We start from the raw sequence: 56,381 nt of genomic DNA, 5'->3' as shown, positions 1-56,381 counted from the left end.
ATCGAGTACGACTACTTCGACCCGCGCGACCTCAAGTACAGCCTTGAAACCAAAGTCATCGGCGGGCTGTTCTTCGCCGGCCAGATCAACGGCACTACCGGTTACGAAGAAGCCGGCGCCCAAGGCCTGCTGGCCGGGACCAACGCCGCACTGCGGGCACAGGGCCGTGACAGCTGGTGCCCGCGCCGCGATGAGGCATACATCGGCGTGCTGGTCGACGACCTGATCACCCTGGGTACCCAGGAGCCGTACCGCATGTTCACCTCACGTGCCGAGTACCGCCTGATACTGCGTGAAGACAACGCCGACCTGCGCCTGACCGAGAAGGGCCGCGAACTTGGCCTGATCGACGACGCGCGCTGGGCTGCCTTCTGCACTAAGCGCGAAGGCATCGAGCGTGAAGAGCAGCGCCTGAAATCGACCTGGGTGCGCCCGAACACCGAGCAAGGCCAGGCGGTTGTGGATAAGTTCGGTACCCCGCTAAGCCACGAGTACAGCCTGCTTAACCTGCTGGCGCGGCCAGAAATCGACTATGCCGGGCTGATCGAAGCGACCGGCGGCGGCGCGATTGATCCACAGGTCGCCGAGCAAGTTGAGATTCGGACCAAATACGCCGGTTACATCGACCGCCAGCAGGACGAGATCGCTCGCTTGCGCGCCAGCGAGGACACCCGCCTACCTGTGGATATCGACTACACGACCATTTCCGGGCTGTCCAAGGAAATTCAGGGCAAACTGGGCCAGACCCGCCCGGAAACCCTGGGCCAGGCTTCGCGTATCCCAGGTGTTACCCCGGCGGCGATTTCCCTGTTGCTGATTCACTTGAAAAAACGCGGCGCTGGCCGCGAATTGGAGCAAAGCGCTTGAGTGCCCTGGTCACCCCGCAACACGCTGAAGAGTTGTCCACAGGTGCGCGCCAGCTTGGTGTCGAGCTGAGCGCCGAGCATCACGAAAAGCTGCTCGGCTACCTCGCCCTGTTGATCAAATGGAACAAAGCCTACAACCTCACTGCCGTGCGCGACCCCGACGAGATGGTGTCGCGCCATCTGCTCGACAGCCTCAGCATCATGTCGTTTATCCACAGCGAGCGTGATAATTGGCTGGATGTCGGCAGCGGTGGTGGGATGCCCGGTATCCCGTTGGCGATCCTGCATCCGCACAAGCGCGTGACGGTGCTGGACGCCAACGGCAAGAAGACCCGCTTCCTGACCCAGGTGAAAATGGAGCTCAAGCTGGACAACCTTACGGTTATCCACAGCCGGGTCGAGGCCTTCCTGCCAGCACAACCGTTCAACGGAATCATCTCCCGCGCTTTCAGCAGCATGGAGAATTTCACCAACTGGACCCGCCACTTGGGCGACACCGGGACGCAATGGCTTGCAATGAAGGGGCTGCATCCTGCCGATGAACTGGTAGCATTGCCCGCAGACTTCACAGTGGAAAGCGAGCAGGCCCTGACCGTTCCGGGTTGCCAGGGCCAGCGCCATCTGCTGATACTGCGCCGCAAGGCATGACTGGGAACACGCGCATCAATGGCTAAGGTATTCGCAATCGCGAACCAGAAAGGTGGTGTGGGCAAGACCACCACCTGTATCAATCTCGCCGCCTCGCTGGCCGCGACCAAGCGTCGTGTGCTGCTGATCGACCTCGATCCGCAAGGCAACGCCACCATGGGCAGCGGTGTGGACAAACACGAGCTCGAGCATTCGGTCTACGACCTGCTGATCGGGGAATGCGACCTGGCCCAGGCCATGCATTACTCCGAACACGGTGGTTTCCAGTTGCTGCCGGCCAACCGTGACCTGACCGCCGCCGAAGTGGTGCTGCTGGAAATGCAGGTCAAGGAGAGCCGTCTGCGCAACGCCCTGGCGCCGATCCGCGAGAACTACGACTTCATCCTCATCGACTGCCCACCGTCGCTGTCGATGCTGACGCTCAACGCCCTGGTTGCCTCCGATGGCGTGATCATCCCGATGCAGTGCGAGTACTACGCACTGGAAGGTCTCAGCGACCTTGTGGATAACATCAAGCGCATCGCCGCCCGGTTGAACCCGGAGCTGAAAATCGAGGGCTTGCTGCGGACCATGTACGACCCGCGCCTGAGCTTGAACAACGATGTCTCGGCGCAGCTGAAGGAACACTTCGGCCCGCAGTTGTACGACACCGTCATTCCGCGCAACATTCGCCTGGCCGAGGCCCCCAGTTTCGGTATGCCGGCCCTGGCCTACGACAAGCAATCGCGCGGCGCGCTGGCTTATCTGGCCCTGGCTGGGGAACTGGTACGCCGTCAACGCCGTCAATCACGCACTGCACAAACAACTTAAGGAATCCGTATGGCCGTCAAGAAACGGGGTCTCGGACGTGGGTTGGATGCACTGCTCAGTGGTCCTTCCGTCAGCGCGCTCGAAGAGCAGGCCGTGAAGATCGACCAGAAAGAACTGCAACACCTGCCGGTCGAGCTGATCCAGCGTGGCAAGTACCAGCCGCGCCGGGACATGGACCCCGAGGCGTTGGAAGAACTCGCGCACTCGATTCGCACCCATGGCGTGATGCAGCCGATTGTGGTGCGCCCGATCGGCGACAACCGCTACGAGATCATCGCGGGTGAGCGCCGTTGGCGTGCCACCCAGCAGGCCGGCCTGGACACGGTCCCGGCGATGGTCCGCGAAGTGCCCGACGAAGCTGCCATTGCCATGGCGCTGATCGAAAACATTCAGCGCGAAGACCTCAACCCGCTGGAAGAGGCCCTGGCGCTGCAGCGCTTGCAGCAGGAGTTCGAGCTTACCCAGCAACAGGTGGCCGATGCCGTGGGCAAGTCGCGGGTAACCGTGGCCAACCTGCTGCGCCTGATCACCCTGCCCGAAGCGATCAAGACCATGCTCGCCCATGGCGATCTGGAGATGGGCCATGCCCGCGCATTGCTCGGTTTGGAAGAGAACCGTCAGGAGGAGGGGGCGCGTCATGTTGTCGCACGTGGCCTCACCGTGCGCCAGACTGAGGCACTGGTCCGTCAGTGGCTCAGCGACAAGCCTGATCCGGTCGAACCGAGCAAACCTGATCCGGATATCGCACGCCTTGAACAGCGGCTCGCAGAGCGCCTGGGCTCGGCTGTACAGATCCGTCATGGCAACAAGGGCAAAGGCCAATTGGTTATTCGCTACAACTCGCTTGACGAGTTGCAGGGCGTGCTTGCTCACATCCGCTGAAACAATTCCTGTTGTAGCGAGCAGTCGGAAATCACTACCGAAGAGTTGAATAGGGGTTAATCCACCCCTATACTCTGCGCGCATTTTGTCGGCACAAATTATGCCAAGTCATTGCTGACTTGTTGGTCGACTTCCGAGGAGCAGTTGTGATGGAAATACGCACGCCAAACCGCCTGCCTTTCCATCGCTGGGCGGTTTTTCCGGTACTGCTGACTCAATTTGTTGTAGTGCTGTTGGCAACGTTGGTGTTGTGGCAGTGGAAAGGGGCGGTCAGTGGATATTCAGGTCTCTGCGGAGGTTTGATTGCCTGGCTACCCAATGTGTACTTCGCCTGGAAGGCATTTCGCTTTAGCGGGGCCCGGGCAGCGCAAGCCATCGTCAAGTCGTTCTACGCTGGCGAGGCAGGCAAAATGATTTTGACGGCAGTGTTGTTTGCACTGACCTTCGCAGGAGTGAAGCCATTGGCGCCGTTAGCAGTATTCGGCGTCTTCCTGCTGACCCTCATGGTCAGCTGGTTCGCGCCACTGCTAATGAATAAAAGACTTTCGAGACCTTAGGGCGTTTGAGGCAACCATGGCAGCAGAAACCGCTTCGGGCTATATCCAGCACCACTTGCAGAACCTGACCTACGGTCAACTACCAGACGGCAGCTGGGGCTTTGCCCATTCGGCTGCAGAAGCCAAAGCAATGGGCTTCTGGGCGTTCCACCTGGACACCCTGGGCTGGTCCGTTGCGCTGGGTCTGATCTTCCTGTTCATCTTCCGCATGGCGGCGAAGAAGGCGACCTCCGGCCAACCTGGCGGTCTGCAGAACTTTGTCGAAGTGATGGTCGATTTCGTCAACGGCAGCGTGAAGGACTCCTTCCACGGCCGTAGCCCGGTCATTGCACCGCTGGCGCTGACCATTTTCGTCTGGGTATTCCTGATGAACGCCGTCGACTTGGTACCAGTCGACTGGATTCCTCAGCTGGCCATCCTGATTTCCGGTGATCCGCACATTCCGTTCCGCGCCGTGTCGACCACCGACCCGAACGCGACCCTGGCCATGGCCTTCTGCGTGTTCGCCCTGATCATCTTCTACAGCATCAAGGTCAAGGGCCTGGGTGGCTTCCTCGGTGAGCTGACCCTGCACCCGTTCGGCAGCAAGAACATCTTCGTGCAGATCCTGCTGATCCCGGTGAACTTCCTGTTGGAATTCGTCACCCTGATCGCCAAGCCGATCTCGCTGGCACTGCGTCTTTTCGGCAACATGTACGCCGGCGAGCTGGTGTTCATCCTGATCGCCGTAATGTTCGGCTCCGGCCTGCTCTGGCTGAGCGGCCTGGGTGTGGTGCTGCAATGGGCGTGGGCTGTGTTCCACATCCTGATCATCACTCTGCAAGCTTTCATCTTCATGATGCTGACCATCGTCTACCTGTCGATGGCCCACGAAGATAACCATTAAGACCGCCTGGCGTGTCTGATAGCCTTCCTCGCCTGTTCGGGGGGAGGGCTTAAAAAGTCCGCAAGGGCATGCTGTACAAAACGATTTGTTTTACCGCTTCAACTTAAAAACCTAACCAATACGACGTAAAAGTCGGGAGGAAAGATGGAAACTGTAGTTGGTCTGACCGCTATCGCTGTTGCTCTGCTGATCGGCCTGGGTGCTCTGGGTACCGCCATTGGTTTCGGCCTGCTGGGCGGCAAATTCCTGGAAGGCGCTGCTCGTCAACCAGAAATGGTTCCGATGCTGCAGGTTAAAATGTTCATCGTTGCCGGTCTGCTCGACGCCGTAACCATGATCGGTGTTGGTATCGCTCTGTTCTTCACCTTCGCGAATCCGTTCGTTGGTCAAATCGCCGGCTAATCACTCGTTAACCACGAGTCGATAGCTGTGATGAACCAAAGACCGAGCGAGGTGTTGGCGTGAATATTAATGCAACCCTGATTGGCCAATCCGTTGCCTTCCTGATTTTTGTACTCTTCTGCATGAAGTACGTATGGCCTCCGGTCATCACTGCTCTGCAAGAGCGCCAAAAGAAGATTGCCGACGGCTTGGACGCTGCCAACCGCGCAGCTCGCGACCTGGAGCTGGCCCAAGAGAAAGTGGGTCAGCAACTGCGTGAAGCTAAAGCACAGGCAGCCGAAATCATTGAGCAAAGCAAGAAACGCGCTGCTCAGCTTGTCGAGGAAGCCCGTGACCAGGCCCGCGTCGAAGCTGACCGTGTGAAGGCTCAGGCTCTGGCCGAGATCGAACAGGAACTGAACAGCGCTAAAGACGCCCTGCGTGCCCAAGTGGGTGCCCTGGCTGTTGGCGGTGCTGAAAAGATCCTTGGCGCCACAATCGATCAAAACGCGCATGCGGAGCTGGTTAACAAACTGGCCGCTGAAATTTAAGCGAGGGCGATCATGGCAGAACTGACCACGTTGGCCCGACCTTACGCTAAGGCTGCCTTTGAGCATGCCCAGGCCCATCAGCAACTGGCCAATTGGTCAGCCATGCTCGGCCTGGCTGCTGCGGTGTCGCAAGACGACACCATGCAGCGCCTGCTCAAGGCCCCGCGACTGACGAGCGCAGAAAAGGCCGCCACGTTCATTGACGTGTGCGGTGACAAGTTCAATGCACAGGCACAGAATTTCATTCATGTTGCCGCGGAAAACGACCGTCTCCTGCTTCTGCCGGAGATTGCCGCGCTGTTCGACCTGTACAAGGCCGAGCAAGAAAAATCCGTGGACGTGGAAGTCACCAGTGCCTTCGCGTTGAACCAAGAACAGCAAGACAAACTCGCCAAGGTTCTCAGTGCACGGTTAGGCCAGGAAGTGCGCCTGCACGCGTCGGAGGATGCCAGCCTGATTGGCGGCGTCGTCATCCGCGCTGGTGACCTGGTAATCGATGGCTCTGTTCGCGGCAAAATCGCGAAACTGGCCGAAGCATTGAAATCTTGAGTTTGAAGGGGCAGCAGAGCAATGCAGCAACTCAATCCTTCCGAAATTAGTGAAATCATCAAGGGCCGCATCGATAATCTCGATGTGAGCTCCCAAGCCCGTAACGAAGGTACCGTTGTTTCGGTATCCGACGGTATCGTGCGGATCCACGGTCTGGCCGACGTCATGTACGGCGAAATGATCGAGTTCCCTGGCGGCGTCTACGGCATGGCCCTGAACCTGGAGCAAGACTCCGTAGGTGCAGTGATCCTGGGTGCCTATGACACCCTCGCCGAAGGCATGAGCGCCAAGTGCACCGGCCGCATCCTGGAAGTTCCGGTTGGTAAGGAACTGCTGGGCCGCGTCGTTGACGCACTGGGCAACCCGATCGACGGTAAAGGTCCTCTGGGCAACACCGAGACCGACGCGGTCGAAAAAGTTGCACCAGGCGTGATCTGGCGTAAGTCTGTAGACCAGCCTGTACAGACTGGCTACAAGTCCGTCGACGCCATGATCCCTGTCGGCCGTGGTCAGCGTGAGCTGATCATCGGTGACCGTCAGATCGGCAAGACCGCCATGGCCATCGACGCCATCATCAACCAGAAAGACTCCGGTATTTTCTGTGTTTATGTTGCTGTCGGCCAGAAGCGTTCCACCGTTGCCAACATCGTTCGCAAGCTGGAAGAAAACGGCGCCCTGGCCAACACCATCGTGGTCGTTGCCAGTGCTTCGGAATCCGCCGCGCTGCAGTTCCTGGCTCCCTACGCCGGCTGCACCATGGGTGAGTTCTTCCGTGACCGCGGTGAAGACGCCCTGATCGTTTACGATGACCTGTCCAAGCAGGCCGTTGCCTACCGTCAGATCTCCCTGCTGCTGCGCCGTCCACCAGGACGCGAAGCTTACCCAGGTGACGTGTTCTATCTCCACTCCCGTCTGCTGGAGCGTGCATCGCGCGTTTCGGAAGAGTACGTCGAGAAGTTCACCAACGGCGCAGTCACTGGCAAGACCGGTTCCCTGACCGCCCTGCCGATCATCGAAACCCAGGCTGGCGACGTTTCCGCGTTCGTTCCGACCAACGTGATTTCCATCACCGACGGTCAGATCTTCCTGGAATCGGCCATGTTCAACTCGGGCATCCGCCCTGCAGTGAACGCCGGTGTTTCGGTATCCCGCGTAGGTGGTGCCGCTCAGACCAAGATCATCAAGAAACTGTCCGGTGGTATCCGTACCGCTCTGGCTCAGTACCGTGAACTGGCTGCATTCGCCCAGTTCGCTTCCGATCTGGACGAAGCGACCCGCAAGCAGCTGGAGCATGGTCAGCGCGTAACCGAGCTGATGAAGCAGAAGCAGTACGCGCCAATGTCCATCGCGGACATGGCCCTGTCGCTGTACGCCGCTGAGCGTGGTTTCCTGACTGACGTGGAAGTCTCCAAGGTCGGTAGCTTCGAGCAAGCGCTGATCGCCTACTTCAACCGTGATCACGCCCAATTGCTGGCGAAGATCAACGTGAAGGGTGACTTCAACGACGAAATCGACGCTGGCCTGAAAGCCGGTATCGAGAAGTTCAAGGCCACCCAGACCTGGTAAGCCGCAGCGGGGGCCCCTGGCCCCCGCTTGCTAACCTGATAGGTGATACATGGCAGGCGCAAAAGAGATTCGCAGTAAGATTGCGAGCATCAAAAGCACGCAAAAAATTACCAGCGCCATGGAGAAAGTGGCGGTCAGCAAGATGCGCAGGGCACAAATGCGCATGGCTGCTAGCCGTCCTTACGCGGAGCGTATCCGCCAGGTGATCGGTCATCTGGCCAACGCCAACCCGGAATACCGCCACCCGTTTATGATCGAGCGCCCTGTAAAGCGCGCCGGTTATATCGTGGTAAGCAGTGACCGTGGTCTGTGCGGTGGCTTGAACACCAACCTGTTCAAGGCCCTGGTCAAGGACATGAACGCAAACCGCGAACAGGGCGTGGAAATCGACCTGTGCGTGATCGGTACAAAAGGTGCGACTTTCTTCCGCATCTTCGGCGGCAACGTCGTAGCCGCGATCAGCCACTTGGGCGAAGAGCCGTCGATCAATGACTTGATCGGCTCCGTCAAAGTGATGCTGGACGCCTACCTGGACGGCCGTATCGATCGCCTTTCGGTGGTTTCGAACAAGTTCATCAACACCATGACCCAACAACCGACGGTCGAGCAATTGGTACCGTTGGTGGCAACCCCGGATCAGGAACTCAAGCACCACTGGGACTACCTGTACGAACCCGACGCAAAAGAGCTGCTGGACGGCTTGATGGTGCGTTACGTGGAGTCGCAGGTGTACCAGGCGGTGGTCGAGAACAACGCTGCTGAACAAGCGGCCCGGATGATCGCCATGAAGAACGCCACAGACAACGCCGGTGATTTGATCAAAGAGCTGCAGTTGATCTACAACAAGGCGCGTCAGGCTGCGATCACCCAGGAGATCTCGGAAATCGTCGGCGGCGCTGCCGCGGTTTAACGGTTCAAAAATTCAGAGGATCCAGCTATGAGTAGCGGACGTATCGTTCAAATCATCGGCGCCGTCATCGACGTGGAATTCCCACGTGACGTCGTGCCGAGTGTTTACAACGCGCTGAAAGTACAAGGCGCGGAAACCACCCTGGAAGTTCAGCAGCAGCTGGGCGACGGCGTGGTTCGTACCATTGCGATGGGCTCGACCGAAGGCCTGAAGCGCGGTCTGGATGTCGTCGACACCGGCGCTGCCATTTCCGTTCCTGTTGGTAAGGCCACTCTCGGCCGTATCATGGACGTACTGGGCAACCCAATCGACGAAGCCGGCCCGATCGGCGAAGAAGAGCGTCGCGGTATCCACCAGCCAGCGCCTTCGTTCGCTGACCAGGCAGGCGGCAACGAGCTGCTGGAAACCGGCATCAAGGTTATCGACCTGGTTTGCCCGTTCGCCAAGGGTGGTAAAGTTGGTCTGTTCGGTGGTGCCGGTGTAGGCAAGACCGTTAACATGATGGAACTGATCCGTAACATCGCCATGGAACACAGCGGTTACTCCGTGTTCGCTGGTGTGGGTGAGCGTACTCGTGAGGGTAACGACTTCTACCACGAGATGAAGGACTCCAACGTTCTCGACAAAGTAGCGCTGGTCTACGGTCAGATGAACGAGCCACCAGGAAACCGTCTGCGCGTAGCGCTGACCGGCCTGACCATGGCTGAGAAGTTCCGTGACGAAGGTAACGACGTTCTGCTGTTCGTCGACAACATCTATCGTTACACCCTGGCCGGTACCGAAGTATCCGCACTGCTGGGCCGTATGCCTTCGGCAGTAGGTTACCAGCCGACCCTGGCTGAAGAGATGGGCGTTCTGCAAGAGCGCATCACCTCCACCAAGGAAGGTTCGATCACTTCCGTCCAGGCCGTATACGTACCTGCGGACGACTTGACCGACCCATCGCCGGCGACCACCTTCGCCCACTTGGACGCCACCGTCGTTCTGTCCCGTGACATCGCCTCCCTGGGTATCTACCCGGCGGTTGACCCACTGGACTCGACTTCGCGCCAGCTGGACCCGAACGTGATTGGCACCGAGCACTACGAGACTGCTCGTGGCGTTCAGTATGTTCTGCAGCGCTACAAAGAGCTGAAGGACATCATCGCGATCCTGGGTATGGACGAACTGTCTGAAAGCGACAAGCAACTGGTAGCCCGTGCTCGTAAGATCCAGCGCTTCCTGTCGCAGCCGTTCTTCGTGGCCGAAGTCTTCACCGGTTCGCCAGGCAAGTACGTTTCCCTGAAAGACACCATCGCTGGCTTCAGCGGCATCCTCAAAGGTGACTACGACCACCTGCCAGAACAAGCGTTCTACATGGTCGGCAGCATCGACGAAGCGATCGAGAAAGCCAAGAAACTGTAATCCCGGCGCCCCGCAAGGGGCGCTAATCAGGTTGAGGCAAGCAGATGGCTATGACAGTCCATTGCGATATCGTCAGCGCGGAAGGGGAAATCTTCTCCGGCCTGGTCGAGATGGTAGTAGCGCACGGCAACTTGGGCGATCTGGGTATCGCTCCAGGCCACGCGCCGCTGATCACCAATCTCAAGCCAGGTCCGATCACGCTGACCAAGCAGGGCGGCGAACGCGAGGTGTTCTACATCTCCGGTGGCTTCCTGGAAGTGCAGCCGAACATGGTCAAGGTCCTCGCCGACACCGTGCAGCGTGCAGCCGACCTGGACGAAGCCTCCGCTCAGGATGCCGTCAAGGCAGCTGAGAAGGCCCTGCATGAGAAAGGCGCGGATTTCGACTACAGTGCCGCATCCGCACGTCTGGCCGAGGCCGCAGCCCAGCTGCGTACCGTCCAGCAGATCCGCAAGAAGTTCGGCGGTTAACCCCGCAGGCATCATGCAGATTGAGAAGAAGGGTAGCCATCGGCTACCCTTTTTCTTTTTGTAACCCACAAAACCGGTCATTCCACTGACCGCCCAGGATTGGTAGCCAGTAATGTCACTCGATATCGTTATTCTCGCCGCTGGCCAAGGTACCCGCATGCGCTCGGCGCTGCCCAAGGTGCTGCACCCGGTAGCCGGCAACTCCATGCTCGGCCATGTTATCCACAGCGCGCGCCAGCTGCAGCCACAAGGTATTCACGTGGTCATCGGCCATGGTGCTGAGCTGGTACGCGAGCGCCTGGCCGCTGACGACCTGAACTTCGTCATGCAGGACAAGCAACTGGGTACCGGCCATGCGGTTGCCCAGGCACTGCCTGCCTTGACCGCCGAAACTGTGCTGGTGCTATACGGCGATGTGCCGTTGATCGAAGTCGAAACCCTGCAGCGCCTGCTGGCTAAAGCCAACGACCAGCAGCTGGGCCTGCTGACGGTTACCCTCGACGACCCGACTGGCTACGGCCGCATCGTGCGGGACGAGCAGGGCAAGGTGACTGCCATTGTTGAGCACAAGGACGCCAACGACACGCAGAAAGCGATCAAGGAAGGCAACACTGGCATTTTGGCCCTACCTGCTGCGCGCCTGGCTGACTGGATGGGCCGCCTGTCGAACAACAACGCCCAGGGCGAGTATTACCTGACCGACGTCATCGCCATGGCGGTGGCTGATGGCCTGGTTGTAGCCACCGAGCAGCCTCACGACCCAATGGAAGTACAAGGCGCCAACGACCGTCGCCAATTATCCGAGTTGGAGCGCCACTACCAGCTGCGTGAAGGCCGCCGCCTGATGGCCCAAGGCGTCACCCTGCGTGACCCTGCGCGCTTCGATGTACGCGGTGAAGTGACCGTTGGTCGTGACGTGCTGATCGATATCAACGTGATTCTCGAAGGCAAGGTGGTCATCGAGGACGATGTGCAGATCGGCCCTAACTGTGTGATCAAGAACACCACCCTGCGCAAAGGTGCGGTGGTCAAGGCCAACAGCCACCTCGAAGGTGCGGTGATGGGTGAGGGCAGCGATGCCGGCCCGTTCGCGCGCTTGCGCCCGGGCAGCGTACTGGACGCCAAGGCCCATGTAGGTAACTTCGTCGAACTGAAAAACACCCACCTGGGTGAAGGCGCCAAGGCTGGTCACCTGGCCTATCTGGGCGATGCCGAAATTGGTGCGCGCACCAACATTGGCGCAGGCACCATCACCTGCAACTATGATGGCGCCAACAAGTTCAAGACCGTAATGGGCGAGGACGTGTTCATCGGTTCGAACAACTCGCTGGTGGCGCCAGTGGAAATCAAGTCGGGTGCGACCACCGCTGCGGGCTCGACCATTACCCAAACCGTTGAGGTTGGCGAACTGGCAGTGGCCCGTGCGCGACAGCGCAACATTTCTGGCTGGAAGCGACCGGAGAAGATCAAGAAGAGCTGAGTTATACACAGCTGTTTCGATCGAAAGCCGACTTATGTGAGTAAGTCGGCTTTTTTTGTGAGGACAGATGCTCGTTTGCAACCACACTCCATTGCAATTAGTAAGGGCTGACGCAGTCCGGTGGGGTGGGATTACAGGGAAGAGGAGTCGCGAAGTTTTATCCACAGCTTGACGAATGCTTCATCTTAGGTTTTGATTGCAATCAATATCTTTCGAATCGAAACTTAAGCGCTCATGTCGAAACGAAACACCCCGCAGCGGCGACACAATATTCTGGCTTTGCTCAGCGAGCAGGGCGAGGTGAGTGTGGACGCTTTGGCAAAGCGTTTCGCAACGTCGGAAGTCACCATCCGCAAGGACCTCGCCGCCCTGGAAACCAATGGCCTGCTGCTGCGCCGTTACGGTGGCGCAGTGCCGGTCCCGCAAGAGCTGCTCGGTGAACCCGCCCAGCCGGTGTCTTCCTACAAGAAGGCCATCGCCCGCGCTGCCGTGGAACGTATTCGCGAACATGCGCGCATCATCATCGACAGCGGCAGCACCACCGCAGCCATGATCCCCGAACTGGGGCGCCAGCCGGGCCTGGTGGTGATGACCAATTCGCTGAATGTGGCGCGTGCCATCTGCGACCTCGAACACGAGCCGGTGCTGTTGATGACCGGCGGCACTTGGGACCCGCACTCGGAATCGTTCCAGGGCCAGGTCGCTGAGCAGGTACTGCGCTCTTACGATTTCGACCAGCTGTTCATCGGTGCCGACGGCATCGACCTCGGCCGCGGTACTACCACGTTCAACGAGTTGCTCGGGTTGAGCCGGGTCATGGCTGAAGTCGCTCGTGAAGTGATCGTGATGGTCGAATCGGACAAGGTAGGGCGCAAGATCCCGAATCTCGAGCTGCCTTGGGGCAACGTTCATACCCTTATTACAGATGAACGCCTGCCCGCAGCGGCACGCGAACAAATTCAAGCCCGCGGCATCAACCTGATCTGCGCCGCGATCAGCCAGGAGCAATAAACCATGTGTGGAATCGTAGGTGCCGTCGCCGAGCGCAATATCACAGCCATCTTGATTGAAGGGCTAAAGCGCCTTGAGTACCGCGGGTACGACAGCGCCGGCCTGGCTGTCCTCACCCAGAACGGTGAGCTGCAGCGCCGGCGCCGTATCGGTAAGGTCAGTGAGCTGGAAGCTGCTGTTGCCGCCGAGCCACTGGCTGGCCAGCTGGGCATCGCCCACACCCGTTGGGCTACCCACGGCGCGCCGACCGAAGGCAACGCCCACCCGCACTTCTCGAGCCATGAACTGGCTGTGGTGCATAACGGCATCATCGAGAACCACGAAGAGCTGCGTGAAGAGCTGAAGAGCCTTGGCTACGTCTTCACTTCGCAAACCGATACCGAAGTTATCGTCCACCTGATCCACCACACCCTGAAGACCATTCCAGACCTGGCCGATGCCCTGAAGGCCGCCGTGAAGCGCCTGCACGGTGCCTACGGCCTGGCGCTGGTCAGCGCCAAACAGCCTGACCGCCTGGTGGCGGCACGCAGCGGTAGCCCGCTGGTCATCGGTTTGGGCCTGGGCGAGAATTTCCTGGCGTCCGACCAGTTGGCCTTGCGCCAAGTCACCGACCGCTTCATGTACTTGGAAGAAGGTGACATTGCCGAAATCTGCCGTGACCAGGTCGCCATCTGGGACCAGGACGGTCACAAGGTCCAGCGCGAAACCGTGCAGTATCACGAAGGCGCCGAAGCCGCAGACAAAGGTACTTATCGCCACTTCATGCTCAAGGAAATCCATGAGCAGCCAACCGTTGTACAACGCACCCTGGAAGGCCGCCTGGGCAAGGACAATGTGTTGGTCCAAGCGTTTGGCCCGCAGGCTGCCGAGCTGTTCGGCAAGGTGCGCAATGTGCAGATCGTTGCCTGCGGCACCAGCTACCACGCCGGTATGGTTGCCCGTTACTGGCTGGAAAGCCTGGCTGGCATCCCGTGCCAAGTGGAGGTGGCCAGTGAGTTCCGTTACCGCAAAGTGGTGGTGCAGCCAGACACGCTGTTCGTTTCCATCTCGCAGTCCGGCGAAACCGCCGACACCCTGGCTGCGCTGCGCAACGCTAAGGAGCTGGGCTTCCTCGGCAGCCTGGCGATCTGCAACGTGGGCATTAGCTCGCTGGTGCGTGAATCGGACCTCACCCTGCTGACCCTGGCCGGCCCAGAAATCGGCGTGGCTTCGACCAAAGCCTTCACCACCCAATTGGTTTCGCTGATGCTGCTGACTCTGGCCCTGGGCCAGGTGCGCGGTACTCTGGAAGCTGGTGTTGAAGCCGAGCTGGTTGAAGAGCTGCGCCGCCTGCCGGCCCGCCTGGGCGAAGCCCTGGCCATGGACGCTACTGTCGAGAAAATCGCCGAGCTGTTCGCCGACAAGCACCACACCCTGTTCCTGGGCCGCGGTGCACAGTACCCAGTCGCGATGGAGGGTGCGCTCAAGCTTAAGGAAATCTCTTACATCCACGCTGAAGCTTACCCAGCCGGCGAACTGAAGCATGGCCCGCTGGCGCTGGTGGACAACGACATGCCAGTGGTGACCGTTGCGCCTAACAACGAACTGCTGGAGAAGCTGAAGTCCAACCTGCAGGAAGTGCGTGCCCGTGGGGGTGAACTGGTAGTGTTCGCTGATGAGCAGGCCGGCATGACCAATGGCGAAGGTACTCACGTGATCAATGTGCCGCACATTGCCGACGCCTTGGCGCCGATCCTGTACACCATCCCGCTGCAGTTGCTGTCGTACTACGTGGCTGTGCTCAAGGGCACCGACGTGGACCAGCCGCGTAACCTGGCGAAGTCGGTTACGGTCGAGTAGGGCAGAAGCCTGGGGATGCTTTGCACCCCGTCACGATACAAGGCCGCTGCTACAGGGATGTTCCTGTAGCAGCGGCCTTTTCGCGTTAGTGCTGCATCGCTCCGCTCGCTCTTGCGAATCAGATTTGCATCGCCATCCCGTCCACATTCAACGCTGCCTGGCGCAAGGCCTCGGAGCGCGTCGGGTGGGGGTGGCAGGTGAGGGCGATATCTTCCGCCGAGGCCGAGAATTCCATGGCCACGCAGAACTCACCAATCATCTCGCTGACACTTGGGCCCACCAGGTGCACACCCAACACCTCATCGGTTTCGGCATCGGCGAGGACCTTGGCGAAGCCTTCGGTCTCGTGGTTGATCTTGGCGCGGCTGTTGGCGGTGAAGGGGAACTTACCCACTTTATAGGCACGCCCTTCGGCTTTGAGTTGCTCTTCGGTCTTGCCCACGGTAGCCAGCTCGGGGCGCGTATAGATCACACCTGGGATGAGGTTGTAGTTGACCTCGTGGGGCTTGCCGGCGATGCGTTCGATGCAGGCCACCGCTTCGTCTTCGGCTTTGTGCGCCAGCATGGGGCCGGAAGTGACATCGCCAATTACCCAGATGCCCGGTACTGAAGTGCGGTGATGGTTGTTGCCAAGCATGCCGCGCTTGTCGGTTTCCAGGCCCACGCTTTCCAGGTTGAGGCCCTGGGTATAGGGGCGTCGGCCGATTGCAACCAGTACATAGTCGGCCTGCAACGTTTCTGCGGTACCGCCTGCGGCCGGTTCCACGGTCAGGCTCACGCCATCGGCACTGGCGGTGGCCTGGGTGACCTTGCTGCCCAGCTTGAACACCATGCCTTGCTTGGCCAATGCTTTTTGCAGGGTCTTGGCGGTTTCGATGTCAGTGCCTGGGCAGATGCGGTCAAGGTATTCGATGATCGTGACCTGGCTACCCAGACGACGCCATACCGAGCCCAGCTCTAGCCCAATCACACCGGCACCGATCACTACCAGGTGCTTGGGCACCTGTGGCAGGGACAACGCACCGGTCGAGTCGATGATGCGCTGGTTGTCGATGGTCACGCCTGGCAGTGGCGTGGGCTCCGAGCCGGTTGCAATGACGATGTCCTTGGCCTGCAATACGGTTTCGCCGCCGTCCTCAGCCTTGACCACAACCTTACCCACGCCGTCCAAGCGGCCCCAGCCCTTAATCCAGTCGACCTTGTTCTTGCGGAACAGGTACTCGATGCCCTTGGTAAGGCCAGTCACACTCTCGTCTTTCTGTTTCATCATCTGGGCGAGGTTGAGGGTAGGTTTTACCTCGATACCGAGGTGGGCGAACTCGTCACCACTGGCGGCTTCGTACAGCTCAGAGGCATGCAGCAGTGCTTTGGAAGGCATGCAGCCTACGTTCAAGCAGGTGCCGCCCAGGGTCGAGCGGCCTTCCACGCAGGCTACGCTCAGGCCCAGCTGGCCCGCTCGAATGGCTGCGTTGTAGCCGCCAGGACCACCGCCAATGATCACCACGTCATAGGATTTCATGGGTTCAACTCCAGGATGAGGAAGCGCGAGAGGGGCATAAGGTTAAGCTCAGACGCTAGAATTGTATACAATCTACTGCATAGATAAGATCAGTTGGTTCTAGACCATGGTCGCGTTTAGAGGAAACCTCTCTCGAATGAACTACTCTGATCCGGCAACGCTCGAAATATCAGGCGTTGTGGCCAAATATGGATAGGAGGGTCGTTCATGCTTGCGCAACTTCCACCGGCACTGCAGAGCCTGCATCTCCCACTTCGGCTGAAACTGTGGGATGGCAACCAGTTCGATCTGGGGCCTTCCCCGCAAGTGACTATCCTGGTCAAGGAGCCCCAGCTGATCAGCCAGCTGACCCACCCCAGCCTGGAACAGCTGGGCACTGCATTTGTGGAAGGCAAGCTGGAGCTGGAAGGGGATATGGGTGAAGCCATCCGCGTCTGCGACGAACTCAGCGAAGCGCTTGTGACCGCCGAGGACGACACTCCGCCGCAACGGCATGCCCATGACAAAAGCACCGATGCCGAAGCCATTTCCTACCACTATGACGTTTCCAACGCGTTCTACCAGCTATGGCTGGATCAGGACATGGCCTATTCGTGTGCCTATTTCCGCGAAGCGGATAACACGCTAGATCAGGCCCAGCAGGATAAATTCGATCACCTCTGCCGCAAGCTACGCCTGGACAACGGTGACTACTTGCTCGACGTCGGTTGTGGCTGGGGCGGGTTGGCACGTTTCGCCGCTCGCGAATATGGCGCCAAGGTGTTCGGCATTACCTTGAGTAAGGAGCAACTCAAACTTGGCCGCCAGCGTGTCAAGGCGGAGGGCTTGGCCGCCAAGGTTGACCTGCAGATTCTCGACTACCGTGACCTGCCTCAGGATGGCCGTTTCGACAAGGTTGTGAGCGTTGGCATGTTCGAACATGTCGGGCATGCCAACCTGGCGCTGTATTGCCAGAAGCTGTTCGGCGCCGTGAGGGAAGGGGGCCTGGTGATGAACCACGGTATCACTGCCAAGCATGTCGATGGGCGACCGGTGGGGCGGGGTGCCGGCGAGTTCATCGACCGCTACGTGTTCCCGCACGGTGAGCTGCCGCACTTGTCGATGATCAGTGCCAGCATCTGTGAAGCGGGACTGGAGGTGGTGGACGTGGAAAGCCTGCGCCTGCACTACGCCAAAACCCTGCACCACTGGAGCGAGAACCTGGAGAACCAGTTGCACAAGGCGGCTACGCTGGTGCCCGAAAAAACCCTGCGCATTTGGCGCCTTTACCTGGCCGGGTGTGCCTATGCCTTCCAAAAGGGCTGGATCAACCTGCATCAGATACTGGCAGTGAAGCCCTATGCCGATGGGCACCATAACCTGCCCTGGACACGCGAAGACCTGTACCGCTGAAGAGGCAAACCCTGTGGGCGCGGGTGAACCCGCTCCCGCAGGGGGGCCTCCTTAAGCTGTACGCGGTGCCTTCAGAGAATCGGCGAAATCAGCCGCGCAATCCGCATCCCCAACTGCTGCAGCCGATGAGTATCGCGGCTGTCTTCCGCAGTGATTTCCCGCGCCTGTTCAAAGTCATGCAGCAGCATGCTCTCAACCTGGTCGGCGAAGCCGCGGTCGACCGTTAGTAAGGTAATTTCGAAGTTCAGACGGAACGAGCGGTTGTCCAGGTTGGCACTGCCGATCGCGCTGACATCGTTATCTACCAGCACCACCTTCTGATGCAGAAAGCCTGGCTGGTAGCGGAACATGCGCACACCCGCACGTACCGCTTCGAAGGCAAACAGGCTGGAAGCAGCATAAACGATGCGATGGTCAGGGCGTGACGGGATCAGTACCCGCACATCCACCCCGCGCAATACTGCCAGGCGCAACGCGGCAAATACCGCTTCATCGGGGATAAAGTACGGGCTGGTGATCCACACCCGGCGGGTAGCCGAATGGATTGCCTCAAGGAAGAACAGCGAGCAGGTTTCCTGCGGGTCGGCCGGGCCGCTGGCCAGGGCTTGGCACAGCACGCCGTTATCTGGGTAGGTGTCCGGCAAAATAAGCGGCGGGAGTTGGCGCGCGGCCCAGTACCAATCCTCGGCAAATGACTCCTGCAGGCAGGCCAGTACCGGCCCGCTGATCTGCACATGGGTGTCGCGCCACGGTGATAGCTGCGGATGCGCACCGAGGTACTCATCGCCCACGTTGTGCCCGCCGATAAAACCGAGCAGGCCATCCACCACCACAATCTTGCGGTGGTTACGGAAGTTCACCTGGAAGCGGTTGAACCAGCCACGCCGCGTGGCGAAGGCATGGATCTGCACACCACCGTCGCGCAGCACCTGGCTGTAGCTTGCCGGTAAGGCATGGCTGCCGACGCGGTCGTACAGCACGAAAACCTGCACCCCTTCGGCGGCTTTGCGTAAAAGCAACTGCTGCAACGCTTTGCCCAGGCCGTCGTCATGGATGATGAAAAACTGCACCAGCACCACGTCGTGGGCGTTTTCGATAGCGGTGAAGATTGCGTCGAATGTTGCCTTGCCATCGATCAGCAGCTTCACTTGGTTGTTTGCCAGGCATGGCATGCGCCCGAGCTTGGGCATGGCGCGCAAGGCCGCGTAGCTTTCCGACTCGCGGGCGGTGAGTGCTTCTTCTACCCAAGGACGCCAGTTTAGGTTGGCCATGGCCACGTGCATTTCCTGATTGGCCTGGCGCCGGGCCTTGATGTAGGCATAGAACGAGCGGGCACCGAAGACAAGGTAAGGGATCAACGTGAGGTAGGGAATGAAGAATAGCGGCATGGCCCAAGCGATTGCGCCTTGGGCAGTGCGCACGGTGAACAGTGCATGCAGAGCGGCGACGATACCCAACAGGTGAACCAGGCCGAGTAGGTAACCGAAGAAGTAGGGGCTGTGGTAATCCATATGCATCCTGCTTGGCGAGTACACTGAAGTAACAGAACACGTTCTCGGTCTGCCTTGCAACCCGCAGGTGGATTTGGCGTCTAAGGCTCAGCCCGGCCTGGTTGGCCGGTTTTTCCAGGAGCGTTTGTCCATGAAGATTCGTCTGCCACTGTTGGCGTTGGCCCTAGGTGTGAGCAGCCCACTGGTGCAAGCTCAGATGCTGCAGCCAGGCTTGTGGGAGCTGACCACCAGCAATATGCAGGTCGATGGCAAGCCGTTACCCGACATGGAATTCATGCTCGGCCAGTTGAAGAACCTGCCGCCGGAGCAACGCGCAATGATGGAAGGAGTGCTGGCCAAACAGGGGGTGACTGTGGGCGGCAAGGGCGTACGGTCGTGCCTGACGCCAGAGCAAGTGGCTACCAACGACATTCCGCTGCAGGACCCTAAGTCAGGTTGCACGCAAAAAATCACCGACCGCACCGGCAATGTGTGGAAGTTCCAGTTCAGTTGCCCAAAGGCACAGGGCAGCGGCCAGGCGACTTTCCTGAGTGATCGGGAGTTTACCACTCAGGTCAACGGCACCTTCAACGCTTCGGGTGTGCAACAGCAAGGCAGCATGAACACGCGTGCCGTGTGGTTGGGCAATGACTGCGGCTCGGTCAAACCGCGCAGCTGACATCCCATCGCCACTGGCTGGTCGCCACTGCGTCGTGGGCATGCAGGCTTTCTGCATGTTCCACGCGCAGCTTAAAAGCCGTACTCCATTCTATTTGCCGTAGCGATTGATGCAGGCGTCGCGCGGCGTCTTCGCAGAACATCAGGTTTTGCCCGTTGGCCAAGGCGAACGCTTGTTCGTCTGCACGTTTCACGGCGGTCTGTACCGCTGTGCCCAAGCTTGCTTCTACGCAGTCGATCAGCTCGGTTATGGGTAGCGTCTGCTGATTGCTGTTTAGCCTTACCTGAATTTGCGCATTGCTACGTTGGCTGTGAGGCGTCGCCACGATGCCTTGGGTGGTGCCTAACCATTGCAACATTGCAGACTTGTCGACCTGCTCAGTGCTGAAGTGTGCTTGGAACTGCTGCTGAATCAGCTGTCGAGCAAGTGCAGCCGAGCACGGGCAGGTCGAGGAGTAAGGGACGGAAACCGATAGTTCCACGTGGAACATTCCATTTTCCAGCCTTGCATCGACAGTTACGGCATAGCTTTTCCAACCGTCCAACTGGCTGACCAGTGCGGGTCTTTTCAGTAGATGGGCGAAGCGCAGGCGTAGATACGCTGCGCAAGAAAGGCCTGCATGGCTGCTGAGAAAGTTAGCCAGTAGCTGACGGATTGCGAGCGGCGTCAGCGGTTGGTGCGCCAAGGACTCCAAGGCAAGGTAAAGCCGCGACATATGGATGCCCCGTGCGCTACCGTCTACCAGGCTAACGCCGGCATCAACGCTGGCAGTTGCCGTACGCCCTTCGGCCTGCACAGGTAAGGCAATTCCGCACATACCCACCCAGTTTAACGGCAAGGCGAATTCCTGGGCTTGGGCGGCAATGTCGGGGAGCAGTAGCTGGGTCATCTGATATTCCAAACAGAAAGTGGATCAGCGGCAACCACCGATCAAGCTGACTCATCGCTGATGAGCACGCATCCGTCGAGAACCGCTTGGCGAAATTGTATTGTTACTTTATAACATTGTGCAATGCATCCTTTCGAATGCGCCCGCCCGAAGAGGTTTCGCCATGTTCAATCGTCTACCTGTCACCGTACTTTCCGGCTTCCTTGGCGCCGGCAAGAGCACCTTGCTCAACCATGTGCTGCGGAACCGCGACAACTTACGGGTCGCAGTCATCGTCAACGACATGAGCGAAATCAACATCGACGCCAGTGAGGTGCAGCGCAACGTCAGCCTGAACCGTGCAGAAGAAAAACTGGTGGAGATGAGCAATGGCTGCATCTGCTGCACGCTGCGTGAAGACCTGCTTGAGGAAGTGGCACGGCTGGCCGAAGAAGGCCGCTTCGATTACCTGCTCATCGAGTCCACGGGTATTTCGGAGCCACTGCCGGTGGCCGAGACCTTCACCTTCCGCAACGAGCAGGGCCGCAGCCTGTCCGACATGGCGCGCCTGGACACCATGGTTACTGTGGTCGATGGCCTCAACTTCTTGCGTGATTATCAGGCAGCAGACAGCCTGGCTAGCCGCGGCGAAACCCTAGGTGAAGACGACGAGCGCTCGATCAGTGACTTGTTGATCGAACAGGTGGAGTTTGCCGATGTGCTATTGCTCAGCAAGATCGACCTGATCAGCCAGCACGAGCGTGAAGAGCTCACGGCCATCTTGCGCAGCCTCAATGCCCGGGCGCAGATCGTGCCCATGGTTATGGGCGAGGTGCCTCTGGCGCGTATCCTCGACACCGGGCTGTTCGACTTCGACCAGGCTGCACAGGCCCCGGGGTGGCTGCAGGAACTACGCGGCGAGCATGTGCCGGAGACCGAAGAGTACGGCATTGCGGCCACCACCTGGCAGGCCCGGCGCCCGCTTCATCCACAACGCTTTTTCGACTTTATCCACACGCCCTGGAGCAACGGCCGGCTGCTGCGTTCTAAAGGTTTTTTCTGGCTGGCCAGCAAATACCAGGAGGCCGGCAGCTGGTCGCAGGCGGGTGGAATGATGCGCTATGGCTTGGCGGGCCGTTGGTGGCGCTTCGTGCCGCGTGAGGAGTGGCCGCAGGATGTGGATAACACGGCTTCGATCCTGAAAAACTGGACTGCAGAAAGCGGTGACTGCCGGCAGGAGCTGGTGTTCATCGGGCAGAATATTAACTTCGAAAAATTATCCACAGCCCTCGATGCTTGCCTGTTAACAGATGAGGAGATGAACTGGGGCTACATGGGATGGTTGCGTCTGCCCGATCCATTTGGCCCTTGGCACCAAGAGTCGACAGCGTGAGCGCCTGCGTAGTTAGTTATGCACAGGTCAGCTCTTTGTGGATAACATCTGGCGCTCTATTGCCTGACCTTGACTGGTTAGCCTGAGGGCGCATAGTGAGGCATCACCACCGCTCGAAGCCATTCCATGCTGCAGAACATTCCCACTCACGTGATTGCTGGCCCGCTGGGGGCCGGCAAAACCACCCTGATTCGTCATCTGCTAACCCAGCGGCCGGCGAACGAACGCTGGGCGATACTGATCAACGAGTTTGGCCTGGTCGGTCTGGATGCGGCGTTGCTCAGCCGTGACGAAGACGGTATCGCCATCGGCGAAGTGGCAGGGGGCTGCCTGTGCTGCGTCAATGGCATGCCGTTTCAGGTGGGCTTGGGCCGGCTGCTGCGCCAATCCCGGCCAGACCGGTTGTTTATCGAACCCTCCGGGCTGGGTCATCCGTTGCAGTTGTTGGCCCAGTTGCAGCAAGCTCCCTGGGCGGGAGTGCTGACAATTCAGCCGTTACTGATGGTTCTAGACGCACCATTCATGGCCCAAAATGCGCAGCTCTCCGAGGCTCAACAACAGGCTTTAGACGCCTGTCAGAACGTCGTTTTCAACAAGTCAGAGACTGTGGATGAATATTCCAAGTTGTTGATAACTAATAAATTTCCTCAAAAGAATATTACTTGGGCGGTGCAGGGTCGTTTGCCTTTTGCAGACCTCCCTAAAGCCCCCCAAGAGATTGTCGACAGCTCGAGTGTGGATAACAAGATTGTCGACAATCTGCAAATAGCCCCTGCTGCGCTTTGGGCCGACCCTGGGCAACCGATCTGTCTTGCCCAGCAGGGCGAAGCAGGTTGGAGCATCGGCTGGCGCTGGCATCCCGGCCAGCAGTTTTATCCACAGCGGCTGCAGGCGTTTTTGCGGGCGTGGCCATGGCAGCGCGCCAAAGGAGTTATCCACAGTGTGGATGGGTGGCAGTCTTTCAACGGGCTGCGCGGGGAGGTGCCCGCGTGGCAACCGAGCGATTGGCGCAGGGATACCCGTATCGAGCTGATTTTTGCGCAGCCGCAATCGCAACCCGCGCTGCAAGCCGGGTTGAACGAATGCCGTGTCAGTTGATTAGTTGCGCCAGCGGTTGTGCTCCTGGCGCCACTGCTGCATCTCAATGACGTTATCGGTGCGCGGTGGCGTCTTTATCTCGAACGGGTAGGGGGCCAGTTCAATTTGCACGCTGTGGGCGCCGAATTGGGTCACGGTGCCGGGGTGGCGCTGCTCGCCAGTGACGGTGAACTCGAAGGCGTACACGCGTGCCAGGCGCTTGCGGCCATTGGCATCACGGACAAAGGCAATGCGCTTGAGCGCGACGGCATCATCGAGCAACTCGAGGTCGAGCTTGGCGCAATGCTGTTTGACCCGTTCCAGGGCTTTTTCGCGTAACCCATGGTTGTGCCACAACCAGGCGCCTGCCGTGGCTACCAGCATCAGGACGAAGAGGTTCTCCAGGGTCAACATTTGCGTATGCTCCAAACAGGTCGTTCCAGCTTAACTGCGTCCCTGGCCTGTCGTACAGGTGGCAATCGAGTTCATACTGCGCAGCCGCACAATCCCTGAAACAGCTTTGGAAACTACCCGCATGAAACGTACCCCGCACCTGCTTGCCATCCAGTCTCATGTGGTGTTCGGCCACGCCGGTAACAGCGCCGCGGTGTTTCCCATGCAGCGTATTGGGGTCAATGTCTGGCCGCTCAATACCGTGCAGTTCTCCAACCACACACAGTATGGTCAGTGGGCGGGTGAAGTGCTTGCCCCTACGCAAATTCCTGCGTTGGTGGAAGGTATTTCCAACATCGGCGAACTGGGCCACTGTGACGCGATGCTTTCCGGCTACCTGGGCAGTGCCGAGCAAGGGCGGGCGATTCTGGCGGGCGTCGAGCGAATCAAGGCGGTAAACCCAAAAGCGTTGTACCTGTGCGACCCGGTCATGGGGCACCCAGAGAAGGGCTGCATCGTGCCAGCGGAAGTCAGCGCGTTTCTACTCGACGAGGCAGCCGCCCAGGCCGACATCCTGTGCCCCAACCAGCTGGAACTGGATAGCTTTTGTGGGCGGCGTGCGCAGTCGCTGGAAGACTGTGTGAATATGGCCCGCAGCCTGCTGCAACGTGGGCCGCAGGTGGTGCTGGTCAAGCACCTGGCGTACCCCGGGCGTGTCGAGGACCAGTTCGAGATGCTGCTGGTGACTGCCGAACACAGCTGGCACTTGCGCCGCCCGTTGCTGGCGTTCCCGCGGCAGCCGGTGGGGGTGGGCGACCTGACCTCAGGCCTGTTCCTGGCACGCGTGCTGCTCGGCGACAGTTGGGTGCAGGCGTTCGAGTTCACCGCGGCGGCAGTTCACGAAGTACTGCTGGAAACCCAGGCCAGCGCCAGTTACGAACTGCAACTGGTGCGGGCCCAGGACCGCATTGCGCACCCTCGGGTGCGCTTCGAGGCGCAGTTGCTGGCGTTTTAAATGGCGTCGGTTTTCAGGTCCTGGTAGCGCTTTTCCAGTTCCTGACGGATCTGGCGGCGCTGCTGGCCCTGCAGGAAGCGGCGCTTTTCCTCGCTGCTGTGCGGTTGGCGTGGCGGCACCTGCACCGGGCGACGGTTGTCATCGACCGCGACCATGGTGAAGAAGCAGCTGTTGGAATGGCGCACCGAGCGTTCGCGGATATTCTCGGTCACCACCTTGATTCCTACCTCCATCGAGGTGTTGCCGGTGTAGTTGACCGACGCCAGGAAGGTCACCAGTTCACCCACATGCACCGGCTCGCGGAAGATCACCTGGTCGACCGACAGGGTCACCACATAGCTGCCGGCATAGCGGCTGGCGCACGCATAAGCCACTTCGTCGAGGTACTTGAGCAAGGTGCCGCCATGTACGTTGCCAGAAAAGTTGGCCATGTCCGGGGTCATCAGGACGGTCATGCTCAGCTGGGCGTTTCCAGGTTCCATAGTGTGCTCACGGTGAGGTTGCGCTGAATCGGGCGGATGGGGGGCGTTATCTGCAGACACTTCTTTTCCCCTCTTGTGAATTTGCCTTCTTGGTACGGGACGTTGGCTGACGCGCCATCGTCACGCCGATCATGCCATCAGCGGCGCTTTTCCAGCCGATCTGTTTCTGCATATTGCACCGGCTTTTTGCTGTGGGGTGCGATGTTAACCTGAGTACACCCATGCAACATGGGCTTTCCCGCTTTCAATACAGTATGTGCTTGCTGCTCGCTTAGGGGTGCCTTGGCAGAGGAGCGGTCTGCCCCGGCATCCAGCAAAAGACGAGAAAAGGAGTATCACGCCATGCATGCCATTAGCTTTATCCAGGACCTGGCAGTCATCATGCTGGTCGCTGGCGTGGTTACCATTCTGTTTCACCGACTCAAGCAGCCCGTGGTGTTGGGCTACATTGTCGCTGGCTTCATCATTGGCCCACACACGCCGCCGTTTGGCCTGATCCACGATGAAGACACCATCAAGACCCTCGCCGAGCTGGGGGTTATCTTCCTGATGTTCTGCCTGGGGCTCGAATTCAGCCTGCGCAAGCTGTTCAAGGTGGGTGCTACGGCGTTTATCGCGGCGTTCCTGGAAATCGTGCTGATGATTTGGATCGGCTTCGAGATTGGCCGCTGGTTCGGCTGGAACACCATGGATTCACTGTTCCTCGGTGCCATCCTGGCCATTTCCTCGACCACCATCATCGTCAAGGCGCTCAACGACCTGAAGATGAAAAATGAGCGTTTTGCCCAGCTGATCTTTGGTGTGCTGATTGTCGAGGACATCCTTGGCATCGGCATCATCGCCCTGCTGTCGGGCATCGCCGTCAGCGGCACGGTCAGCTCGGGCGAGGTGTTCTCCACTGTTGGCAAGCTGTCGCTGTTCATGATCGTCGCGCTGGTCATCGGCATCCTGCTGGTGCCGCGGCTGCTGGCCTATGTGGCCAAGTTCGAAAGCAATGAGATGTTGCTGATTACCGTGCTGGGCCTGTGCTTTGGCTTTTGCCTGTTGGTGGTAAAGCTGGAGTACAGCATGGTGTTGGGCGCCTTTTTGATTGGCGCGATCATGGCCGAATCGCGCCAGTTGCTAAAAATTGAGCGCCTGATCGAGCCGGTACGGGACCTGTTCAGCGCGATTTTCTTCGTCGCCATTGGCTTGATGATCGACCCTCAAGTGCTGATCGATTACGCCTGGCCGATCGTGGTCATCACCCTGGCAGTGGTGCTGGGCAAAATGCTGTCTTGCGGCATGGGCGCGTTCATCGCCGGTAATGACGGGCGCACGTCGCTGCGGGTGGGCATGGGGCTTTCGCAGATTGGCGAGTTTTCCTTCATCATCGCTGCGCTGGGCATGACCCTGCAGGTGACCAGCGACTTCCTCTATCCGGTGGCGGTCGCCGTATCGGCAATCACCACGTTGCTGACACCGTACCTGATTCGTGCGGCCGACCCCCTGTCGCAGAAGCTCGGCAATGTCGTGCCCAGCCGTCTGGCACGGGTGTTGTCGTTGTATGGCGAATGGTTGCGCAGCATCCAGCCACAGGGTGAGAGTGCCATGTTGGCGGCGATGATTCGGCGCATCTTGCTGCAGGTGGGGGTAAACCTGGCGCTGGTGATCGCTATCTTCTTCAGTGGTGGTTACTTTGCCGAGCGTATCGGCAACTGGCTCAGCGAGTGGGTCAGCGATGCCAGCCAGCAGAAAGCGTTGATTTGGGGCGCGGCGTTGCTGCTGTCGCTGCCATTCCTGATTGCTGCCTATCGCAAGCTCAAGGCGCTGTCGATGCTGTTGGCGGAGATGGGAGTAAAGCCGGAAATGGCCGGGCGGCATACCCAGCGCGTGCGCCGTGTAATTGCCGAGGTGATCCCGCTGCTGTCGTTGCTGGTGATTTTCCTGCTGCTGTCGGCATTGTCGGCAAGCATTCTGCCGACCAGCGAACTGCTGCTAGTGATTGCCGTAGTGGCCGCCGTGGTGGTGGCCTTGCTGTGGCGTTGGTTCATTCGCGTGCACACGCGCATGCAGATCGCCTTGCTGGAGACCCTGGAGAACAGTCGCGAGAACACCCACTAAGGGGCGATGTCCCCTGTGCTGGCCTCAGTGGCCAGCGCAGGGGCAACTTCAAATAGAGGTTGGAATCAGCTTTCCAGCCAAACATCCCGCGCCCAATGCCATACCGATTCCCAGCTTTCTTCGCCGACGATTTCTTCTTCCGCATCCCACAGCACCACGGTGCCGTCTTCTTCGACGCAGTAGTAGTTGTCGCCGTCCTGGCACAGCGGAATCAGGTCCCGCGGCACGCCGGCATCCCAGGCGTTGGACGCCACATCTGGCAGGTAAGTGTGAGACTGCGGGTCGGTGGCGGTCACAGGCTCAAGGGAGCCGTAAACCACATCGCTTACGGTCAGGAGAAACTCTTTGAACACGAATGGAATATTGATGAACAGCTGTTCTTCGATCTCTACCAGCTGGTCCTCGTCGGGAAGCTCCAAGGGCACTGGTACCGGCTCATTGGCTTCACGGAGTTGTTCGATCACTTCTTCCACGGTTCACTTCCTCTGACCTAGATGACAACGCTGCGCGTTATACCCTAGTAGGCCACTCTGGCAAAAGCAAAAACCCCGGGGCAGGCCCGGGGTTTTTTGTGCAGCATGCAGCGGTTAGCCGTTTTGACGGATACCGGCGACCAGCCAAGGCTGGTTTTCGCCTGGGGCGCGAACCATGTGCCAGCTTTCGCTGAACAGTTCGCCCTGGTCGAAGCGCGAGTTTTTCGATACGCCACGGAAGGTGAGGGTGGCGTCGGTGCGGTCGGCGCGGTCGTCAACACCGTCCAACTGTACCTCAAGGTTGTCGATGTAGGTGGACTGGAAGCCATCACCCAGCTCGGCGCGCTCGCGTTTGAGGAACTCAAGCATTTGCGGGGTGACGAACTCGGCGATTTTGTCCATTTCATTGGCATCCCAGTGCTGCTGCAGCGACTGGAAGTGGTTACGGGCGGCAGCCAGGAAGCTTTGCTCGTTGAACCAGGCCGGGGCGTTGATCACCGGAGTGGCAGCGGCAGCGGGTGCGGCCGAACCACCGAAGACCGACGGCTGGGCAGGCTGCGCGTGAGCTTCACGCTGCATCGGCGCATGGCCTGGCATGGCCATTTGCGGCTGCTGCTGGCGACGACGCGCAGCGATGAAGCGGAACACCAGGAAGGCGATGAGCGCCACGATCAGGAAGTCCATGATCTGGAAACCTTCGAAACCGTCGCCCATGAACATGGAAGCCAGCAGGCCACCGGCGGCCAGGCCGGCAAGTGGGCCCAACCAGCGCGAAGCACCGCTGGCGGCCGGAGCGGCACGGCCAGGTGCGGTCGGCGCGGCGGCAGGCGTGGTTGGCGTGGCCTGGCGGGTCTGGTGGATAGGCGCGGAGCCCGAGCTCTTGCCGCCGCCGAAACGTTTGGCGTTGGCGTCCAGGCTCAGCGTCAAGCCGACGCAAAGCGCCAGTGCGATGCTAAGAAAACGTTGCATAAGTGGGATATCCCCTGTTGTGGATTGCACGCGCGTCATGTTGCACAGGTTCCCGGGCACATGACCAGCGACATAATGTTTCGAGCTTTTGCCTGAATGTTACAAGGTACTTATGGACGGCTCTTGTAGGAGCAGCCTTGTGTCGCGATGGGCTGCGCAGCAGCCCCGGCAGGTTCAGCGTTCAGGTAAAAATCCTGCGGCTGCTTTGCAGCCCATCGCGGCACAAGGCTGCTCCTACAAGGCCGGTGCAGGCTTCAGATGGCCTCGAGCTTGGCATACCCCAGCATCAGCCACTTGCTGCCTTCGGCAAAATTCACCTGCACCCGTGCCTGGGCGCCGGAGCCCTCGAAGTTGAGGATTACGCCCTCGCCAAACACCGCGTGCTGCACACGCTGGCCCAAATTGAACGCAGTCTGTGGAATGCTGGCATTGGCGAACAGGTTGCTGTTGGTAGCCGTCTTGACCCCGCCGAACGGGCGGCTGACGCTGTTGGACAGGCGCACTTCCTGAATCAGGCCCGCCGGTATCTCACGTACAAAACGCGATACCTTGTTGTAGGTCTCGCTGCCATACAGGCGACGCGTTTCGGCGTAGGTCATGACCAGCTGGCGCATGGCGCGAGTGATGCCCACGTAGGCCAGGCGGCGTTCCTCTTCCAGGCGGCCGGGCTCTTCCAGGCTCATCTTGTGCGGGAACAGGCCTTCTTCCATGCCCACCAGGAATACATATGGGAATTCCAGGCCCTTGGCGCTGTGCAAGGTCATCAGCTGGACGCTGTCTTCATGCTCGTCGGCCTGGGTATCGCCCGCTTCGAGCGAGGCGTGGCCGAGGAAGGCCGAGAGTGGCGAGAGGTCGGCGTCTTCGTCAGTGGACTCGAAGTTGCGCGCTGCGCTCACCAGTTCCTCAAGGTTTTCTACCCGCGCCTGGCCCTTTTCACCCTTTTCTTCCTGGTGATAGATGATCAGCCCGGACTGCTCGATGGTGGTCTGGGTCATGGTATGCAGCGGCATGTCCACAACCTTGGCAGCCAGCCCTTCGATAAGCTCGATGAACGCCCCCAGGGCGCTGGCAGCGCGGCCTTTTAAGGCCTTGGCAGCCAGCAACTGGCACATCGCCTGCCACATCGACAGCTGGCTGTGGCGCGCGTGTTCGCGGATAGCCTCGACGGTTTTTTCGCCAATGCCGCGCGGCGGCACGTTGATAACCCGCTCCAGGGCGGCATCGTTGCCACGCCCTTCGAGCAGCCGCAGGTAAGCCATGGCGTTCTTGATTTCGGCGCGTTCGAAGAAGCGCTGGCCGCCGTAGATGCGGTAGGGAATGCGCTCGCGCAGCAGAGCTTCTTCCAGCACCCGCGACTGGGCGTTGGAGCGGTACAGGATGGCGATTTCGTTACGCGCATTGCCCTGCTTGACCAGGCTCTCGATGGTTTCCACTACATAGCGCGCTTCGTCATGCTCGTTGTAGGCCGCGTACAGGGTTAGCGGTTCGCCTTCGCCCATGTCGGTCCACAGTTCCTTGCCCAAGCGCCCACTGTTGTTGGCGATCAGGGCGTTGGCCGCCTTGAGGATGCCGCCGGTGGAGCGGTAGTTCTGCTCCAGGCGGATCATTTCGGCGTCAGGGAAGTCGGCAGTGTACTGGTGAATATTCTCGATCTTGGCGCCGCGCCAGCCGTAGATCGACTGGTCGTCATCGCCCACCGCCATCAGGCTGGCACCACCGCGCGCCAACAGGCGCAGCCAGGCGTACTGCACGGCGTTGGTGTCCTGGAATTCGTCTACCAGCACATGTTGGAAGCGCCGTTGGTAGTGCTCCAGCAGGCCTGGGTGATCGCGCCACAGGTCCAGCGCGCGCAGCAGCAGCTCGGAGAAGTCGATAACCCCAGCGCGCTCGCAAGCCTGTTCATAGGCGCTATAGACGTCGCGCATGGTCGACAGGAACAGGTCACCGCCGGCCTGGATATGCTGCGGGCGCAAGCCCTCGTCCTTCTGCCCGTTGATGAACCACTGAGCCTGGCGTGCCGGCCACTTCTGCTCGTCCAGGCCCAGCTCGCGCATCACCCGCTTGATCAGGCGCTGCTGGTCGTCGCTGTCGAGGATCTGGAAGTTCTGCACCAGCCGCGCTTCCTGCCAGTGGGCGCGCAACAGGCGATGGGCCAGGCCGTGGAAGGTGCCAACCCACATGCCTGCTGGGTTGATGCCCAGCAGTTGCTCGATCCGCTGGCGCATTTCTGCTGCAGCCTTGTTGGTGAAGGTTACCGACAGGATCGAGTGCGGCGATGCCTGCTCCACCTGGATCAGCCAGGCGATGCGGTGCACCAGCACGCGGGTTTTGCCGGAACCGGCGCCGGCAAGCACCAGTTGACGCCCGAGCGTGGCCGCTACGGCCTGGCGTTGGGCATCGTTGAGGGAGTTAAGCAGGAGGGAGAGGTCGTCTGTGCGCATCGGGCCATTCTAGGGCGCGGCAGGGGAAGGGGCAAACTTCTACTGTATAAATATGCACCTGCGAGGCGGTCGCTCGTCGGTCCGTGGAGGCAGCAGCCTGATCGCCGCGATGCTGCGATCAGGCTGGTAGAGGGTTACTGGCCGTTGATGGCTTCCCGGTGGCCTATTTCTACCCTTTGCGAACCGCCTTCGGGCTGGATAATCTCCAGCGCCTTCCAAGTGGTTCCCCCTTCGCGCCTGAAGCTGACCTGTTTGGTGGTCCCGACCTGCAGCGCCACGCCTTCTTTTTCAATCAGCTTGAGCTCAAGCACTTCCCAGCCGCCCCTGTGACGCACTGCCGGCTCTACCAGGACAGGTTCGATGCCAGGGTGAGCCACTGTCACAGTTCCCTGTACTTCAAAAAAGGTAGGCTCACCCGGTACATCGTTGTTGTAGGCAAACAGGTTTTCTATCGTGTTCATGATGAACGCCTCGGTAATTGGAAGTGAGGGCGCAAGGCCCGCTGCCACTTTCGCTTTGCCGGGCGGCCTATGGGATTTGGCAGGGTTTCAGCTATAGCGATGGTTGCGCTGCAGTACGCGCGTTGGCGTCAGGCTTGAAACACTTCAACCATGCCAGTGCCTGGCCTGCCGGGCCAGCAGGCTGCTGGCCTGCTCCGGGCCGTTGCTGCCGGCCGCATAGTGGCGGGGGGGCTGGAAGTGCTCCTCCCAACCCTTGATGATCGGGTCGATCCAGGCCCAGGCTGCTTCCACTTCATCTCGCCGCATGAACAAGGTCGAATCGCCTTCCAGGATATCCAGCAGCAGCCGTTCATAAGCCTCCCAGCGCCGGGTCTGGCTGAACACTTGTGCCAGGTTCAGGTCCAGGTCCACTGGCTCCAGGCGCATGCCCTTGCCGGGGCTCTTGGTCATCATGCGCAGGCTGATGCGTTCGTCCGGTTGCAGCTGAATTAGCAGTTGGTTCACCTGGCCACCGCTGAACAGCTCGTGGGGCACCGGCTTGAACTGAATGACGATCTGCGATGAGCGCCGTGCCATGCGCTTGCCGGTGCGCAGGTAAAACGGCACACCGGCCCAGCGCCAATTGTCGATGTGCGCCTCGATGGCGACGAAGGTTTCGGTGTCGCTGTCGTTATCGACGTCCTTTTCAAAGTAGTAGGCCGGCACTTCCTGGCCGCCGATGCGCCCAGCGCCATACTGCCCGCGCACGGTCTTGTCCTGCACGTCCTGGCCTGTGATGGGCTTGAGGGCACGCAGAATTTTCACTTTTTCGTCGCGCACCGCTTCGGCCTCGAACTGTGCCGGGGGCTCCATGGCCACCAGGCACAGCAACTGCAGCAGGTGGTTTTGCAGCATGTCGCGGGTCGCCCCGGCGCGGTCGTAGTAGGCGCCGCGGTTCTCTACACCCAGGGTCTCGCACACACTGATCTGCACATGGTCGACCTGATTGTTGCGCCATACTGGCTCCAGCAGGGCGTTGGCGAAGCGCAGGGCCATCAGGTTTTGCACGGTTTCCTTGCCCAGGTAATGGTCGATGCGAAATACCTGGTTTTCCTCCATTACCGCGCCAATCGCTTCGTTGATGGCGGTAGCCGATTGCAGCGAGTGGCCGATTGGCTTTTCTAGCACGATGCGCGCTTCGGCATCGGCCAGCCCGGCGTTACGCAGGTGGTTGGCAATTGGCACGAACAGGTTGGGGGCGGTGGCCAGGTAGAAGATGCGCGTCAAGCCGCCGGGTTCGCCCAGGTAGCGCGCCAGGCGGCCGAAGTCGGCGCTTTGCGAAGCATCCATGGCGAAATAGTCGACCCGCGCGGAAAACCGCTGCCAAACCTCTTCGTCGAAGTCACTGCGGGCGATCTGTGCCCGGCAATGGCGTTCGGCGAGCTTGAGGTAATCGTTACGGGGCAGGTTGCGTCGCGCCAGGGCAATAATTCGCACGGCATTGTTCAGACGGGCCTCGCGAAACAGGTGGTAGAGCGCCGGAAGTAATTTGTGCAGGGCCAGATCGCCGGTGCCGCCGAAGACCAGAATGTCGCAAGGAATAGTCAAACCACCACTCTCCACGTTCGTTTAACTGGGCGGGTTGGCGTCCATGTAGTATAACTACAAGATAGCTACAACCCGGCCAGCCGATCATAACCGAGTCCAGCCTGTGAATTTGTTGCAACATATCGCCCAATCGCGCCACCTGCTGCGCAAATCGGAACTCAAGGTAGCTGACCACGTGCTACTGGACCCGGCTGCCGTCATGCACAGCTCCATGGCCGATCTGGCGCACAGCGTGGGTATCAGTGAACCAACCATCGTGCGTTTTTGCCGCGCCATCGGTTGCTCGGGCTTCCAGGACTTGAAACTGAAGCTGGCCCAGAGCCTGGCCGCCGGGGCCAGTTTCGGCCAGTTCGCTATCCATGAAGACGACTCAGTCGCTGACTACAGCCTGAAGATTTTCGACACCACCCTGCACACCTTGATGGAGGTGCGCGAGCACCTCGACCCGCAGGCGCTGCAGCAGGCTGTAAGCGCCATGGCCCAGGCGCAGCGTGTGGAGTTCTATGGTTTTGGCGCCTCCGGTGCGGTGGCCGCCGATGCCCAGCACAAGTTCTTCCGCCTGCTACTCAGCGCTGCAGCGTATTCCGACCCGCACATGCAGGCGATGTCGGCGGTTACCTTGAAGCCGGGCGATGTGGCGGTGTGTATTTCCCAGTCGGGCCGCTCCAAGGACCTGCTGATCACCGCCAACCTGGTGCGCGAGAGCGGTGCCAACCTGATCACCCTGTGCCCCAGCCAGACGCCGTTGGCCGAGTTGTCGACGGTCAACCTGGCCATCGACGTGCATGAGGACACCGAAATCTACACCCCGTTGACCTCGCGTATCGCCCACCTGGTGGTGATCGACGTGCTGGCGATGGGGGTAGCCATGGCGCGCGGGCCGAGCCTGGTCAACCACCTCAAGAGCGTGAAGCGCAGCTTGCGCAGCCTGCGCTTGTCGCCCAAGTCGATCAAGGCTACCGACGACTGAGTTCAGCATGTACCGGCCTCTTCGCGGGCAAGCCCGCTCCTACACAGGTGCTTCATTGCCCGTGAAGGGGGCGCTATCCCCGTAGGAGCGGGCTTGCCCGCGAATGGGCCGGTACAGGCAGTAAAAATTCACCAGTCTGTCACCATTCCACAGTCAAACCGTAAACCATCCGGGCCACTCTGAAACTCCCGCATCCTAATCTGGGAGACAGGCAATGGCTCGTGACTTCGACGGTACGTACCAACCCAACGCCAAGGCTCGCAAGCAACAAGAAAAGGATCAACGCCGCATGGAATACCGCCGCGCGATCGAGAGCTACTGCGACCAACGTCAATTGCTCCGTGACCTGGTGGATTACCCCGAGTTGCAAGCACTCACGGTGTGGCAGACGTCGGCGGCAACTTCCCCGAAAAACGCTCAACCAACGCGCTGATCAGCGCACGTTCGCTGCGGATGAACGCCAAAAAGGCCAAGGCTACCGGCGATTGCCGTTTGGCCTTGGCCTGCACCACGCACCAGCTGCGGTACAGCGGCAACTCCTCTACCGGCAGCTCCTTCAGCACACCAGTGGCCAGCTCCAGGTTAACCGCATGGCGGGTCAGCAAGGCGATACCCAGGCCGGCGATCACGCACTCGCGCTGGGCATCGGCCGAGGCCACCTCCAGGGTCTGGGTAAAGTGCACGCGCTTGTCCTTGAAATACTCCTCGCAGGCCTTACGCGTCCCCGAGCCTTGTTCGCGTATCAGCAGGGTATGAGGCTCCAGGTCTTGCAGGCGCAGTTGCTCCAGCTTGCACAGCGGGTGCTCGGGCGGTGCCACCGCGATGATCGGGTTGTTGAGGAACGGCAGAAACTCCAGGCCCATGTCCTGCGGCACCATGGACATGATGATCAGGTCGTCGCGGTTATCCGAAAGCCGGCGGATGGCCTGGGCGCGGTTGACCACCGTGAGGGTCAGGTTGACCTCCGGGTGACGCTGCTTGAAGGCGGCGAACAGGTGTGGCACGAAGTACTTGGCACTGGACTCGATCGCCAGTTTCAACTGCCCCTGCAGTGAGCCCTGCATGTCCGACAGTTGCATGTCCAGGCTCTCCAGGCGCCCGAAGATGTCGTGGCTGGCGCGTTGCAGGGCCTCGGCGGCTTCGGTTAGGTAGAGCTTTTTGCCTACGTACTCGAACAGCGGCTGGCCGATTAGCTCTTCGAGCTGACGGATCTGTAGGCTAACGGCGGGTTGCGTCAGCGCCATCTCCTCCGCCGCACGGCTGTACGAGCGCAAATCGCAGACTTCATTGAAGATCTGCAGTTGACGCAAAGTCATACGCATCAGTGACTTACGCATTTTTATCGACCCTTCGGCAACACCCTGTTACCCAACTATAAGCTTTTGCTAATACAGCCCCTAACAAATATTGATTTTTGTTTATCAACCGACAGCGCTAGGGTGAATGTGCGACTGGCCAGTAACGTCTGGTCACGCGCCGACCGGTAGAACCGGCTCGACTGTTCCTACGGCTTTGGGAAGACTCCAGTGATAAAAAAAATCCTGATCGCCAACCGGGGTGAAATCGCAGTTCGGATCGTGCGTGCTTGCGCCGAGATGGGCATTCGCTCGGTAGCGATCTATTCCGACGCCGACCGGCACGCTTTGCACGTCAAGCGCGCCGACGAAGCTCACAGCATTGGTGCCGAGCCGCTGGCCGGTTACCTGAACCCGCGCAAGCTGGTGAACCTGGCTGTGGAGACCGGCTGTGATGCCCTGCACCCGGGCTATGGTTTCCTGTCGGAAAACGCCGAACTGGCAGAGATTTGCGCCGAGCGCGGCATCAAGTTCATCGGCCCGGCTGCCGATGTCATTCGCCGCATGGGCGACAAGACCGAAGCGCGTCGCACCATGATCGCCGCCGGTGTACCGGTAACCCCGGGCACCGAAGGCAACGTCGCCGATATTCATGAAGCCCTGAGCGAAGGTGAGCGCATCGGTTACCCGGTCATGCTCAAGGCCACCTCGGGTGGTGGCGGCCGTGGTATTCGCCGTTGCAACAGCCGCGAAGAACTGGAACAGAACTTCCCACGGGTGATCTCCGAGGCCACCAAGGCTTTTGGCTCGGCCGAAGTGTTCCTGGAAAAGTGCATCGTCAACCCCAAGCACATCGAGGCGCAGATCCTCGGTGACAGCTTCGGCAACGTAGTGCACCTGTTCGAGCGCGATTGCTCGATCCAGCGCCGTAACCAGAAGCTTATCGAGATCGCCCCAAGCCCACAGCTCACCCCCGAGCAGCGCGCCTATATCGGCGACCTGGCGGTGCGTGCGGCCAAGGCGGTGAACTACGAGAACGCCGGTACTGTGGAGTTCCTGCTCGCTGATGGCGAGGTGTACTTCATGGAAATGAACACCCGGGTGCAGGTGGAACACACCATCACCGAAGAAATCACCGGTATCGACATCGTCCGTGAGCAGATCCGCATCGCTTCGGGCCTGCCGCTGTCGGTCAAACAGGAAGATATCCAGCATCGTGGCTACGCGTTGCAGTTCCGTATCAACGCCGAAGACCCGAAAAACAACTTCCTGCCCAGCTTCGGCAAGATCACCCGTTACTACGCCCCCGGCGGTCCCGGCGTGCGTACCGACACGGCGATCTACACCGGCTACACCATTCCACCGTTCTACGACTCCATGTGCCTGAAGCTGGTGGTGTGGGCGTTGACCTGGGAAGAAGCCATGGACCGCGGCCTGCGGGCCCTGGACGACATGCGTGTGCAAGGGGTGAAGACCACCGCCGCGTACTACCAGGAAATCCTGCGCAATCCGGAATTCCGTAGCGGCCAGTTCAATACCAGCTTCGTCGAAAGCCACCCTGAACTGACCAACTACTCGATCAAGCGCAAACCCGAAGAGCTGGCCCTGGCCATCGCCGCCGCCATCGCCGCCCACGCAGGCCTGTGAGGAACCCCATAATGTCCAAGAAAATTCACGTAACCGACACGATCCTGCGCGACGCCCACCAGTCCCTGCTGGCCACTCGCATGCGTACCGAAGACATGCTGCCGATTTGCGACAAGCTCGACAAAGTCGGCTACTGGTCGCTGGAAGTCTGGGGTGGCGCCACCTTCGACGCCTGCGTGCGCTTCCTCAAAGAAGACCCGTGGGAGCGCCTGCGCAAGCTGCGTGCGGCCCTGCCCAACACCCGCCTGCAAATGCTGTTGCGCGGCCAGAACCTGCTGGGCTACCGCCACTACAGCGACGACGTGGTCAAGGCCTTCGTCGCCAAGGCGGCAGTTAACGGCATCGATGTATTCCGCATTTTCGACGCCATGAACGACGTGCGTAACCTGCGTGTGGCCATCGAAGCGGTCAAGGCTGCTGGCAAGCATGCCCAGGGCACCATCGCGTATACCACCAGCCCAGTGCACACCATCGAAGCCTTCGTGAACCAGGCCAAGCAAATGGAAGCCATGGGTTGCGACTCGATCGCGATCAAGGACATGGCCGGCCTGCTGACCCCGTTCGCCACTGGTGAACTGGTCAAGGCACTGAAGGCCGAGCAATCGCTGCCGGTGTTCATCCACTCCCACGACACTGCCGGCCTGGCCGCCATGTGCCAGCTGAAGGCTGTGGAAAACGGCGCCGACCACATCGACACCGCCATCTCCAGCTTCGCCTGGGGCACTAGCCACCCGGGTACCGAGTCGATGGTTGCCGCGCTCAAGGGCAGCGAATTCGATACCGGCCTGGACCTGGAGCTGCTGCAGGAAATCGGCCTGTACTTCTACGCCGTGCGCAAGAAGTACCACCAGTTCGAGAGCGAGTTCACCGCCGTGGACACCCGTGTGCAGGTCAACCAGGTGCCGGGCGGCATGATTTCCAACCTGGCCAACCAGCTCAAGGAGCAGGGCGCCCTTAACCGCATGAACGAAGTGTTGGCAGAGATCCCGCGCGTGCGTGAAGACCTCGGTTTCCCGCCGTTGGTGACCCCGACTTCGCAGATCGTCGGCACCCAGGCGTTCTTCAACGTGCTGGCTGGCGAGCGCTACAAGACCATCACCAACGAGGTGAAGCTGTACCTGCAGGGCGGTTACGGCAAGGCACCGGGCGTGGTTAACGAGCAACTGCGTCGCCAAGCGATCGGCAGCGAAGAAGTGATCGACGTGCGCCCGGCCGACCTGCTCAAACCGGAAATGACCAAGCTTCGTGGTGACATCGGCGCCCTGGCCCGTTGCGAAGAAGACGTACTGACCTTCGCCATGTTCCCGGACATTGGCCGCAAGTTTCTTGAAGAGCGCGAAGCCGGCACCCTCGTGCCTGAAGCCCTGCTGCCGATTCCGGAAGCCGGCGCAGTGGCGTCCCATGGCGGTGAAGGTGTGCCGACCGAGTTCGTCATTGACGTACACGGTGAAACCTACCGCGTCGACATCACCGGCGTCGGTGTGAAGGCCGAGGGCAAGCGTCACTTCTACCTGTCGATCGATGGTATGCCGGAAGAAGTGGTGTTCGAGCCGCTCAACGAATTCGTTGGTGGCGGTGGCAGCAAGCGCAAGCAGGCCAGTGCCCCGGGCCACGTCAGCACCACCATGCCAGGCAACATCGTCGATGTGCTGGTCAAGGAAGGTGACATGGTCAAGACCGGCCAGGCCGTGCTGATCACCGAAGCCATGAAGATGGAGACCGAAGTGCAGGCGGCCATCGCAGGTAAGGTCGTTGCCATTCATGTGGCCAAGGGCGACCGTGTGACACCGGGCGAGATCCTGATCGAGATCGAGGGCTGAGTAAGCCCTCATCTACAAGTAGTTAACCTCTGGGGAGCGGATGCTCCCCTTTTTTTTGTGTGGGGGCGATCGGCCTCTTGGCGGGCTGCACCACCGCAACCCTCAGCCTTTACGGCATGCCTCGAGAGTCTCCACCTGGCCAGTCGGCTGTTGGTTCTCCTCGCTCAACCACCGCTCGAACCCGGCAGCCACTGCCGGCCACTCCTCATCGGTGATCGAATACCAGGCCGTATCCCGGTTGTGGCCCTTGACCACCAGGTGCTTGCGGAAAACCCCTTCGAAGACAAAACCAAACCGCTCCGCCGAGCGCTTGGAGCGGATGTTGGCGTTGTTGCACTTCCACTCCAGTCGGCGATTACCCAGTTCGAAAGCCAGCTTGCCCAGCAGATACACCGCCTCGGTGCCCTTGGGTGTGCGTTGCATGGCGGCGCCGAAGGCGACATGGCCGATTTCGATGCGGCCGTGATCGGGCACGATCGACATCAGGGCGAGAATGCCCTGGGCCTGGCCGCAAGGGCGGTCGATGACCGTGTAGCACAGCGGGTCGCGGCCGGCAGCATGGCCTTCCAGCCAACGGTCGAAGGCGGCACGCTCGGCAAACGGGCCGTAGGGCAGGTAGTCCCACAGTGCGGGGTCGGCAGCCGGGCCTTGCAGCACTTCCCAAAGGTCGTCGCCATGGCGCGCCGGGTCGAGCTGTTCCAGGCGGATGAAGCGGCCGTCGATAGGTTCGGCCTTCGGCGTCGCTGCGGGCTTCCAGTTCAATACGTCGGTCATGGTTGGCTTATAACCCTTTGCGGAATTGGATGAAGCCCGAACGCTCGGCAACTTGCTGGTACAGGCTGATGGCGGTGGCGTTGGTCTCGTGGGTGAGCCAGTGCACCTTGATGCAGTTGTCGGCCTTGGCGGCAGCGTAGACGTGCTCGATTAGCTGGCGACCGATGCCCAGGCCACGTTGCGTGCTGTCCACATACAGGTCCTGCAGGTAGCAGGCGTTCTCGATGCTCCAGTTGGAACGATGGTAGATGAAGTTGACCATGCCCACCGCTTTACCATCGGCCCAGGCCAGGGCCGAATGGGTTGCTTCGTTCGGGTCGAGCAGGCGCCGCCAGGTGCTGAGGCTGACCTCATCGGCCAATTCGGTTTCATAGAAGTGCAGGTAGGCGTGCCATAGGGCAAGCCAGGCAGCGTGGTCTTCGGCAGTGACCGGGCGTAGGGTAACGCTGGACATGGGGCTATTCCTTCAGAGTTGGCGCATGTGCGCCGCGAGTTGATTGTCCTGATGATCGGGGCTGGCGCTCAGGCCTTCGTGCACACCAGCAATGTCCTGCGCCGAGCGGTTTTGGCTGAGCTTGCGTGCGCCTTGCAGGCGCGCGATGGGCAGGCGGATGCCGACGATGGCGCGGAGCATGCTATCGAGGTAATCACGCGGGGCGTCGCTGATGTTCCACGGTTCGCTGCGGCCTTGCTCATGGCGCTCGGTCAGGCGGCTGACAATAGCCAGCAGCGGCTCGGCGTCGTGGATCACCTCGGCTGGCCCATAGGCATGCACAGCCAGGTAGTTCCAGGTCGGCACCACCTTGGGATTATCGGCCTTGCTGGGGTAAAAGCTAGGGCTGACATAGGCATCGGCCCCGGGGAACACCAGCAGTGCCTCGGTACCTTGCGCCAGGTCCTGCCACTGGCGGTTGGCCCGCGCCAGGTGGGCATAGACAGTGCCGTATGCACCTTCGGTGGTATCGACCAGCACCGGCAAATGCGTGGCCAGCAGGCCTTGCTCGCCCTGGCTGACCAGAACGGCCAAGCGGGTGTCGAGCATGTGCTGGTGCAGGCGACCGAGGTCGTGTTCCTGGTGGGGTTTGCTGTTGTACATGCTCGGTATCCTTGTGCGATAGCTTCATCCTAGGCAGGCTATTGGTTCTATGTAAGAGCCATTAACAGCTGTTTTGATAGGTCCAATGCCATGAGCGAGCAGCCCCTTGTATTGCCTTTCGACCCTGCCGGGATCGCCCTCGATCGGCGCCGCGGTCTCAGCCAGCAGCTGTACCAGGCGTTGCGCGCGCGGGTGTTGGACGGGCGACTGAGCAGTGGCACGCGGCTACCGGCCAGCCGTGACCTGGCCGCCATGCTGGCGCTGTCGCGCAATAGCGTGGTGCGTGCGTATGACCAGCTTTATGCCGAGGGCTTCATCGAAAGCCGAGTAGGCGATGGCACGTACGTTAGCCAGCTGCCAAAACTATCCACACAACTATCCACAGGGTTATCCCTGGGGTTATCAACAGAGTTATCCACATTTTCTTCAGAAAATACTGAGGATTTATCCAGCAACCGAAGTTTGAGCGAGCCTTTGCAGCGCCTGAAAAATAACCACTTGCCGCCGCCTCGAAGCGGTGCGCCGCGTGCTTTTCGGGTAGGCATTCCGGCATTCGACCTGTTTCCATTCGACGTCTGGGCCAAGCTGCAGGCGGGTTTCTGGCGCAAACCAGCCCCTTCGCAACTGAGCTATGGCGACCCGGCTGGCGAACCGCTGTTGCGCGAACTGATCGCGGCCTACTTGCGTCGCTCGCGTGGCCTGAGTTGTACGGCTGAACAAATTGTGATCACCAGTGGTGCGCAGCAGGCCATCAGCCTTTGTGCACAGTTGCTGTTGCAGCCAGGCGATGGTGTGGCTGTGGAAAACCCGGGGTACCGCGCGGCCGGGCATGCCTTTGCACTGGCCGGCGGCAGGCTGCATGGCATGCCAGTGGATGAGGATGGCATGGACTGCCGCCGGCTCGGCCAGCTGGCGAATTGCCGGCTGGCCTATGTCACACCAGCCCACCAGTACCCGACCGGGGTGACCATGAGCCTGGCGCGACGCCTGGAATTGCTGGCCTGGGCCGAGCGCAGCGATGGCTGGGTTATCGAAGACGACTACGACGGCGAATACCGCTACAGCGGCGCCCCCTTGGCCCCGCTTGCAGCGCTCGACCGGCACGGGCGGGTGTTGTACGTGGGTACCTTCGGCAAAATCGCCTTTCCGGCGCTGCGCCTGGGTTACTTGGTGCTCCCGCCGCAGCTGGCGCAGGCGTTCAGCCAGGGTAGGGCGCTGGCGGTACGGCATTCGGAGGTTAGCAGCCAGTGCGTGATGGCCGAGTTCATGGCCCGGGGGCACTTCCAGCGGCATATCCGACGCATGCGCAAGGCGGCTTTGAACCGGCGAAACGTGTTGAAGGCCGGTTGGCCTGTGGATATTCCAGGGTTGGCCGGCATGCCGGAAGTGGCGGCTGGGCTGCATGTGAAGGTAGATGTGGATAACTTTGCCCGGGAGCAGGAACTGGTAACCCGGGCCGAAGCGGTGGGTGTGGAGGTGACGCCGCTAAGCAATTTCTGGCTAGCGGACAGCCAGGTGCCTGTGGATAAGCGGGCAGGGCTGGTGCTGGGGTTTGCGGCGGTGCCCGAGGGGGAGATTGCCGAGGCTTTGATGAAATTGCGCAAGGCCTGGAGAAAGTGAATGGGGCTGCAAAGCAGCCCCGGCCTTAAATCAGGTACCGGATTTGATCCGTGTCCAGGCCCGGGTCCTGGCCCGCTCTGCATCCCGTGCCAAAGGCTTGAGGGTATACAACTTGGCCATCGCCTCCGCCGTCGGATACAGGTTGGGGTTGTTGCGAATTGCCGGGCTCACCTTGTCGGTCGCATCCTTATTTGGGTTCGGGTACCCGACAAAGTCACTGATCGGCGCAATCACTTCAGGCCGCAGCAGGTAGTTGATAAAGGCGTGGGCATCGTCCGGGTTGGCCGCGTTCTTCGGAATCGCCAGCATGTCAAACCAGATCGGCGCACCCTCTTTGGGTAGTCGCATGTCCACCACCACCCCGTTCTTCGCCTCGTGGGCGCGGTTGGCGGCCTGGGAGAAGCTGCCGCTGTAACCCACCGCCACGCAGATATCGCCGTTGGCGATGTCGGCCATGTACTTCGAGGAATGGAAGTAGGTGATGTACGGGCGAATCTTCAGCATCAGTGCCTCGGCCTGCTTGTAGTCGGCCGGCTTGTCACTGTTCGGTGGCAGGCCTAGGTACTGCAGGGCCAGCGGCAAAATCTCCGATGGCGAATCGAGCAGCGCCACACCGCACTGTTTGAGTTTGGCGATGTTCTCTTCCTTGAAGATCAGGTCCCAGCTGTCCACTGGGGCGTGGTCGCCGAGCGCAGCCTTGACCTTGGCCGGGTTGAAGCCGATCAGCACGGTGCCGTACATGTAGGGCACGGCAAACCTGTTACCCGGGTCGTTGGCTTCGATCAGCTTCATCAGTGCCGAGTCCAGGTGTTGCCAGTTCGGTAGCTTGCTGCGGTCCAGTGGCTGGAACACCCCCGCTTCGATCTGCTTGGCGAGAAACACGTTGGACGGCACCACCACGTCATACCCGGAGTTACCGGTCAGCAGCTTGGCTTCCAGCGCCTCGTTGGTGTCGAAGATGTCGTAGATCAGCTTCACAGCGCTGTCTTTCTGGAAGTCGGTGAGCGTCTGCGGGGTGATGTAGTCGAACCAGTTATACACCCGCAGGGTACGTTGTTCGGCCTGGGCGTGCAGGGCACCGGTGAACAGGGTGGCGGCGATGAGTGGGGCGAGCAGACGCTTGAGTCGGACCATTACCGGGCTCCTGGCTGGGCGCGCTGGAAGCCTTCCAGCACATTGACCGCGTTGATACCGATTTCTTCCACAGCGTAGCCGCCTTCCATCACGAACAGGGTCGGCTTGCCGAGCTGGGCGATGCGCTTGCCCATTTCCAGGTAGTCCGGGCTGTCCAGCTTGAACTGGGAGATCGGGTCGTCCTTGAAGGTGTCCACGCCCAACGAGATCACCAGCACGTCAGCGTCATAGGTGGTGATGCGCTGGCAAGCGTCTTCCAGGGCAGCGCTCCAGGCGGCCCAGTCGCTGCCGGCCGGCAGCGGGTAGTTGATGTTGCAGCCTTCGCCGGCACCTTCACCGGTTTCGTCGGCATAGCCGAGGAAGAACGGGAACTCATCACGTGGGTCGCCATGGATCGAAGCGAAGTACACATCGTCCCGGCTGTAGAAGATGTCCTGGGTACCGTTGCCGTGGTGGTAGTCGACGTCGAGGATGGCCACCTTGCGCCGGCCCTGGTCGAGGAAGGCCTGCGCGGCGATGGCGGCGTTGTTCAGGTAGCAATAGCCGCCCATGACTTCGCCGGCGGCGTGGTGCCCTGGCGGGCGGCACAGGGCAAACGCCGAATGGGCGCCTTGCTGGATCGCCGCCTGGGCGGTGAGCGCGACTTGAGCGGCGCTGTAAGCCGCCTGCCAAGTACCGGCAGTGATCGGCGCGCCGGCATCGAAGCTGTAGTAGCCCAGCTCACCGTGCAGGCCTGTAGGTTTTACCTGGCGCAGGGTGCGTGCAGGCCAGGTGAAGGGTAGCAGGTCACCTTCCTGGCCCATTGCGGCCCAGCGCGCCCAAGCGCCTTGGAAAAAGTCTAGGTAGTCGGCGCTGTGGATGCGCAGCAGCGGCGCGCGGCCGAAGTCGCTAGGGCCCTGGATGTCACCGAGGTTGCGCTTTTTCACCTGGTCCAGCACATGCTCGGCGCGCGACGGCATTTCAAAGCAGGGCATAAGCTTGCCGTCGATCAGCTCGCAGCGGCCGTGGTGCAGGCGGTGGTCATCGGAATAGATCGTCAGCATTGTTGTTCTCCGGTGGGTACTGGCGTGGGTCCATTGTCATGGGCGGGTCTGTGGCGGAGAACGACGCAAACGGCCAAAAGGGGATCGATGTGGCCAAGCTCTTTGGCCTGCACAGGTCAACCGCGGAAGTGGCTGGGAGCTACCCCACTCCAGCGCTGAAAGGCATGCCGGAAACTGGCCGTCTCACTGAACCCCAATGTTTCGGCAATCCGGTAGATCGGCATCTGCGCATCGGCCAGCAACTGCTTGGCCCGCTCGAACCTCAGCTCATCCAGCAGCTGTTGATAACTGCTGCCCAACGCCTGCAAATGCCGGCGCAGGGTGCGTGATGAGCAGTTCATCTGCCGTGCCAGCCCTTCCAACCCAGGCGCGGCATCCAGTTGCTGTGTCAGCAGTTGGCGAATCCGCCCCAGCCATGCCTGGCGGCCGGTGAACTCCAGGTTCAGGCGCCGGCAACGTTCGCTCATGGCCTGGTGGGTTATCGGGTCGGCCAGCGGTAGCGGTGTGTCCAGCCAGCGCCGCTCAAAGGCAAAGGCATTGTCTTTGGCGTCGAAACCGACCGGGCACTGGAATGCACCGGCGTAGAGCGCGTGGTAGCCAGGCCGTGGGTGTTCAAAACGGGCGCCCAGCAGGGGTAGCGGGCGGCCAAGCAGGTCGTCGCAGATCACTTTCAGCGACACCAGGCAGAACTCAGCATTGAAGGCGGTAAGTGCCGGGCTGTCGTGGTAATCGCTGGCGCTGAACCAGACGCGCTGGCCGTCGTCGAGCAAACGCAACTTGAAGACTGTTCCCAGCAGTGCCGGATACTGCAGCGCCAGGCGCAAGGCGTCACCCAAAGTGGCACTGGAGAGCAGGGCGTAACCGAGCATGCCGTAGCACGACACATGCATGCGCCTGCCCAGTTCCAGGCCGATGTCCTCGCGCCGGGCAACGGCGTTGGCGCACACCTGCAGCTCCTGCTGGGTGGTGATGCGCGCATCGGCATGCCCCAGGTCTGCCGGGCCAATGCCGCTGCCGGCCAGCAGCGCCGATGCCTCGCAACCGTCTGCCTGGAAGACGTTCAGGATCAGCGAAACCGCGTTGAGGGTAGTCAGGTGACTGTGCAGCATGCTGGGTAATCCCGTGGGGCTGGGACGCATTATGGAGCAAGTTGTGTGCCTATATGCGCGGTCCCAGGTAAACCGCTGCTCTGGAGCGCCCTTGTGCCGCCAACGGGCCACTAAAATCCGTCAGGCAAAAAAAGGCCCGAAGCATTGGCTCGGGCCTTGAAAGGTTGAGAGGTGTCTAGTCCCTTAACCTGGTGAGACTGTTTGCAGCAGCCGGGTTACGCCTTCAGCGGAACCAGACGCGGAGCGATCATGTTTTCCGGACGCAGGATGTCATCGAGCATCGCGTCGTCCAGCAGCTTCTCTTCACGCACCAGTTCCAGTACGCCGCGGCCGGTTTCCAAGGCAACGCGGGCGATACGGGTAGCGTTTTCGTAGCCGATGTACGGGTTCAGGGCGGTGACCAGGCCAATCGAGTGCTCGACCAGTTCACGGCAGCGCTGTTCGTTGGCGGTGATGCCGACGATGCAGTGCTCGCGCAGCATGTCCATGGCGCGCTGAAGCAGGCGGATCGAGTCGAAGATCTTGTAGGCGATCAGCGGCTCCATCACGTTCAGCTGCAGCTGGCCACCCTCGGCGGCGACAGTCAGTGCCAGGTCGTTGCCCATGATGGCGAAGGCCACCTGGTTGACCGCTTCCGGGATAACCGGGTTGACCTTGCCTGGCATGATCGAGCTGCCTGGTTGACGCGCTGGCAGGTTGATCTCGTTGATACCAGTGCGTGGGCCGCTGGACAGCAGGCGCAGGTCGTTGCAAATCTTCGACAGCTTGACGGCGGTACGCTTGAGCATGCCGGAGAACAGCACGAAGGCGCCCATGTCGGAGGTAGCTTCGATCAGGTCGGCAGCCGGTACCAGCGGTTGGCCGCTGATAGCAGCCAGACGCTGAACAGCCAGGGCCTGGTAGCCAGGGTCGGCGTTGATGCCGGTGCCGATGGCGGTGCCGCCCAGGTTGATTTCGGTCAGCAGTTCCGGGGCCAGCGAGCGCAGGCGCTGCAGGTCTTCGGTCATGGTGGTGGCGAAGGCACGGAATTCCTGGCCCAGCGTCATTGGTACGGCGTCCTGCAGCTGGGTGCGACCCATCTTCAGTACGTGGTCGAACTCTTTACCCTTGGCCGCGAAGGCCTGGATCAGGCTGTCGAGGCTGCTCAGCAGGGCGTCGTGGCCCAGCAGCAGGCCCAGACGGATGGCCGTCGGGTAGGCGTCGTTGGTCGACTGTGCCATGTTCACGTCGTTGTTCGGGTGCAGGTACTGGTACTCACCCTTCTGGTGGCCCATGGCCTCCAGTGCAACGTTGGCGATAACTTCGTTGGCGTTCATGTTGGTAGAAGTACCAGCACCGCCCTGGATCATGTCCACGACGAACTGGTCGTGGTAATCGCCTTGGATCAGGCGGGCGCAGGCTGCAGTGATGGCAGCGTGCTTGGCATCGCTCAGGTGACCCAGCTCACGGTTGGCGTCGGCAGCAGCCTGCTTGACCATGGCCAAGGCCACGACCAGCTTTGGGTAGTGCGACAGCGGAACACCAGAGAGGTGGAAGTTGTTGGCAGCGCGCAGAGTCTGGATGCCGTAGTAGGCATCTGCAGGAACTTCCAGGGTACCCAACAGGTCTTTTTCGACGCGGAACGATGCAGCGGAGGACATGATGTATATCATCTCGATTTTGACCCGGCACATGCCGGAATGGCGCCAATCCTAGGCCTGAAGCTGATTTTGCGGCCAATGCTGATGCACGCTAACCTATGCACAAACGGCATAGTGTTTCATGTGACGCCAATTGACATTCGAGCGTGTTCCATTTTGGTGCACGCCAGGAGATGTGCTTCGTGAACCTTGAAAGCAAATGGCTGGAAGACTTCAGTGCGCTGGCCGCTACCCGCAGTTTTTCCCAGGCGGCAGAGCGGCGTTTCGTCACTCAACCGGCGTTTAGCCGGCGTATCCGCAGCTTGGAAGCAGCGCTGGGCCTGCAGTTGGTGAACCGTTCCCGCACGCCTATCGAATTGACTGAGGCAGGCCAGCTGTTTCTCGTCACAGCGCGTACGGTTGTCGACCAGTTGAGCGAAATTCTTCGCCATTTGCATCATCTTGAGGGCGGGCAGGGTGAGGTGGTTCAGGTGGCCGCGGCGCACTCCCTGGCGTCGGGCTTTTTCCCGCGTTGGGTGGCACAGTTACGTAACGAAGGCTTGAACATTGCCACCCGCTTGGTTGCGACTAACGTTGGGGATGCTGTGCATGCATTACGCGAAGGTGGCTGTGACCTGATGTTGGCCTTCTATGACCCGGACGCGGCCTTGCAGATGGACGCCGAGATCTTCCCGTCGATGCACATGGGCACCACGGAAATGTTGCCGGTGTGTGCCGTGGGCACCGATGGCAAGCCTATGTTCGACCTGGAAGGCGAGGCCAGCGTGCCGCTGCTAGCCTACACGGCCGGCGCGTTTCTCGGGCGTTCGGTGAATTTGCTGCTGCGCCAGCGCAATCTGCGTTATACCACCGTCTATGAGACGGCCATGGCCGACAGCCTCAAGAGCATGGCGCTGGAAGGGATGGGGATTGCATGGGTGCCGCGCCTGTCGATGCGCGGCGAGCTGGAGCGGGGAGAACTGGCGATCTGCGGCGGCAGCCAGTGGCATGTACCGCTGGAAATACGCCTTTACCGCTGCGCCCTGGTGCGCAAGGCCAACGTACGGCTGTTGTGGCGCAAGCTCGAGTCGGCTGCCGCCCAGGGCGAGCTTTGATGCATCATTGGGAGTGGCTTTGTAGGTGCGCGGTGATGTTGTCGCGATTGGCGTCGCTGTAGCGGTAGCAGTGCGCCCGGTCCCAGGCCCGCTGAGGAAAGACGTAGGTCTCGCATTTAAGGGGCCAGACCTTTATCTGTTTTTCGGCATTTTCATGGGTTGCCCCGAGCATGTGGCCGATCTCGTGTGCCAGGCTGGCATAGGAGCCGCGTGAGGCAATGGCGAAATTGCCTTCAAACTGTGCCAGGCCTTGAGTTTCGTAGCCGTTGTCGAGTGTCTGGAAAACGCTTTCGGTCACCAGGATCGATTTGTTGATGCCGCTTGGATAATGCTGGAATTTCAGCTCGGTCACCGCGCGATGGAAAGCCTCTAGCGTGGCGGCAGCATCGTTGCTGGCGGCATAGTCGATATCGGTGATACCCGCGATGTCGCGATGAAACACCACCTCGATGGGGTGTGAGGTGAAGGTGTGCATTTCGTCTTCCCAGTGTTGCAGGTAGTCACTATGCAGCGATTGCTCGCTGACGGCTGCCAGCTCATCGTGCAAGTAAACGTGAACGATCAAGGTGTCGCTGGCCATTGCCGTCGACACGCGCAAGGCGCAGCACAGAAGCAGAAATGTAGTGAGTCGTTTGATGTGGGACACGGGGCAACCCTTCGTATGTTGAGTGTTGGCAAATGCTCTGGCATCCGCCACAAGAGGGGCACTTGGAAGGCTTTGCGCAGGAGCAGTTCCGGTGCGGAAAAGTTGTCCCGCGAGACAGCTTGCCCTTTGATCCGGCATGTGCTTGCAGGGGTGGGCGGCGCGCCTTGAATTACGCTACAATCCCGCGCCTTCGGCCGACCTGGTCGATTCAGAATCCGTATGACAAGCCACGCCGGTCCACCTGCGTGGCTTGTTGCTTTTAGCGCGCCAGAAGGCGCTTGCAGGAGAGGCTCGACGATGAGTGCACTGGTTGGCGTGATCATGGGCTCCAAGTCCGATTGGTCCACCCTTAGCCACACCGCCGATATGCTGGAAAAACTCGGCATCCCCTACGAAGTGAAGGTGGTTTCCGCCCACCGCACCCCGGACTTGCTGTTCCAGTACGCCGAAGAGGCCGAAGGGCGCGGGATCGAGGTGATCATTGCTGGCGCGGGTGGCGCAGCCCACCTGCCAGGCATGTGCGCCGCCAAGACCCACCTGCCGGTGCTCGGCGTGCCCGTACAGTCGTCGATGCTGTCGGGCGTCGATTCGCTGCTGTCGATCGTGCAGATGCCTGCCGGCGTGCCGGTAGCCACCCTGGCCATCGGCCGTGCCGGGGCAATCAATGCCGCACTGCTGTCGGCCAGCATCCTGGGTGCCAAGTACCCGCAGTACCACGCGGCGCTCAAGCAATTCCGCACCGAGCAGACCGACACCGTGCTGGAAAATCCAGACCCGCGCCAGGCTTGAGGTTGAACCCATGAAGATCGGTGTAATCGGTGGCGGCCAGCTGGGCCGCATGCTGGCTCTGGCGGGCACCCCGCTGGGCATGAACTTCGCCTTCCTCGACCCCGCACCGGACGCTTGCGCCGCCCCGCTTGGCGAGCACCTGCGTGCCGACTACGGCGACCAGGACCACCTGCGCCAGCTGGCCGACGAAGTCGACGTGGTCACCTTCGAGTTCGAAAGCGTGCCGGCCGAGACCGTGGCCTTTCTCTCGCAGTTCGTGCCGGTGTACCCCAGTGCCGAAGCGCTGCGCATCGCCCGTGATCGCTTGTTCGAGAAGAGCATGTTCCGCGACCTGGGTATTCCTACCCCGGCCTTCGCCGACATTCTCTCGCAGGCCGATCTGGACGCCGCGGTGGCCAGCATTGGCCTGCCGGCAGTGTTGAAAACCCGCACCCTGGGTTACGACGGCAAGGGCCAGAAAGTGCTGCGCAAGCCTGAAGACGTGGTCGGTACTTTCGCCGAGCTGGGCAGCGTGCCATGCCTGCTGGAAGGCTTCGTGCCGTTCACCGGCGAAGTATCGCTGGTGGCCGTGCGTGCCCGTGATGGCGAAACCCGCTTCTACCCGCTGGTACATAACACGCACGAAAGCGGCATCCTGCGGCTGTCGGTCGCCAGCCAGGCGCACCCGCTGCAGGCCCTGGCCGAAGACTACGTGGGCCGGGTGCTCAAGCAACTGGACTATGTGGGCGTGATGGCCTTCGAGTTCTTCGAAGTCGACGGGGGCCTGAAGGCCAACGAAATTGCCCCGCGCGTGCACAACTCCGGCCACTGGACTATCGAAGGCACCGAGTGCAGCCAGTTCGAGAACCACTTGCGTGCCATTGCCGGCCTGCCGCTGGGCTCGACAGCCAAGGTGGGCGAAAGCGCGATGCTCAACTTCATCGGTGAAGTACCGCCTGTGAACAAGGTAGTCGCCATCGATGACTGCCACTTGCATCACTACGGCAAGGCCTTCAAGGTCGGTCGCAAGGTCGGTCACGCCACCCTGCGCTGCCAGGACATGGCTTCCCTCAAGCGCAAGATTGCCGAAGTAGAGGCTCTGATCAGCAACTGATCGAACTTCTGCAAGCGGCTTGCCCTCTGAAATGGCAACAAGCCAAAGCGCTGTCTAGGCTTTGGCTTGTTCCAACTTCACTGCAGAGGGATTGCCATGGGCATCATCGGAACCATCTTCATCGGCCTCATCGTCGGCTTGCTGGCCCGCTTCATCAAGCCGGGCGACGACAGCATGGGCTGGATCATGACCATCCTGCTGGGTATAGCCGGCTCCCTGCTGGCCACCTACGGCGGCCAGGCGCTGGGCATTTACCAAGCCGGGCAAGCCGCAGGGTTCTTCGGTGCGCTGGTCGGTGCCGTCATCGTTCTGGTGATCTACGGGTTCATCAAGAAACGCTGAATACTGGTTACAATGCCCGGCAATTCATTCGAGTTGCCGAGCATTTCCATGCGTGCTTTTTTCCTCGCCCCCCTGCTGTTGGCCAGCACCCTGGCCCATGCCGAACTGCCCGAAACTGACTGGCTGCAGTTGATGCCCAAGTCGGACCAGAAGGCGCTTGAGCAGATGCCCGAAATCGACCACAACTCGCCGGAAGCCCAGGGCGTATTCACCGCCAAGGGTGGCCTGAAGCAGAGCAAGGGCCTGCCGGCGGTGATGTATTCGACCAAGACCGTAGCGGCCATGGATGGCAAGGACATCCGCCTGGGCGGCTACCCGGTGCCGCTGGAGAGCGATGCCAAGGGCAACAGCACGCTGTTCTTCCTGGTGCCGTACCCGGGCGCGTGCATCCACGTGCCGCCGCCGCCGCCGAACCAGCTGGTGCTGGTGCGCTACCCAAAAGGTTTGAAGATCGATGACATCTACGCACCGCTGTGGGTCAGCGGCACGCTGAAGGTGGAGAAGGTCAGCAATGACCTGGCCGATGCGGCCTATGCGCTGGATGCGGGGAAGGTGAGGGTGGTGGAGGACGCCGATCTCTGATTGCCTGCGCCGGCCCTTTCGCGGGTAAACCCGCGAAGAGGCCCGCAAAGTCACTGCAAAACTCAGATCATTTCACAGCCAATCCGGACCCCCAGCGAGCTGCTAGCCCCTGGCTTAAGTTCCACCAGGTCGTCCCAAACATTCGCCGTCTCGATGCACAGCATTCGTTGCCAGCCGTCATCGGCCATGTCCGGCAACTCCTTGGCCCGCTCGATCCAAGGGTTCCAGATCACCGCCGAGCGTGATCCACTGCTGGTCAAGGTAATCCGCCGGTTCCAATGTGGGTCGACAATGCTCAATTGCGGCGGGGTAGCGAGATAGATGCGGTCGGTCTCCCCGGCAAAGCCCAGCGCGCCTTGCTGCTGGCGCTGCTCCCAGTCAGCCAGGGTCTCGATGTAGCCCAGCCCCTCAACCCCTTCGACCCGCGCCTGACGCACGTCACTGACCGCAAAGTAGCTGTGCAGGGCCTGGCTGATGGTCACGGGGGTATTGCCCATATTCCGACTGGTCAGGCTCAGCTTCAGGTCCGCGCCCAGTTCCACCACCAGCTTCAGCTCGACGTCATGCGGCCAGCCAGGTAGGTCACCCTGCGCTTCTGGCAGCTCGAATTCGATGCGCAGGCCGTCGCCCGCTTCCTCGATGCCCAGCAATTGCCAGTCGCGTGCGCGCGCTAGGCCGTGGGCAGGCGCCTGTTCACCGTGGTACATGGCCTGTACGACCGGGGGATTGCGCTGCAGGTTGCCGAACCACGGCCAGCACACCGGCACCCCGGCGCGCACCGACTTACCTTGGCGGAACATGGCCTGGTCACTCAGCCACAGCAGCGGTGGTTCGCCGACCCGCTGGTAGCTGAGGATCTGCGCGCCCTGCTGGGCGATCAGTAAGTCGGCGTGGTCGCTGCTGATACGCCAGCAGTTGAGTTCGCCATGTTGCTCGGTTACGACCTGGTAGGTAGCCATTGCGTTGATCTCATTGATTGCCAGTGGGCCTTGGACCCGGGCACATGCAATGAGTTTACCGCCGGCGTGGCTCAGCGACGAGGTACGGAGCGGGTGCGGCCACTGCCGTCGATGGCGACGAAGACGAACACCGCTTCGGTGACCTTGCGCCATTCACTGGAAAGCGGGTCGTCGCTCCACACTTCGACCATCATCTGGATCGAGCTGCGACCGATTTCCAGGGTCTGGGTATAGAACGACAACTGCGCGCCCACGGCGACCGGTACCAGGAAGGCCATGCGGTCGATGGCTACCGTAGCAACGCGCCCACCGGCGACGCGGCTGGCCATGGCGGTGCCGGCCAGGTCCATCTGGGCGACCAGCCAGCCGCCGAAGATGTCGCCAAACCCGTTGGTCTCGCGCGGCAGTGCGGTGATTTGCAAGGCCAGGTCGCCTTGCGGGATTGGATCTTCTTGTTCGAGCTCAATCATGCGATGGGGCCTCTGACCCGTGACGCTTTCGTTGGTGTGGCGCAAAGGCCGGGTAAACGATTCAGCTTGAAACATACTACGCCGATTTCGTTTCACTGGGCGGCCGTAGGGAAACTCTGCGAAACCGCCTGACAATAATGACCGGCGTTTTCGCACAACATCCCACGTTAGGAGCAACCTTTTCCTACGAAGCGCCAGTATATAGAGCATAACCGCCAGCGACGACCGCGCATTCATGAATATCCACAAGGTTTTTGTATCGCTTTCGGCGCCGCTCAGCAATTTGCTATCTTCGCCTGTGGTTCAATCCAGAAGCCGCGTGCCAAGCGGCCTGCATGCCCTACAAAGAGAACAATCAGCGATGACTTCCGTGCCGAGCAGTATCGAGCAGCCCTCGCGGCCGCTGACCCGCAGTGACTACAAAACTCTCTCACTGTCCGCCCTCGGCGGCGCGCTGGAGTTCTACGACTTCATCATCTTTGTGTTCTTTGCCACGGTGGTCGGCAAGCTGTTTTTCCCCGCCGACATGCCCGAATGGCTGCGCCTGATGCAAACCTTCGGCATCTTCGCTGCCGGCTACTTGGCGCGGCCGCTGGGCGGCATCATCATGGCTCACTTTGGCGACCTGCTCGGGCGCAAGAAAATGTTCACCCTGAGCATCTTCATGATGGCGCTGCCGACCCTGATCATGGGCTTGCTGCCGACGTATGCACAGATTGGCATGTGGGCGCCGGTCCTGTTGCTGCTGATGCGGCTGATCCAGGGCGCGGCGATCGGTGGCGAGGTTCCGGGCGCCTGGGTGTTCGTGTCCGAGCACGTCCCAGAGCGCAACACCGGCTACGCCTGCGGCACCCTCACGGCCGGGCTGACTGCGGGCATCCTGCTTGGCTCGCTGGTGGCGACCCTTATCAACAGCGTCTACAGCGCGGAAGAAGTGGCTGATTACGCCTGGCGTATCCCGTTCCTGCTTGGTGGTGTGTTTGGCCTGTTCTCGGTGTATCTGCGCCGCTGGCTGCACGAAACCCCAGTGTTCGCCGAGATGCAACAGCGCAAGGCGCTGGCCGAGGAGTTGCCGCTGCGCGCGGTGCTGCGTGACCATCGCGGCGCGATCATCCTGTCGATGCTGCTGACCTGGATGCTGTCGGCTGCCATCGTGGTGGTCATCCTGATGACGCCGACGTTGCTGCAGAGTATTCACCACATCAGCCCGACCGACGCGCTCAAGGCCAACAGCCTGGCAATCGTGCTGCTCAGCCTTGGCTGTATCGGCGCGGGCAGCCTGGCCGACCGCTTTGGCGCGGGGCGGGTGTTCGTGATTGGCAGCCTGCTGCTGCTAGCGTCGTCCTGGGCGTTCTACCACAGCCTGGCGGCACGGCCCGAATTGCTGTTCCCGTTGTATGCGATAACCGGCCTGTGCGTGGGCGTGATCGGCGCGGTGCCTTATGTGATGGTCAAGGCGTTCCCGGCAGTAGTGCGCTTCAGCGGGCTGTCGTTCTCGTACAACGTCGCCTACGCGATCTTTGGCGGGCTGACACCGATGGTGGTGACTGCGCTGCTGAAGGTGAGCCCGATGGCACCTGCCTACTATGTGGCGGGGTTGTGTGCCGTTGGTCTGCTTGTGGGCCTGTACCTGCTCGCCAACAAGCGCTGATCTGCGCCAAGGCGGCCGGCCTCTTCGCCGGCGCGCCCGCGAAGAGGCCGGACCTATTTTCAGTGATGGCCTTTCATCCAATTGTCATATTCAAGTCATATCGTGTTCATGCGGCCTACCGATACTTGGGCCCGTTCCATCCGACACCCCAATATTCCTGCTAGGAGCAAGGCATGAAACTGAAGCGTTTGATGGCGGCCCTCACCTTTGCCGCCGCTGGCGTTGCAACCGCCAACGCGGTAGCCGCCGTCGACCCTGCGATCCCGACCTACACCAAGACCACCGGTGTTTCGGGCAACCTCTCCAGCGTAGGTTCGGACACCCTGGCGAACTTGATGACGCTGTGGGCCGAGGCTTACAAGAAGGAATATCCGAACGTAAACATCCAGATCCAGGCTGCCGGCTCCTCCACCGCACCACCCGCGCTGACCGAAGGCACCGCCAACCTCGGCCCGATGAGCCGGAAGATGAAGGACGTCGAACTGCAGGCCTTCGAGCAGAAGTACGGCTACAAGCCGACCGCCATCCCAGTCGCTGTAGACGCCCTGGCTGTGTTCGTGCACAAGGACAACCCGATCAAAGGCCTGACCATGGCCCAGGTTGACGCTATCTTCTCTTCTACCCGCCTGTGCGGTGGCAAAGCTGACGTCAAGACTTGGGGTGACCTGGGCGTGACCGGCGACCTGGCCAACAAACCCGTGCAGCTGTTTGGCCGTAACTCGGTATCGGGTACCTACGGCTACTTCAAGGAAGAAGCCCTGTGCAAAGGCGACTTCAAGCCTAACGTCAATGAACAACCTGGCTCGGCTTCGGTCGTGCAGTCGATCAGCTCCTCGCTGAACGGCATTGGCTACTCGGGCATCGGTTATAAGACCGCCAGCGTCAAGACCGTAGCCCTGGCTAAGAAGGAAGGCGGCGAGTTCGTTGAAGACAACGAAACCAACGCCCTGAACGGCACCTACCCGCTGTCGCGCTTCTTGTACGTCTATGTCAACAAAGCGCCGAACAAGCCGCTGGCCCCGTTGGAAGCCGAGTTCGTCAAGCTGGTGCTGTCGCAAGCTGGCCAACAGGTCGTAGTGAAGGATGGTTATATCCCGCTGCCGGCCAAAGTCGTCGACAAGACCCTGGCTGACCTGGGCCTGTCCCACGCTGGTAATGTCGCAAAAAAGTAATTAACTGAAGGGGAGGCCGGTGCAACTGCCCGGCCTCTTCCAAGCATTTTCGGTCCGAAGCCAGGTTCCCTGTGCGGCGGGCTTTCGCGCGTCACCACTTTGTAATGTTTTTGTCACACGGGACCGCTAGGGTGTGCGCATGAATGATCTGGCCAATTCCAACATGACCCAAAACTCCCAGCCCGTGCGGATTGACTTCAATACGCCCGAGTTGCAACGCAAGCGCCGCATACGCGCGCTCAAGGACCGCCTGACCCGCTGGTATGTACTGGTAGGCGGGCTT

The 56,381-nt window shown here is 60.5% G+C and carries 56 protein-coding genes (2 of these 56 running past the window's edge); 35 read left to right on the top strand and 21 right to left on the bottom strand.

Features of this window, described 5'->3' with window-relative positions:
- The 16 genes from mnmG to glmS form a co-directional block, all read left to right on the top strand.
- Positions 1–867 carry the final stretch of a tRNA uridine-5-carboxymethylaminomethyl(34) synthesis enzyme MnmG gene (mnmG, locus tag DV532_RS25155; RefSeq protein ID WP_056796585.1) on the top strand. Its footprint begins 1,026 nt before the window's first position, so only the last 867 of its 1,893 coding nucleotides appear in the window; the start codon falls outside the window, past its left edge; the stop codon is at positions 865–867.
- Positions 864–1,514: a 16S rRNA (guanine(527)-N(7))-methyltransferase RsmG gene (gene rsmG / locus DV532_RS25150; RefSeq protein WP_056793861.1), complete on the top strand. Its 651-nt coding sequence runs from the start codon at positions 864–866 to the stop codon at positions 1,512–1,514. The genes mnmG and rsmG overlap by 4 nt, the downstream gene beginning before the upstream one ends.
- An 18-nt stretch (positions 1,515–1,532) precedes the next feature.
- Positions 1,533–2,324 (top strand): ParA family protein, encoded by a 792-nt coding sequence (locus DV532_RS25145; protein ID WP_016489914.1) that lies wholly within the window; start codon positions 1,533–1,535, stop codon positions 2,322–2,324.
- A 9-nt stretch (positions 2,325–2,333) separates the two neighbouring features.
- Positions 2,334–3,206: a ParB/RepB/Spo0J family partition protein gene (locus DV532_RS25140; RefSeq protein WP_056793863.1), complete on the top strand. Its 873-nt coding sequence runs from the start codon at positions 2,334–2,336 to the stop codon at positions 3,204–3,206.
- Positions 3,207–3,355: 149 nt separating this feature from the next.
- A complete protein-coding gene (locus DV532_RS25135) occupies positions 3,356–3,763 on the top strand; it encodes a F0F1 ATP synthase subunit I (RefSeq protein WP_056793865.1) in 408 nt (135 codons plus the stop codon).
- Between the two features lie 16 nt (positions 3,764–3,779).
- Complete coding sequence (gene atpB, locus DV532_RS25130) at positions 3,780–4,649, top strand: F0F1 ATP synthase subunit A (RefSeq protein WP_056793867.1); 870 nt, start codon at positions 3,780–3,782, stop codon at positions 4,647–4,649.
- Between the two features lie 144 nt (positions 4,650–4,793).
- The gene (gene atpE, locus DV532_RS25125; RefSeq protein WP_003097235.1) at positions 4,794–5,051 is read left to right on the top strand and encodes a F0F1 ATP synthase subunit C; all 258 of its coding nucleotides are present in this window, start codon (positions 4,794–4,796) and stop codon (positions 5,049–5,051) included.
- A gap of 59 nt (positions 5,052–5,110) precedes the next feature.
- Complete coding sequence (locus DV532_RS25120; RefSeq protein WP_027917106.1) at positions 5,111–5,581, top strand: F0F1 ATP synthase subunit B; 471 nt, start codon at positions 5,111–5,113, stop codon at positions 5,579–5,581.
- A gap of 12 nt (positions 5,582–5,593) precedes the next feature.
- A complete protein-coding gene (locus DV532_RS25115) occupies positions 5,594–6,130 on the top strand; it encodes a F0F1 ATP synthase subunit delta (protein ID WP_003253191.1) in 537 nt (178 codons plus the stop codon).
- Positions 6,131–6,151: 21 nt separating this feature from the next.
- A complete protein-coding gene (atpA, locus tag DV532_RS25110) occupies positions 6,152–7,696 on the top strand; it encodes a F0F1 ATP synthase subunit alpha (RefSeq protein WP_056793870.1) in 1,545 nt (514 codons plus the stop codon).
- A gap of 49 nt (positions 7,697–7,745) precedes the next feature.
- Positions 7,746–8,606 carry a F0F1 ATP synthase subunit gamma gene (gene atpG, locus DV532_RS25105; protein ID WP_056793872.1) on the top strand — a complete coding sequence of 287 codons (861 nt, stop codon included), beginning with the start codon at positions 7,746–7,748 and terminating at the stop codon, positions 8,604–8,606.
- A 27-nt stretch (positions 8,607–8,633) separates the two neighbouring features.
- The gene (gene atpD, locus DV532_RS25100; RefSeq protein WP_056793873.1) at positions 8,634–10,010 is read left to right on the top strand and encodes a F0F1 ATP synthase subunit beta; all 1,377 of its coding nucleotides are present in this window, start codon (positions 8,634–8,636) and stop codon (positions 10,008–10,010) included.
- Positions 10,011–10,054: 44 nt separating this feature from the next.
- Positions 10,055–10,480: a F0F1 ATP synthase subunit epsilon gene (locus DV532_RS25095; RefSeq protein WP_023383131.1), complete on the top strand. Its 426-nt coding sequence runs from the start codon at positions 10,055–10,057 to the stop codon at positions 10,478–10,480.
- Between the two features lie 112 nt (positions 10,481–10,592).
- Positions 10,593–11,960 carry a bifunctional UDP-N-acetylglucosamine diphosphorylase/glucosamine-1-phosphate N-acetyltransferase GlmU gene (gene glmU / locus DV532_RS25090; protein WP_056793876.1) on the top strand — a complete coding sequence of 456 codons (1,368 nt, stop codon included), beginning with the start codon at positions 10,593–10,595 and terminating at the stop codon, positions 11,958–11,960.
- Positions 11,961–12,194: 234 nt separating this feature from the next.
- Positions 12,195–12,971, top strand: a complete 777-nt coding sequence (locus DV532_RS25085; protein WP_056793878.1) for a DeoR/GlpR family DNA-binding transcription regulator — start codon at positions 12,195–12,197, stop codon at positions 12,969–12,971.
- A gap of 3 nt (positions 12,972–12,974) precedes the next feature.
- Positions 12,975–14,810 (top strand): glutamine--fructose-6-phosphate transaminase (isomerizing), encoded by a 1,836-nt coding sequence (gene glmS, locus DV532_RS25080; protein WP_056793881.1) that lies wholly within the window; start codon positions 12,975–12,977, stop codon positions 14,808–14,810.
- Between the two features lie 118 nt (positions 14,811–14,928).
- Here glmS and lpdA read toward each other — a convergent pair whose 3' ends face one another.
- The gene (gene lpdA / locus DV532_RS25075) at positions 14,929–16,329 is read right to left on the bottom strand and encodes a dihydrolipoyl dehydrogenase (protein WP_056793883.1); all 1,401 of its coding nucleotides are present in this window, start codon (positions 16,327–16,329) and stop codon (positions 14,929–14,931) included.
- A 207-nt stretch (positions 16,330–16,536) separates the two neighbouring features.
- Between lpdA and cfaB the strand changes: the two genes are divergently transcribed.
- The gene (gene cfaB, locus DV532_RS25070) at positions 16,537–17,721 is read left to right on the top strand and encodes a C17 cyclopropane fatty acid synthase CfaB (protein WP_056793884.1); all 1,185 of its coding nucleotides are present in this window, start codon (positions 16,537–16,539) and stop codon (positions 17,719–17,721) included.
- 71 nt (positions 17,722–17,792) lie between these two features.
- On the opposite strand, the gene cls is transcribed toward cfaB, so the two are convergent.
- On the bottom strand, positions 17,793–19,232 hold the full coding sequence (cls, locus tag DV532_RS25065; protein ID WP_056793885.1) for a cardiolipin synthase: 1,440 nt from the start codon (positions 19,230–19,232) through the stop codon (positions 17,793–17,795).
- 130 nt (positions 19,233–19,362) lie between these two features.
- Here cls and DV532_RS25060 point away from each other — a divergent pair, with 130 nt between their 5' ends.
- Complete coding sequence (locus DV532_RS25060; RefSeq protein WP_056793887.1) at positions 19,363–19,890, top strand: DUF3617 domain-containing protein; 528 nt, start codon at positions 19,363–19,365, stop codon at positions 19,888–19,890.
- Here the strand turns inward: DV532_RS25060 and folE2 are convergent.
- Entirely contained in the window at positions 19,874–20,779 is a 906-nt protein-coding gene (folE2, locus tag DV532_RS25055) for a GTP cyclohydrolase FolE2 (RefSeq protein WP_056793889.1), read from the bottom strand. The two genes, DV532_RS25060 and folE2, sit on opposite strands and share 17 nt — an antisense overlap.
- 163 nt (positions 20,780–20,942) lie before the next feature.
- Between folE2 and zigA the strand changes: the two genes are divergently transcribed.
- Both zigA and DV532_RS25045 read left to right on the top strand, forming a co-directional pair.
- Complete coding sequence (zigA, locus tag DV532_RS25050) at positions 20,943–22,151, top strand: zinc metallochaperone GTPase ZigA (RefSeq protein WP_056793892.1); 1,209 nt, start codon at positions 20,943–20,945, stop codon at positions 22,149–22,151.
- Positions 22,152–22,277: 126 nt separating this feature from the next.
- Complete coding sequence (locus DV532_RS25045) at positions 22,278–23,249, top strand: GTP-binding protein (RefSeq protein WP_056793893.1); 972 nt, start codon at positions 22,278–22,280, stop codon at positions 23,247–23,249.
- On the opposite strand, the gene DV532_RS25040 is transcribed toward DV532_RS25045, so the two are convergent.
- Positions 23,250–23,642, bottom strand: coding sequence for a DUF3301 domain-containing protein (locus tag DV532_RS25040; RefSeq protein ID WP_015272369.1), 393 nt, complete (start codon positions 23,640–23,642; stop codon positions 23,250–23,252).
- Between the two features lie 121 nt (positions 23,643–23,763).
- Here DV532_RS25040 and pdxY point away from each other — a divergent pair, with 121 nt between their 5' ends.
- Positions 23,764–24,636, top strand: coding sequence for a pyridoxal kinase PdxY (gene pdxY, locus DV532_RS25035; RefSeq protein ID WP_056793896.1), 873 nt, complete (start codon positions 23,764–23,766; stop codon positions 24,634–24,636).
- Here pdxY and DV532_RS25030 read toward each other — a convergent pair.
- Positions 24,633–25,118, bottom strand: coding sequence for an acyl-CoA thioesterase (locus DV532_RS25030; RefSeq protein ID WP_056793898.1), 486 nt, complete (start codon positions 25,116–25,118; stop codon positions 24,633–24,635). The two genes, pdxY and DV532_RS25030, sit on opposite strands and share 4 nt — an antisense overlap.
- A gap of 342 nt (positions 25,119–25,460) precedes the next feature.
- On the opposite strand from DV532_RS25030, the gene DV532_RS25025 reads away from it, so the two are divergent.
- Entirely contained in the window at positions 25,461–27,221 is a 1,761-nt protein-coding gene (locus DV532_RS25025; RefSeq protein ID WP_056793900.1) for a cation:proton antiporter, read from the top strand.
- Between the two features lie 65 nt (positions 27,222–27,286).
- On the opposite strand, the gene DV532_RS25020 is transcribed toward DV532_RS25025, so the two are convergent.
- The 5 genes from DV532_RS25020 to zwf form a co-directional block, all read right to left on the bottom strand.
- Positions 27,287–27,694, bottom strand: coding sequence for an SMI1/KNR4 family protein (locus DV532_RS25020; protein ID WP_056793902.1), 408 nt, complete (start codon positions 27,692–27,694; stop codon positions 27,287–27,289).
- Positions 27,695–27,808: 114 nt separating this feature from the next.
- Positions 27,809–28,663, bottom strand: coding sequence for a Tim44 domain-containing protein (locus DV532_RS25015; protein ID WP_056793904.1), 855 nt, complete (start codon positions 28,661–28,663; stop codon positions 27,809–27,811).
- 254 nt (positions 28,664–28,917) lie between these two features.
- The gene (uvrD, locus tag DV532_RS25010) at positions 28,918–31,104 is read right to left on the bottom strand and encodes a DNA helicase II (protein ID WP_056793906.1); all 2,187 of its coding nucleotides are present in this window, start codon (positions 31,102–31,104) and stop codon (positions 28,918–28,920) included.
- Positions 31,105–31,238: 134 nt separating this feature from the next.
- On the bottom strand, positions 31,239–31,565 hold the full coding sequence (locus tag DV532_RS25005; protein WP_056793908.1) for a hypothetical protein: 327 nt from the start codon (positions 31,563–31,565) through the stop codon (positions 31,239–31,241).
- Positions 31,566–31,709: 144 nt separating this feature from the next.
- Positions 31,710–33,152, bottom strand: a complete 1,443-nt coding sequence (zwf, locus tag DV532_RS25000) for a glucose-6-phosphate dehydrogenase (protein ID WP_056793910.1) — start codon at positions 33,150–33,152, stop codon at positions 31,710–31,712.
- Between the two features lie 103 nt (positions 33,153–33,255).
- Here zwf and hexR point away from each other — a divergent pair, with 103 nt between their 5' ends.
- On the top strand, positions 33,256–34,122 hold the full coding sequence (gene hexR / locus DV532_RS24995; RefSeq protein ID WP_003253273.1) for a transcriptional regulator HexR: 867 nt from the start codon (positions 33,256–33,258) through the stop codon (positions 34,120–34,122).
- A 214-nt stretch (positions 34,123–34,336) separates the two neighbouring features.
- Complete coding sequence (locus DV532_RS31005) at positions 34,337–34,555, top strand: PA3496 family putative envelope integrity protein (protein ID WP_082476722.1); 219 nt, start codon at positions 34,337–34,339, stop codon at positions 34,553–34,555.
- Here DV532_RS31005 and DV532_RS24985 read toward each other — a convergent pair.
- Positions 34,497–35,459 (bottom strand): LysR family transcriptional regulator, encoded by a 963-nt coding sequence (locus DV532_RS24985; protein WP_056793911.1) that lies wholly within the window; start codon positions 35,457–35,459, stop codon positions 34,497–34,499. The genes DV532_RS31005 and DV532_RS24985 overlap by 59 nt on opposite strands.
- A 189-nt stretch (positions 35,460–35,648) precedes the next feature.
- Between DV532_RS24985 and DV532_RS24980 the strand changes: the two genes are divergently transcribed.
- Together DV532_RS24980 and oadA are read left to right on the top strand one after the other, a co-directional pair.
- A complete protein-coding gene (locus tag DV532_RS24980; protein WP_016489867.1) occupies positions 35,649–37,064 on the top strand; it encodes an acetyl-CoA carboxylase biotin carboxylase subunit in 1,416 nt (471 codons plus the stop codon).
- Between the two features lie 11 nt (positions 37,065–37,075).
- Positions 37,076–38,884, top strand: coding sequence for a sodium-extruding oxaloacetate decarboxylase subunit alpha (gene oadA, locus DV532_RS24975; RefSeq protein WP_056793913.1), 1,809 nt, complete (start codon positions 37,076–37,078; stop codon positions 38,882–38,884).
- 102 nt (positions 38,885–38,986) lie between these two features.
- Here oadA and DV532_RS24970 read toward each other — a convergent pair whose 3' ends face one another.
- Genes DV532_RS24970 through DV532_RS24960 form a run of 3 tightly spaced genes read right to left on the bottom strand, consistent with a single transcriptional unit; the run spans position 38,987 to position 40,754 of the window.
- Complete coding sequence (locus DV532_RS24970) at positions 38,987–39,658, bottom strand: GNAT family N-acetyltransferase (RefSeq protein WP_056793915.1); 672 nt, start codon at positions 39,656–39,658, stop codon at positions 38,987–38,989.
- 7 nt (positions 39,659–39,665) lie between these two features.
- A complete protein-coding gene (locus DV532_RS24965; RefSeq protein WP_056793917.1) occupies positions 39,666–40,112 on the bottom strand; it encodes a GNAT family N-acetyltransferase in 447 nt (148 codons plus the stop codon).
- 12 nt (positions 40,113–40,124) lie between these two features.
- Entirely contained in the window at positions 40,125–40,754 is a 630-nt protein-coding gene (locus tag DV532_RS24960) for an FMN-binding negative transcriptional regulator (protein WP_056793919.1), read from the bottom strand.
- Between the two features lie 90 nt (positions 40,755–40,844).
- Between DV532_RS24960 and DV532_RS24955 the strand changes: the two genes are divergently transcribed.
- Positions 40,845–42,374, top strand: a complete 1,530-nt coding sequence (locus DV532_RS24955) for a PLP-dependent aminotransferase family protein (RefSeq protein ID WP_056793922.1) — start codon at positions 40,845–40,847, stop codon at positions 42,372–42,374.
- A gap of 30 nt (positions 42,375–42,404) precedes the next feature.
- Here the strand turns inward: DV532_RS24955 and DV532_RS24950 are convergent, their stop codons facing one another.
- The 4 genes from DV532_RS24950 to aspA all read right to left on the bottom strand — a co-directional run bounded on the left by DV532_RS24950 (position 42,405) and on the right by aspA (position 47,300).
- Positions 42,405–43,508, bottom strand: a complete 1,104-nt coding sequence (locus DV532_RS24950; protein ID WP_056793924.1) for a polyamine ABC transporter substrate-binding protein — start codon at positions 43,506–43,508, stop codon at positions 42,405–42,407.
- Positions 43,508–44,551, bottom strand: a complete 1,044-nt coding sequence (locus tag DV532_RS24945) for a histone deacetylase family protein (protein WP_056793926.1) — start codon at positions 44,549–44,551, stop codon at positions 43,508–43,510. The genes DV532_RS24950 and DV532_RS24945 overlap by 1 nt, the downstream gene beginning before the upstream one ends.
- A 116-nt stretch (positions 44,552–44,667) precedes the next feature.
- Positions 44,668–45,660: an AraC family transcriptional regulator gene (locus tag DV532_RS24940; RefSeq protein ID WP_056793928.1), complete on the bottom strand. Its 993-nt coding sequence runs from the start codon at positions 45,658–45,660 to the stop codon at positions 44,668–44,670.
- Between the two features lie 215 nt (positions 45,661–45,875).
- Complete coding sequence (gene aspA, locus DV532_RS24935; protein ID WP_056796588.1) at positions 45,876–47,300, bottom strand: aspartate ammonia-lyase; 1,425 nt, start codon at positions 47,298–47,300, stop codon at positions 45,876–45,878.
- Between the two features lie 182 nt (positions 47,301–47,482).
- Here aspA and DV532_RS24930 point away from each other — a divergent pair, with 182 nt between their 5' ends.
- Positions 47,483–48,394 (top strand): LysR substrate-binding domain-containing protein, encoded by a 912-nt coding sequence (locus tag DV532_RS24930; protein ID WP_162241100.1) that lies wholly within the window; start codon positions 47,483–47,485, stop codon positions 48,392–48,394.
- 4 nt (positions 48,395–48,398) lie between these two features.
- Here DV532_RS24930 and DV532_RS24925 read toward each other — a convergent pair whose 3' ends face one another.
- Complete coding sequence (locus DV532_RS24925) at positions 48,399–49,091, bottom strand: reprolysin-like metallopeptidase (RefSeq protein WP_162241101.1); 693 nt, start codon at positions 49,089–49,091, stop codon at positions 48,399–48,401.
- A gap of 246 nt (positions 49,092–49,337) precedes the next feature.
- Here DV532_RS24925 and purE point away from each other — a divergent pair, with 246 nt between their 5' ends.
- The 4 genes from purE to DV532_RS24905 all read left to right on the top strand — a co-directional run bounded on the left by purE (position 49,338) and on the right by DV532_RS24905 (position 51,846).
- On the top strand, positions 49,338–49,829 hold the full coding sequence (purE, locus tag DV532_RS24920; protein ID WP_056793932.1) for a 5-(carboxyamino)imidazole ribonucleotide mutase: 492 nt from the start codon (positions 49,338–49,340) through the stop codon (positions 49,827–49,829).
- Positions 49,830–49,839: 10 nt separating this feature from the next.
- Complete coding sequence (locus DV532_RS24915; protein ID WP_056793934.1) at positions 49,840–50,922, top strand: 5-(carboxyamino)imidazole ribonucleotide synthase; 1,083 nt, start codon at positions 49,840–49,842, stop codon at positions 50,920–50,922.
- 96 nt (positions 50,923–51,018) lie between these two features.
- Complete coding sequence (locus DV532_RS24910) at positions 51,019–51,264, top strand: GlsB/YeaQ/YmgE family stress response membrane protein (protein WP_051096469.1); 246 nt, start codon at positions 51,019–51,021, stop codon at positions 51,262–51,264.
- A gap of 48 nt (positions 51,265–51,312) precedes the next feature.
- Complete coding sequence (locus DV532_RS24905; RefSeq protein ID WP_162241102.1) at positions 51,313–51,846, top strand: DUF3299 domain-containing protein; 534 nt, start codon at positions 51,313–51,315, stop codon at positions 51,844–51,846.
- A gap of 62 nt (positions 51,847–51,908) precedes the next feature.
- Here DV532_RS24905 and DV532_RS24900 read toward each other — a convergent pair whose 3' ends face one another.
- A complete protein-coding gene (locus DV532_RS24900) occupies positions 51,909–52,805 on the bottom strand; it encodes a D-hexose-6-phosphate mutarotase (protein ID WP_056793937.1) in 897 nt (298 codons plus the stop codon).
- Between the two features lie 71 nt (positions 52,806–52,876).
- Positions 52,877–53,275, bottom strand: coding sequence for an acyl-CoA thioesterase (locus DV532_RS24895; RefSeq protein ID WP_003253317.1), 399 nt, complete (start codon positions 53,273–53,275; stop codon positions 52,877–52,879).
- Positions 53,276–53,636: 361 nt separating this feature from the next.
- Between DV532_RS24895 and DV532_RS24890 the strand changes: the two genes are divergently transcribed.
- From DV532_RS24890 to DV532_RS24880, 3 genes are all read left to right on the top strand, one after another.
- Complete coding sequence (locus tag DV532_RS24890; protein ID WP_056793938.1) at positions 53,637–54,926, top strand: MFS transporter; 1,290 nt, start codon at positions 53,637–53,639, stop codon at positions 54,924–54,926.
- 173 nt (positions 54,927–55,099) lie between these two features.
- Positions 55,100–56,098: a phosphate ABC transporter substrate-binding protein PstS gene (locus tag DV532_RS24885; protein ID WP_056793940.1), complete on the top strand. Its 999-nt coding sequence runs from the start codon at positions 55,100–55,102 to the stop codon at positions 56,096–56,098.
- Between the two features lie 139 nt (positions 56,099–56,237).
- Positions 56,238–56,381, top strand: the beginning of a protein-coding gene (locus DV532_RS24880) for an ABC transporter permease subunit (protein WP_056793941.1). Its footprint extends 2,145 nt past the window's final position; the window shows 144 of its 2,289 coding nt (coding positions 1–144); its start codon is at positions 56,238–56,240; its stop codon lies beyond the right edge, outside the window.

Origin of the sequence: Pseudomonas sp. Leaf58 (assembly GCF_003627215.1) — a bacterium.
GTDB lineage: Bacteria > Pseudomonadota > Gammaproteobacteria > Pseudomonadales > Pseudomonadaceae > Aquipseudomonas.
Note: the sequence above shows the minus strand (reverse complement) of the source record. Positions and strands in the feature narration are given on the sequence as shown.

Bases quoted from the DNA above. Each gene is read 5' to 3' on its own strand.
- DV532_RS25145 (WP_016489914.1), top strand. From the start codon at position 1,533: ATGGCTAAGGTATTCGCAATCGCGAACCAGAAAGGTGGTGTGGGCAAG.
- DV532_RS25140 (WP_056793863.1), top strand. From the start codon at position 2,334: ATGGCCGTCAAGAAACGGGGTCTCGGACGTGGGTTGGATGCACTGCTC.
- DV532_RS25135 (WP_056793865.1), top strand. From the start codon at position 3,356: ATGGAAATACGCACGCCAAACCGCCTGCCTTTCCATCGCTGGGCGGTT.
- atpB (WP_056793867.1), top strand. From the start codon at position 3,780: ATGGCAGCAGAAACCGCTTCGGGCTATATCCAGCACCACTTGCAGAAC.
- atpE (WP_003097235.1), top strand. From the start codon at position 4,794: ATGGAAACTGTAGTTGGTCTGACCGCTATCGCTGTTGCTCTGCTGATC.
- DV532_RS25115 (WP_003253191.1), top strand. From the start codon at position 5,594: ATGGCAGAACTGACCACGTTGGCCCGACCTTACGCTAAGGCTGCCTTT.
- atpA (WP_056793870.1), top strand. From the start codon at position 6,152: ATGCAGCAACTCAATCCTTCCGAAATTAGTGAAATCATCAAGGGCCGC.
- atpG (WP_056793872.1), top strand. From the start codon at position 7,746: ATGGCAGGCGCAAAAGAGATTCGCAGTAAGATTGCGAGCATCAAAAGC.
- atpD (WP_056793873.1), top strand. From the start codon at position 8,634: ATGAGTAGCGGACGTATCGTTCAAATCATCGGCGCCGTCATCGACGTG.
- DV532_RS25095 (WP_023383131.1), top strand. From the start codon at position 10,055: ATGGCTATGACAGTCCATTGCGATATCGTCAGCGCGGAAGGGGAAATC.
- glmU (WP_056793876.1), top strand. From the start codon at position 10,593: ATGTCACTCGATATCGTTATTCTCGCCGCTGGCCAAGGTACCCGCATG.
- DV532_RS25085 (WP_056793878.1), top strand. From the start codon at position 12,195: ATGTCGAAACGAAACACCCCGCAGCGGCGACACAATATTCTGGCTTTG.
- glmS (WP_056793881.1), top strand. From the start codon at position 12,975: ATGTGTGGAATCGTAGGTGCCGTCGCCGAGCGCAATATCACAGCCATC.
- lpdA (WP_056793883.1), bottom strand. From the start codon at position 16,329: ATGAAATCCTATGACGTGGTGATCATTGGCGGTGGTCCTGGCGGCTAC.
- cfaB (WP_056793884.1), top strand. From the start codon at position 16,537: ATGCTTGCGCAACTTCCACCGGCACTGCAGAGCCTGCATCTCCCACTT.
- cls (WP_056793885.1), bottom strand. From the start codon at position 19,232: ATGGATTACCACAGCCCCTACTTCTTCGGTTACCTACTCGGCCTGGTT.
- DV532_RS25060 (WP_056793887.1), top strand. From the start codon at position 19,363: ATGAAGATTCGTCTGCCACTGTTGGCGTTGGCCCTAGGTGTGAGCAGC.
- folE2 (WP_056793889.1), bottom strand. From the start codon at position 20,779: ATGACCCAGCTACTGCTCCCCGACATTGCCGCCCAAGCCCAGGAATTC.
- zigA (WP_056793892.1), top strand. From the start codon at position 20,943: ATGTTCAATCGTCTACCTGTCACCGTACTTTCCGGCTTCCTTGGCGCC.
- DV532_RS25045 (WP_056793893.1), top strand. From the start codon at position 22,278: ATGCTGCAGAACATTCCCACTCACGTGATTGCTGGCCCGCTGGGGGCC.
- DV532_RS25040 (WP_015272369.1), bottom strand. From the start codon at position 23,642: ATGTTGACCCTGGAGAACCTCTTCGTCCTGATGCTGGTAGCCACGGCA.
- pdxY (WP_056793896.1), top strand. From the start codon at position 23,764: ATGAAACGTACCCCGCACCTGCTTGCCATCCAGTCTCATGTGGTGTTC.
- DV532_RS25030 (WP_056793898.1), bottom strand. From the start codon at position 25,118: ATGGAACCTGGAAACGCCCAGCTGAGCATGACCGTCCTGATGACCCCG.
- DV532_RS25025 (WP_056793900.1), top strand. From the start codon at position 25,461: ATGCATGCCATTAGCTTTATCCAGGACCTGGCAGTCATCATGCTGGTC.
- DV532_RS25015 (WP_056793904.1), bottom strand. From the start codon at position 28,663: ATGCAACGTTTTCTTAGCATCGCACTGGCGCTTTGCGTCGGCTTGACG.
- uvrD (WP_056793906.1), bottom strand. From the start codon at position 31,104: ATGCGCACAGACGACCTCTCCCTCCTGCTTAACTCCCTCAACGATGCC.
- DV532_RS25005 (WP_056793908.1), bottom strand. From the start codon at position 31,565: ATGAACACGATAGAAAACCTGTTTGCCTACAACAACGATGTACCGGGT.
- DV532_RS31005 (WP_082476722.1), top strand. From the start codon at position 34,337: ATGGCTCGTGACTTCGACGGTACGTACCAACCCAACGCCAAGGCTCGC.
- DV532_RS24985 (WP_056793911.1), bottom strand. From the start codon at position 35,459: ATGCGTAAGTCACTGATGCGTATGACTTTGCGTCAACTGCAGATCTTC.
- oadA (WP_056793913.1), top strand. From the start codon at position 37,076: ATGTCCAAGAAAATTCACGTAACCGACACGATCCTGCGCGACGCCCAC.
- DV532_RS24970 (WP_056793915.1), bottom strand. From the start codon at position 39,658: ATGACCGACGTATTGAACTGGAAGCCCGCAGCGACGCCGAAGGCCGAA.
- DV532_RS24965 (WP_056793917.1), bottom strand. From the start codon at position 40,112: ATGTCCAGCGTTACCCTACGCCCGGTCACTGCCGAAGACCACGCTGCC.
- DV532_RS24960 (WP_056793919.1), bottom strand. From the start codon at position 40,754: ATGTACAACAGCAAACCCCACCAGGAACACGACCTCGGTCGCCTGCAC.
- DV532_RS24955 (WP_056793922.1), top strand. From the start codon at position 40,845: ATGAGCGAGCAGCCCCTTGTATTGCCTTTCGACCCTGCCGGGATCGCC.
- DV532_RS24950 (WP_056793924.1), bottom strand. From the start codon at position 43,508: ATGGTCCGACTCAAGCGTCTGCTCGCCCCACTCATCGCCGCCACCCTG.
- DV532_RS24945 (WP_056793926.1), bottom strand. From the start codon at position 44,551: ATGCTGACGATCTATTCCGATGACCACCGCCTGCACCACGGCCGCTGC.
- DV532_RS24940 (WP_056793928.1), bottom strand. From the start codon at position 45,660: ATGCTGCACAGTCACCTGACTACCCTCAACGCGGTTTCGCTGATCCTG.
- aspA (WP_056796588.1), bottom strand. From the start codon at position 47,300: ATGTCCTCCGCTGCATCGTTCCGCGTCGAAAAAGACCTGTTGGGTACC.
- purE (WP_056793932.1), top strand. From the start codon at position 49,338: ATGAGTGCACTGGTTGGCGTGATCATGGGCTCCAAGTCCGATTGGTCC.
- DV532_RS24915 (WP_056793934.1), top strand. From the start codon at position 49,840: ATGAAGATCGGTGTAATCGGTGGCGGCCAGCTGGGCCGCATGCTGGCT.
- DV532_RS24910 (WP_051096469.1), top strand. From the start codon at position 51,019: ATGGGCATCATCGGAACCATCTTCATCGGCCTCATCGTCGGCTTGCTG.
- DV532_RS24905 (WP_162241102.1), top strand. From the start codon at position 51,313: ATGCGTGCTTTTTTCCTCGCCCCCCTGCTGTTGGCCAGCACCCTGGCC.
- DV532_RS24900 (WP_056793937.1), bottom strand. From the start codon at position 52,805: ATGGCTACCTACCAGGTCGTAACCGAGCAACATGGCGAACTCAACTGC.
- DV532_RS24895 (WP_003253317.1), bottom strand. From the start codon at position 53,275: ATGATTGAGCTCGAACAAGAAGATCCAATCCCGCAAGGCGACCTGGCC.
- DV532_RS24890 (WP_056793938.1), top strand. From the start codon at position 53,637: ATGACTTCCGTGCCGAGCAGTATCGAGCAGCCCTCGCGGCCGCTGACC.
- DV532_RS24885 (WP_056793940.1), top strand. From the start codon at position 55,100: ATGAAACTGAAGCGTTTGATGGCGGCCCTCACCTTTGCCGCCGCTGGC.